General features: G+C 57.3%; 42 protein-coding genes, 2 pseudogenes and 1 riboswitch (1 of these 45 cut by a window edge). Of the genes and pseudogenes, 30 read left to right on the forward strand and 14 right to left on the reverse strand.

Annotated features, from left to right (window positions below):
- The 7 genes from IB279_RS34100 to IB279_RS34130 all read left to right on the forward strand — a co-directional run.
- Nucleotides 1-956, forward strand: the 3' portion of a protein-coding gene (locus tag IB279_RS34100) for a hypothetical protein (RefSeq protein WP_192340726.1). Its footprint begins 79 nt before the window's first position; 956 of the gene's 1035 nt are visible here — the last part of the coding sequence; its start codon lies off the left edge, out of view; its stop codon occupies nt 954-956.
- Between the two features lie 3 nt (nt 957-959).
- On the forward strand, nt 960-2294 hold the full coding sequence (locus IB279_RS34105) for a hypothetical protein (protein WP_192340727.1): 1335 nt from the start codon (nt 960-962) through the stop codon (nt 2292-2294).
- On the forward strand, nt 2291-2725 hold the full coding sequence (locus IB279_RS34110) for an ASCH domain-containing protein (RefSeq protein ID WP_192340729.1): 435 nt from the start codon (nt 2291-2293) through the stop codon (nt 2723-2725). The genes IB279_RS34105 and IB279_RS34110 overlap by 4 nt, the downstream gene beginning before the upstream one ends.
- Nucleotides 2725-3267, forward strand: coding sequence for an AAA family ATPase (locus IB279_RS34115; RefSeq protein ID WP_192340731.1), 543 nt, complete (start codon nt 2725-2727; stop codon nt 3265-3267). The genes IB279_RS34110 and IB279_RS34115 overlap by 1 nt, the downstream gene beginning before the upstream one ends.
- 51 nt (nt 3268-3318) lie before the next feature.
- Nucleotides 3319-4578 (forward strand): DUF763 domain-containing protein, encoded by a 1260-nt coding sequence (locus tag IB279_RS34120; RefSeq protein ID WP_192340733.1) that lies wholly within the window; start codon nt 3319-3321, stop codon nt 4576-4578.
- A 232-nt stretch (nt 4579-4810) separates the two neighbouring features.
- A complete protein-coding gene (locus tag IB279_RS34125) occupies nt 4811-6043 on the forward strand; it encodes a hypothetical protein (RefSeq protein WP_192340735.1) in 1233 nt (410 codons plus the stop codon).
- Nucleotides 6044-6087: 44 nt separating this feature from the next.
- Complete coding sequence (locus IB279_RS34130) at nt 6088-6582, forward strand: hypothetical protein (RefSeq protein WP_192340741.1); 495 nt, start codon at nt 6088-6090, stop codon at nt 6580-6582.
- Here IB279_RS34130 and IB279_RS34135 read toward each other — a convergent pair.
- Nucleotides 6533-7060: an AAA family ATPase gene (locus tag IB279_RS34135; protein ID WP_192340743.1), complete on the reverse strand. Its 528-nt coding sequence runs from the start codon at nt 7058-7060 to the stop codon at nt 6533-6535. The two genes, IB279_RS34130 and IB279_RS34135, sit on opposite strands and share 50 nt — an antisense overlap.
- A gap of 55 nt (nt 7061-7115) precedes the next feature.
- Here IB279_RS34135 and IB279_RS34140 point away from each other — a divergent pair, with 55 nt between their 5' ends.
- Nucleotides 7116-7916, forward strand: a complete 801-nt coding sequence (locus tag IB279_RS34140; protein WP_192340745.1) for a hypothetical protein — start codon at nt 7116-7118, stop codon at nt 7914-7916.
- A 156-nt stretch (nt 7917-8072) separates the two neighbouring features.
- Here IB279_RS34140 and IB279_RS34145 read toward each other — a convergent pair whose 3' ends face one another.
- The 3 genes from IB279_RS34145 to IB279_RS34155 form a co-directional block, all read right to left on the reverse strand.
- A complete protein-coding gene (locus tag IB279_RS34145) occupies nt 8073-9104 on the reverse strand; it encodes a hypothetical protein (RefSeq protein ID WP_192340747.1) in 1032 nt (343 codons plus the stop codon).
- The gene (locus IB279_RS34150) at nt 9094-10755 is read right to left on the reverse strand and encodes a class I SAM-dependent DNA methyltransferase (RefSeq protein ID WP_192340749.1); all 1662 of its coding nucleotides are present in this window, start codon (nt 10753-10755) and stop codon (nt 9094-9096) included. Before IB279_RS34150 ends, IB279_RS34145 begins: the two co-directional genes overlap by 11 nt.
- 467 nt (nt 10756-11222) lie before the next feature.
- The gene (locus tag IB279_RS34155; RefSeq protein ID WP_192340751.1) at nt 11223-11831 is read right to left on the reverse strand and encodes an HAD-IA family hydrolase; all 609 of its coding nucleotides are present in this window, start codon (nt 11829-11831) and stop codon (nt 11223-11225) included.
- A gap of 391 nt (nt 11832-12222) precedes the next feature.
- On the opposite strand from IB279_RS34155, the pseudogene IB279_RS34160 reads away from it, so the two are divergent.
- Nucleotides 12223-13238: pseudogene (locus IB279_RS34160) on the forward strand (IS110 family transposase).
- A 290-nt stretch (nt 13239-13528) separates the two neighbouring features.
- Here the strand turns inward: IB279_RS34160 and IB279_RS34165 are convergent.
- The 5 genes from IB279_RS34165 to IB279_RS34185 form a co-directional block, all read right to left on the reverse strand.
- Complete coding sequence (locus IB279_RS34165) at nt 13529-14518, reverse strand: IS30 family transposase (RefSeq protein WP_192340753.1); 990 nt, start codon at nt 14516-14518, stop codon at nt 13529-13531.
- A 287-nt stretch (nt 14519-14805) separates the two neighbouring features.
- Nucleotides 14806-16095 (reverse strand): citrate synthase, encoded by a 1290-nt coding sequence (gene gltA / locus IB279_RS34170; RefSeq protein ID WP_192340755.1) that lies wholly within the window; start codon nt 16093-16095, stop codon nt 14806-14808.
- Nucleotides 16096-16202: 107 nt separating this feature from the next.
- On the reverse strand, nt 16203-16682 hold the full coding sequence (locus IB279_RS34175; RefSeq protein WP_192340757.1) for a UPF0262 family protein: 480 nt from the start codon (nt 16680-16682) through the stop codon (nt 16203-16205).
- 34 nt (nt 16683-16716) lie between these two features.
- Nucleotides 16717-16893: a hypothetical protein gene (locus IB279_RS34180; protein ID WP_210338764.1), complete on the reverse strand. Its 177-nt coding sequence runs from the start codon at nt 16891-16893 to the stop codon at nt 16717-16719.
- A 72-nt stretch (nt 16894-16965) separates the two neighbouring features.
- A complete protein-coding gene (locus IB279_RS34185; RefSeq protein ID WP_192340761.1) occupies nt 16966-18558 on the reverse strand; it encodes an isocitrate lyase in 1593 nt (530 codons plus the stop codon).
- 126 nt (nt 18559-18684) lie between these two features.
- On the opposite strand from IB279_RS34185, the gene IB279_RS34190 reads away from it, so the two are divergent.
- From IB279_RS34190 to IB279_RS34215, 6 genes and pseudogenes are all read left to right on the forward strand, one after another.
- Nucleotides 18685-20088 carry a short-chain fatty acyl-CoA regulator family protein gene (locus IB279_RS34190; protein WP_192340814.1) on the forward strand — a complete coding sequence of 468 codons (1404 nt, stop codon included), beginning with the start codon at nt 18685-18687 and terminating at the stop codon, nt 20086-20088.
- An 871-nt stretch (nt 20089-20959) separates the two neighbouring features.
- Nucleotides 20960-22168, forward strand: a complete 1209-nt coding sequence (locus tag IB279_RS34195) for a hypothetical protein (RefSeq protein WP_192340763.1) — start codon at nt 20960-20962, stop codon at nt 22166-22168.
- A 3-nt stretch (nt 22169-22171) separates the two neighbouring features.
- The gene (locus tag IB279_RS34200) at nt 22172-23458 is read left to right on the forward strand and encodes a hypothetical protein (protein WP_192340765.1); all 1287 of its coding nucleotides are present in this window, start codon (nt 22172-22174) and stop codon (nt 23456-23458) included.
- A 22-nt stretch (nt 23459-23480) separates the two neighbouring features.
- Nucleotides 23481-29810 (forward strand): FG-GAP-like repeat-containing protein, encoded by a 6330-nt coding sequence (locus IB279_RS34205; RefSeq protein WP_192340767.1) that lies wholly within the window; start codon nt 23481-23483, stop codon nt 29808-29810.
- Between the two features lie 257 nt (nt 29811-30067).
- Nucleotides 30068-30556 (forward strand): hypothetical protein, encoded by a 489-nt coding sequence (locus IB279_RS34210; protein ID WP_192340769.1) that lies wholly within the window; start codon nt 30068-30070, stop codon nt 30554-30556.
- Between the two features lie 305 nt (nt 30557-30861).
- Nucleotides 30862-31952, forward strand: a pseudogene (locus tag IB279_RS34215) (IS1595 family transposase).
- Between the two features lie 427 nt (nt 31953-32379).
- On the opposite strand, the gene IB279_RS34220 reads toward IB279_RS34215, so the two are convergent.
- Complete coding sequence (locus IB279_RS34220; protein WP_192340771.1) at nt 32380-33717, reverse strand: hypothetical protein; 1338 nt, start codon at nt 33715-33717, stop codon at nt 32380-32382.
- 1 nt (nt 33718) lies between these two features.
- Nucleotides 33719-35368 carry a hypothetical protein gene (locus IB279_RS34225; RefSeq protein WP_192340773.1) on the reverse strand — a complete coding sequence of 550 codons (1650 nt, stop codon included), beginning with the start codon at nt 35366-35368 and terminating at the stop codon, nt 33719-33721.
- A gap of 63 nt (nt 35369-35431) precedes the next feature.
- Between IB279_RS34225 and IB279_RS37525 the strand changes: the two genes are divergently transcribed.
- The 12 genes from IB279_RS37525 to IB279_RS34285 all read left to right on the forward strand — a co-directional run bounded on the left by IB279_RS37525 (nt 35432) and on the right by IB279_RS34285 (nt 48413).
- Nucleotides 35432-36139, forward strand: coding sequence for a hypothetical protein (locus IB279_RS37525; protein ID WP_246802230.1), 708 nt, complete (start codon nt 35432-35434; stop codon nt 36137-36139).
- Between the two features lie 125 nt (nt 36140-36264).
- Nucleotides 36265-37068 carry a hypothetical protein gene (locus IB279_RS34235; RefSeq protein WP_192340775.1) on the forward strand — a complete coding sequence of 268 codons (804 nt, stop codon included), beginning with the start codon at nt 36265-36267 and terminating at the stop codon, nt 37066-37068.
- Nucleotides 37069-37088: 20 nt separating this feature from the next.
- Nucleotides 37089-37664 carry a hypothetical protein gene (locus IB279_RS34240; RefSeq protein ID WP_192340777.1) on the forward strand — a complete coding sequence of 192 codons (576 nt, stop codon included), beginning with the start codon at nt 37089-37091 and terminating at the stop codon, nt 37662-37664.
- 8 nt (nt 37665-37672) lie between these two features.
- Nucleotides 37673-38023, forward strand: coding sequence for a hypothetical protein (locus tag IB279_RS34245; RefSeq protein ID WP_192340779.1), 351 nt, complete (start codon nt 37673-37675; stop codon nt 38021-38023).
- 36 nt (nt 38024-38059) lie between these two features.
- Nucleotides 38060-39511: a tyrosinase family protein gene (locus tag IB279_RS34250; protein ID WP_192340781.1), complete on the forward strand. Its 1452-nt coding sequence runs from the start codon at nt 38060-38062 to the stop codon at nt 39509-39511.
- A 39-nt stretch (nt 39512-39550) separates the two neighbouring features.
- Nucleotides 39551-40870, forward strand: a complete 1320-nt coding sequence (locus IB279_RS34255) for a hypothetical protein (protein WP_192340783.1) — start codon at nt 39551-39553, stop codon at nt 40868-40870.
- Nucleotides 40871-41507: 637 nt separating this feature from the next.
- Nucleotides 41508-41804 carry a hypothetical protein gene (locus IB279_RS34260; RefSeq protein WP_192340785.1) on the forward strand — a complete coding sequence of 99 codons (297 nt, stop codon included), beginning with the start codon at nt 41508-41510 and terminating at the stop codon, nt 41802-41804.
- Between the two features lie 559 nt (nt 41805-42363).
- Nucleotides 42364-43416: a hypothetical protein gene (locus IB279_RS34265; RefSeq protein WP_246802231.1), complete on the forward strand. Its 1053-nt coding sequence runs from the start codon at nt 42364-42366 to the stop codon at nt 43414-43416.
- A gap of 53 nt (nt 43417-43469) precedes the next feature.
- The gene (locus tag IB279_RS34270) at nt 43470-44696 is read left to right on the forward strand and encodes a hypothetical protein (protein ID WP_192340787.1); all 1227 of its coding nucleotides are present in this window, start codon (nt 43470-43472) and stop codon (nt 44694-44696) included.
- Between the two features lie 20 nt (nt 44697-44716).
- Nucleotides 44717-45325, forward strand: a complete 609-nt coding sequence (locus tag IB279_RS34275; RefSeq protein ID WP_192340789.1) for a hypothetical protein — start codon at nt 44717-44719, stop codon at nt 45323-45325.
- 141 nt (nt 45326-45466) lie between these two features.
- Nucleotides 45467-47440: a LodA/GoxA family CTQ-dependent oxidase gene (locus IB279_RS34280; RefSeq protein ID WP_192340791.1), complete on the forward strand. Its 1974-nt coding sequence runs from the start codon at nt 45467-45469 to the stop codon at nt 47438-47440.
- Complete coding sequence (locus IB279_RS34285; protein ID WP_309142330.1) at nt 47400-48413, forward strand: NAD(P)/FAD-dependent oxidoreductase; 1014 nt, start codon at nt 47400-47402, stop codon at nt 48411-48413. Before IB279_RS34280 ends, IB279_RS34285 begins: the two co-directional genes overlap by 41 nt.
- 416 nt (nt 48414-48829) lie before the next feature.
- Here IB279_RS34285 and IB279_RS34290 read toward each other — a convergent pair whose 3' ends face one another.
- From IB279_RS34290 to IB279_RS34300, 3 genes are read right to left on the reverse strand one after another with little or no spacing between them, the layout of a single operon-like run.
- Nucleotides 48830-49324, reverse strand: a complete 495-nt coding sequence (locus IB279_RS34290) for a flavin reductase (RefSeq protein WP_192340795.1) — start codon at nt 49322-49324, stop codon at nt 48830-48832.
- A 32-nt stretch (nt 49325-49356) separates the two neighbouring features.
- A complete protein-coding gene (locus IB279_RS34295; RefSeq protein WP_192340797.1) occupies nt 49357-50385 on the reverse strand; it encodes a methionine synthase in 1029 nt (342 codons plus the stop codon).
- Nucleotides 50386-50412: 27 nt separating this feature from the next.
- Nucleotides 50413-51396: a DUF1852 domain-containing protein gene (locus IB279_RS34300; protein WP_192340799.1), complete on the reverse strand. Its 984-nt coding sequence runs from the start codon at nt 51394-51396 to the stop codon at nt 50413-50415.
- A gap of 354 nt (nt 51397-51750) precedes the next feature.
- Nucleotides 51751-51957, forward strand: a riboswitch (cobalamin riboswitch).
- Between the two features lie 87 nt (nt 51958-52044).
- Here IB279_RS34300 and IB279_RS34305 point away from each other — a divergent pair.
- The 3 genes from IB279_RS34305 to IB279_RS34315 all read left to right on the forward strand — a co-directional run.
- Nucleotides 52045-52893 (forward strand): acyl-CoA thioesterase, encoded by an 849-nt coding sequence (locus IB279_RS34305; protein ID WP_246802233.1) that lies wholly within the window; start codon nt 52045-52047, stop codon nt 52891-52893.
- Nucleotides 52894-52895: 2 nt separating this feature from the next.
- Complete coding sequence (locus tag IB279_RS34310; RefSeq protein ID WP_192340801.1) at nt 52896-53783, forward strand: LysR family transcriptional regulator; 888 nt, start codon at nt 52896-52898, stop codon at nt 53781-53783.
- Nucleotides 53784-54293: 510 nt separating this feature from the next.
- The coding region (locus IB279_RS34315; RefSeq protein WP_192340803.1) for an ArdC-like ssDNA-binding domain-containing protein at nt 54294-54585 on the forward strand (292 nt) is incomplete at its 3' end.

Raw genomic sequence — 54585 nt, forward strand, 5'->3', positions numbered from 1 at the left:
CCGACCGCAAAATTCTGATCTCCCGTCTGTCTGGGTCGGAACAGGAGGTCGACCTGTCGTCTCCAACCAATTGCGACGGCTTTGGCCGGATCCGCCATTTCAAATTCAGAACTTCGGAAGGGTGGCCCGCAAATCCTCTGCCCATTGTGCCAGCTTGTAAGGCTCTGGGAATACACGAGCCGCCGGCAATGATGATGGCTCAAGTCTTCCAAAATGCAGCGTGCGCCTGGCGCTGTTGGTACTGCTTTGTACCAGATGCGTTGCTCAAGGCGGATGTTACACGGTCGTCCTGGTTTTCTGCTGACGAGCTTGTTGCATTTTACGCCGATCTCTCCGACCGACCATCGATTATTGACCTTTCTGGAGGATCGCCGGATCTGGTTCCAGAATGGACGCCGTGGATGATGGAGGCGCTACAATCTCGCGGCCTGGATCGATCGACCTACCTTTGGACGGACGACAATCTCAGTACCACTTATCTATTCGACAAGCTGACGAAAGACGAGCTGATGCTTCTCCGTAGCTATCAGAATTATGGCCGGGTGTGCTGCTTCAAAGGATTCGACTCCTATTCTTTTGCGTTCAACACGAAGGCCGCCGAAAGCGATTACGAGCAGCAATTTAAAATCATGCGGCGCCTACTCGACCTTGGCCTCGATCTCTACGGATATGTAACTCTGACCTCCCCGCGCAGTGAAGGTGTCGCGGCCGGCGTCCGCACCTTTGTTGACCGTCTTCAAGACCTCGATCCCCATTTGCCACTTCGAACTGTTCCGCTCGAGATACGTATGTTTTCGCCCGTCGGCGCGCGCCTCGCTGCTAACGACGAGCGTCAGATCAGCATGGGAGTTCAGCAGGAGGCAATCGAAGCATGGAACGAAGAGATCGAAAAGCGTTTCGAGCCTGCGATGAGGGCTCGCCCAATTTCGGCAGTGCCGTTGAGAACTCGGGGATAACTTATGTCACGCGTCTTGGCTCAAGCAGATTTCGAGAGGCGTATCGACGAGCAGGTTCTCGGGCTCTTAAGCCAATCGTCCTTGAGCTTTCATGCAATGCTCGGAGCGCTCCCCGGCGTCTATCCGACGAACGTGATTGACTCTCTGACAAGACTCTCGGCGACCGGGTTGGCCGATCGTAGCCGCACTGAGGAGTTGCGCGCTCAAATAGGCAGGCGGGACGATGCCTTGCGCTCAACCAGAACCCTGCTTCCACTGCCACACCCGGTCGAGTTCGAATGGCGGTTTTGTCCAGATACCTCTCAGCACCTGCTTGAACTAGCCAACGAGATGGCTCCCGCGAGAACCCCGATCGTGTTGTTTGGCACGCCTGGCATCGCGGTCGAGGCCCTTCAGCTGCCTATCGCGCGCAAGCTTACCTTCATAGGCGAGAACAATTCTGTCACCCAGCGCCTCATAGCCCTGAACGATGCAGCGGAACAATCGCTGACGTTGCAATTCTGCACGATGGCTTACCCTCAGATGGGTGCTGGCGCGGTGATCGTGGATCCACCTTGGTATATGGATTTCGTCAAGCCGATGCTTGCCATCGCTGCTCACACTGTATGCGTCGGCGGTTTTGTTTTCATCAGCCTTCCTCCTGAGGGCGTTCGACCGTCGGCGATTGATGACCAGACGAACCTGATTAGCCGCGCTGGCCGGATAGGGCTGCGACTCCATTCAGTCCAACCGCTGTCGCTCTACTATGAGACACCGTTCTTCGAGCAGAATGCGTTGGCGGCAGCGGGAATCGGTTGTTCGCAACGGTGGCGCCGAGGCGATCTTCTCGTTTTCGAGAAAATTAGCGTCGCCACTCCCGATTCCAACCTATTTGTGGCACGCAAACGCGAATGGTGTGAGTTCGTCATCGGCCGCATGCGGCTTTTCGTGCGACGCGCGGGGCAGTCCACTTGCCCTACTGCCCTTAGCTCGCTGGTCGACGGCGACGTTCTGCCAACCGTCAGCCGCCGCGATCGGCGCCGGCGTCAGGCCGCTGTCGTGACTTCAGGTAACAGGATCTTCGCGTCGAACAATCCCGAGCTCATCGTGGAAGCTGCGTTGTCACTGTGCAAAACCGATTTTAGCAGTCGCTCGCGGCAGCCTTTATGGAGTAACCTCAATGAGGCTGCAGAGGTGGAACGCATTGCGGATGAATTGACGCGTCTTTCGGAGCAGGAGGCCGCCGAAGAGCGTGCAACTTTGCCTTTGTCGCCTATTGCAGGGGGCCAGGCTTGGAAATACGCTTCGATCAACTCCTCAAGAGAACGACGGGAAGTTCTTTCTGGAGCGACTATATGACGTCGGCCAGTAAGGATCCCTTTCTCTGTGGGGTCCATCTAGCCGTGTTTTCCCAACCCTACCTCGATCTGGTGCTTGCCGGTGACAAGAAGATTGAATCCAGATTCAGTCGAAATCGGTGCGCGCCATTCGACGAGATCCGCCAGGGCGATATCATTCTGCTCAAGGAGGTATCCGGCCCGGTTTGCGGTATTGCACTCGCAAGTCGTATCTGGTTTTTCGACCTCGATAACGAACCGATAGAGGCCATCCGGCAGCAATACGGTGGGGCAATTCTGGCGGACGATGAATTCTGGTTGCAGAAAGAAGAGTCCTCATTTGCTACGCTTATCGAGCTAACTAATCCGACCTCGATAGAGCCGCTTGCGTTTGACAAGCGAGATCGGCGTGGCTGGGTATCGCTCCGGCCGCGCCAAATGGAGCTATTTTGATGTCACTGATTGTGTGCGTTTCAGGGAAGATCGGCAGCGGAAAATCCTCAGTGCTCACAGCGCTTGGCGACAAGCTGCATTGGAAACGCACTGGGTTCGGTGACTATCTCAGAGCGGAAATCGTAAAAGCCGGTGGCGACCCGTCCTCTCGAGAGGCGTTGCAAGACATGGGTAAGCGTTTGGTCGAATCGGATCCTGATGGCTTTTGCAGGGCCGTTCTGGCCTACGGTGACTATCAGGCGGACGATAACCTGTTCGTCGATGGCGTGAGACATGTCAATATTTTCACCGTCCTCAAACGAATTGCCGCGCCGGCCGACGTGAGGTTGATTTTTCTGTCAGTAACCGATGACGTCCAACGGTCGCGAGTGACAAACCGCGCAGACAGTGATGATCTTGTTAGAGCCGTCGGGCATACTGTCGAATTCGATCTTGCGGAAAGTTTGCCCCAGTGGGCGGACGCCAATATCGACGCAGATCAGCCCTTCGACGACGTCGTAGCGTCTTGCGTTCAAACGATCCAATCGTGGATGAAAAAATGATCCATGAGCGAAACAGCTTCATAGGCAGATATCGAAAATGGAGGCTGCGCTATGGCTCATAGAGCTGGGAGCGCAGATCTACCCCTTCACGGTGGGCGCGTTCCAGCTTGGCTCGGTGAACGCATGACGCGCCTCGGGACGATCATCACGGAAGCGATTGTACTTCACTACGGGCGCGATGAGTTTTTGAGGCGTCTTGCCCACCCATTTTGGTTCCAGTCATTCGGCGCAGTCATGGGGATGGACTGGCACTCGTCGGGCATCACAACTAGTGTCCTGGGAGCCTTGAAGCGCGGTCTTTCACCCCGCGCCCACGAACTCGGCATCTATGTCTGCGGCGGACGTGGCGCTCAGTCGCGTAAGACGCCATCAGAATTGATCACCATAGCGGAGTGCACTGGCTTCGACGGTCATCACCTTGCCTCGACGAGCCGCCTAATTGCAAAGGTCGACAGCGCGGCCGTGCAGGATGGGTTTGACCTCTATCTCCATGGATTTATCACTACACAAGATGGAAACTGGGTGGTCGTGCAGCAAGGAATGAACGGCGAGCGTGGACAAGCTCGGCGGTATCACTGGTTATCAGAAGGACTGAAAAGTTTTCTTGATTCACCCCATGCTGCTATCGAAGGGCGCGACCAAGGCATCATAATGAACCTAGCCGACGCCAGGGCACGACCGTCTCGGGACGCCCAGCTCGAGCTTCTGGATGTTATTGGACCTGATGGCATCATTCGCGAACTGAACAAGATTCACCCCAAAGGGAAACCTGAACAAATCTTCGTCGAAGAACAGATGGACCTTCCTCATCTCGTTATGCCTATGCGCCACGAAGTCCAAGAAGTGGATGTGAATATACGTCGCCTCCATGGAAACCTGGCCGCGGCGGCCGAGCGCGGGCCAAAAGACTTTCAGGAACTGCTTCTTGTGCCGGGTGTCGGACCTCGTACCGTCAATGCCCTAGCGATGGTGGCTGAGGTTGTTCACGGAGCTCCTTCTCGTTTTTCTGATCCAGCGCGATTTTCTCTGGCTCACGGTGGGAAGGACCGCCATCCGTATCCGGTACCGATTAAGGTCTACGATGAGACAATACGCGTAATGAAGTCGGCTGTCCAAAAAGGAAAATTGGGCCACCAAGAAGAGCTCTTGGCCTTGCATCGATTGGACGAACAGGCGAGGCGGCTTGAGCGCTACGTTACCGGGCCTGACCTAAAAGAGATTATTGCGGGCGAGTTCCATCGCTCGCACGAGTTTGGCGGCCGCTCGATATTCGGCCACGAAGTCGATCCCGCCAGCGGTCACCAGGTGTAGTTCGACTGTGTCTTGATTCCGGATCTCCAGCAGCCGCCGTCTGCGCCATTTCAGAAACCGATTTTGATCAAAGTCGGTTGGTGTCGGTTCTGAATTGTCGACAAACCCAGGGCAAGGTGTTGTGTGCACGCGTTGGCCTGTTGTTCCAAAACAAATTTACCCTGAAAACACTACGGATTTGCGTTTAGATCAAACGCTCGCTACTCAATTGATATTGTATCGGGGAGGCGATGTGACAGGAACTCTAGCAATCTGGCACGAGGCGATCGGTGAACTTGTGCCGAAAAGGGGGAACCTTGCGCCCGGAGAGATCGCAGACGGTTGCCCCACCTTGGAACTGCACTTCAATCTCTGGCGGGATAGTGCCCTCCACGCCGACTTCGTCGATATCGGCATTAAGGTCAAGACAGGGGCGCCGTTCAAAAGACTTTTCCTGTTTGTACCGGCTCAGATTCAGAAAACACAGCTGCTCGACTTGAGTTCTGTGCTCAAGCACGGGACCAGTCTCAACGCAGTGTTCAACGACCTGGTTGAGATCATAAGTCGTGCCGAGAACTATTTCGACACTCGGCTTGGCCGGACTACGACTCGAATCCATACGATCGACCTTGATAGGCACATTACGCTAGAGCCGGTGGAAATGGATGCCGGTGACATTGGCACCGTAATCAGTTTCAACAAGGAATTATGTGAGCAGTTCGAGGGTGGCCACGATCATTATATCCGGTTTCGGATTTATTTGACGAAGGCAACTCGGCATTTGTTCAGTTCGGAGGTCATTCCAAATGAGTGGTTCCTCTTGCCCTCCTTCGAGAATACTGAGCTAACCGAGTTTAGGCTGAATGAGCGCCGAACGATCCCGCCATCGTTAATCCAGTGGTTTGAGGACGGTCCGGTTAACATCTCAACAGTTCACTATTTCCTGATCCGAGACCTGCGCCATGAACTTATGATGCAGCATAGAGATTTCCGGAAGATCCGTGTTCTCGAAGCCAGCCTCTGGCGTCACTATCTGCGAGGGCGCCATCCGGAAAAGAAGGTTGACCTCGAGCCGTACCCCGGCTTTACCGACGGCGGGTTCGTCATCTACCACTGGAAGGACAGCGGCAAGATTTCAGAGGGTAAGCTAAGCGAGCGCGTCGAGGACTTCAATGCGTTTGCCAAGTTCCGAATGTATCGACCAAACTTGTTCATGTACGCATACATGATCACGCTGATCGGCGCGCTCGGCAGCGCTTTTTACGCGGTTGCCGCTGAACTATATCGGTGGCTGCTACCGGAAATTTTTACAAAACCGGGGACATCTTTCCCGAGCGCGCTCGCTGATACAGTGACCATACTAGCCGGCTTGCTGCTCTTTTTCTTCTTACTCTGGATTACCCTCACTCAAATCAAGGGGGCGTTGAAGGACCTAAGCATGACAATAGGAAGAATTTTCCGTCGCTTTGGGTCTGGGGCCGATTGATTGCGTCACATGCGAACCATATGCTGAGCGATTAAGGGGGGCAGATGAGTCAGATGGAACTTGCACAAGAGAAGCTGTGTCATGCATTACGATGGGCGTGCGTCGATGTGTACGCAGCCCTTGCAGATGTTTGTCATCTCTATCCTAATTTCGAGGAATGGTATTGGGACAAGGTTGTGCCCGAGCTTGGAGTTTCGCGCTCGATTTTCGTTGATTGGATGAACGAGCGGATCACCGGCGTCGTCATCGCAAAGAGAACCTGCGATGAACAAAAGGTATGCACAGTGTGGGTAGACAAGGGCTTCCGGGCTCAAGGCGTTGCTTCGTCTCTGATCGGGGAGGCGAGCCGTTGGCTCGGAACAGATTACCCAATGATCACTATTCCGCAAAACCGGCTGTCTGAATTTAGTGGTATCCTTAGGTCAGGGCGCTTCGCCCAAACCCAGAAACTTGCCTCATATTACCGGGCTGGTGAAACCGAGCATGTATTCAATGGCTGGCTTTCGCCTTACGAAAGCGCTCGATTGCTGAACGCATAGCCGCAATCTCCCCTGACCGAATACTCACCAGCGGGACACCGAGTAGATGAGCGATCTGCTCGGCGCGATCGAGTTCGCGCGCTCGGAGAGTAGCAACAGCGTCTGGAGCATCCGCAAAGCGGGTGCCACGTCTACGCGCAAGAAAGGCCGCGCTTGGATCGTCGACGACGACAATAGCTGCAGGGCGTAGACGCTCGAAAAACCATTCTGGAACATCAACGGCGTCATTCCCGGTCTCGATTATGAAATGCCCATCGATAATTGCTTCTTGCTCAGCATCGAGATCGATGGACAACAGGAGATCGAGTAAGATTCGCTGGTTTTCATGGACCTGATTCAATCCCTCTGGCTGTAAGGTCTTTCCGGCTGACTTAAGTAGATCACTAGCAATCACGTGCTGGACATCCGACATGCCATCGACCGCGGCATGCAACGTGCGTGTCTTGCCCGATTTCGAGAGACCTGCGACGAAAATCATGAGAAGAGGCCTCCTATACGACCTGGCCTAGATAACATTTTTGCAAGGCATCTGCATGACCGACCTTACGCTCTCTCGACGTTTTTCGGCGACTATCCTCTCCGCTTCCGAAGCTGCACTTTTCAACGACTGCACACTTGGTGGCAGCTTGACCCTCTTCGAAAAAGGCAAGCTCTCATGCAGTTACTCTCCGTTCGAATTCGTCAATAGTCATGCGCGTATCGTGCTTGTCGGCATTACGCCTGGGCGACGTCAGGCGACGGACGCTCTCATTGCCTATCGGCGGTCGATGCAAAAAGCTCTTGACGAGGAAACCGCGCTTGCGGTCGCCAAATCAACCGCCAGCTTTGCAGGAGCGATGCGCTCGAATCTGATACGCATGTTCGACCATGTTGGCCTCCACACCCATCTGCAAATTCCATCCTGTGCTGATCTATTTGGTTCAGCCCAGACCCTCGTCCATTATACGTCAGCTCTCCGGAACCCCGTGTTTGTAGATGGGGCCAATTATTCTGGTCAGCCCAAGATCACGGCGGTCCCGGAACTGCAGGAAATGGTACGCAGAACCTTTTTCGATGAAATCCGGAAAGTCAGCTCCGCGTTGTGGGTACCACTCGGGGCATCCGCTGAGCTCGCGCTTCAGATGGCGGTCGACGTGGATTTACTCAATAGGAATGCGGTACTAACGGGTTTCCCCCATGCGAGCGGCGCAAACGCCGAGCGCATCGCATACTTCCTAGGTATCAAGCAGCGCAAAGCATTGTCGAGTAAAACCAATCCCGACATTATTGATAGACGTAAGGACGGTCTGATGCGCGCGTTGGCCCAAATGGCAGGTTCACAGCAACCGGCTTAATCTTACTGCCATTGGGGTCACCTTGGAACGCCGCCTAACGTGAAGGCGCCTTCATCAATGTTCGTTATTATTCGTCTGCGGACCATATCCATTCAAGGCGCTAGACAAATTGCCCATGTGAATGTGATCGGGCAACTTGAACAGCCGCTTAGGCTTCTATTTCCCCGGTAAGATGGAAGCGCGGCGCCTTCTCGCCTCCTCATGCATGTTGACGGGCGTAGCCGCGAGAACACGCGTAACCAACGACGTCAGAAAACGGGCCGGTGAGAGGTCATCTGGAGTTCGTTCTGCGAGGATCGATACATTCGGCAGGGCCTTGACGATGCTCTCGACCGTGCTTTCAGCAAGGTGCGCGATTTCACCCTCGGCCGCATCCGTTATCGGCTGCGGGCCCGGCTCCAATATGCCGTCGGTGGGTTCGTGTTCGTCGGCCGCCGGAAGTACTGGATCAGTTGAGTATTCCATTAACACCAGGCAGGTGGAGTGGTAAGCATCGTCCTCACGGCCAAGCTTGGACAAGAGGTCGAACAACCACTCTGCCGTCTTGGGTTCCTTCTCCAGGATGTCAGACCGCAGACCGAACAAGAACCCCAGTGCCGCAAGGGGGTGGCGCAAGCGAAGATTCTTGGCGTCGCCGTAGGATTCCTCGATGCGGTTCGGCGCATTTTTTCCATATGAGGAGTCCATTCGCTTCGTCGATATCAGCAATTCTGGGCCGGTTACCCAATCCGTGATGATGACGTCGACTTGCTTCAGATAGTTTTTACCTAGAATTGAAGCAGACGAGGAGGTCACGCCGGGAATGGACGTGTTCGACGTCAAATGGGATTGGGCCTTGGCTCGTATCGCTGTGGGAAGCGACTTGACGAAAGCCGAGACAGGCGCGGGAAGAACCCGCGGATTAGCAGGCCTCGGCCAAACCTGGTCCGTCCCGAAACCAGCCCTTCGAAGTTCATAGCTGAGCCAGACATCAAGAGCGAGGGCAGGCACCCCCGTTTGTGTCCCCACTTTCAGGTGCAGCGGAACGCCGAGCAACAGCGCAAGGGTGTCGTAGTCGGGAAGGAAGAAAGGCTGGCCGTCCGATCGAAGAACCCACGGATTGCTGTGTTCTCCGCCAGGTGCTGCAGCTTCAACGATGTGATCGAATATTACCCAGGCTTCTGCTTTCGAACTTATTTTAGCGGCCACTTGCTGCCCTCAAATTGCGACGGTTCGCTAGTTCCGCTCGTGCATTCCGGACGCCTGCCATTTGCGTCGCCGAAACCTCGCCGTCGACCAGTACTTCGTCAACCAGCTTGACGGCATCGAGCAGCCGCCCTTTTTCCAGGAGCTTTCGAACGCTTCGCTTGATCTTGCGAAGCTCATCGGCGCGAGAGGCGATCAGGGTCGGCGAAGGCATGGCCCAAACGTCGGCCTCCTTTGGCTCGATCTTCAGGATCCCGCCTCCATAGGCGCGGCCGACCATTTCGGCATGCAACAAGGTGATTGAGTTCAAGCTGGCGACAGGGAGGAGTTCGCGGCCCACGGCCTTATATGCCTCGTTCAAGTAAACCCCATGCACCGAATTAAGGTGACGAGCCTTGGCCGAGTTTTCCGTAATCCGGGGGGTGTCCGCATTCATGCAGGTCAGTAAAAGGTCCGCGGGTGAAACGAGCGGCACCCGGTACCAGGTCTTGCGGACCCGGCATTTATAGGCGGTGTCGACGCCTGTCCTGTGGCCGTCGGCAATATATGCCGCAGCAGCCCTTGAAGGCGGGTCATTTGGATAGAACAGGTGGATCGCGTTGCCCTCTTCACCGAGTTTCTTCAGCTGGGCACTCGAAAGCGAGAGGCCCCGCAAATGCGAGCTTCCGGGTGGCGAAAGGCTGAGCAACTCGTCTGGGGGAAGTCCGAGCTCGGCTACGCGCTGGGGGGAAAGCGTGAAGTATTTGTTGTTTCCGGTTACCATTCCGAGCGTTGTGTCGCCCCAGGTTTCCAGGTCCGTGTAGAGGCCTGCTGTCGAGAGAGCGTTCAAGAGATGCACTGCGTCGATATCGACTAAACTGCTGGTCCACTTGCCCGCTGGGTCGGCCGGTGTCCAGCTCAGTCCCGGGCCTAAAGTGTCGAGCGTTGCAGCGTTCTTGGTTTGGCGGATCGTCGCAAAATCCGCCGGCCCCTCAAGGTAGCCATCAGCGAGGAGAAGCACGACATCCGCTTCCGCCTCCGGGAACACTTGCTCATCGAACAATACGAGCTGTATGTCGCGGAATCGACTGAACAGGAACTTGCGGACGGGAGCTGCATAGTTGACCGAGAGCAGTTCGGCGGGCAAGACGAAGGCTAGGCGGCCACCTTTCTTAAGGAACAACGCCGAGTGCACGGTGAACGCAGCCCAACTGGATGCGAGCCCCGTGAGGGAAATGCCGCCCCTGATGGCCGCCTCCCGGGCACGAGCACGGGCTTCCCCCGTAAAGTCCTGGTATCGGATAAAGGGAGGATTTCCGATGACGGCTTCGAACGCTGGATCGGGTGTGACGGCAAAGAAGTCGGACAGTTGGATATCGGCCTCGCCCCCGGCGTCAGCGACGCGCTTGCGAGCAACATCTGCGCTGTGGGCGTGTATTTCCACGCCATGAACCATCGGGCTCGAGCGCCTGCGTGGAGCGAGTTCACGAAGGCGATCGACCGCGGAAACTAGGAACGCAGCGTCGCCGGCGGCCGGTTCGAGCACGCGATCCTCAGGCGCGCGAATGGCCCATTTGGAAATGAAACGGGTAATCGCCGAAGGCGTGTAGAACGCGCCTCTCTCCTTGCGGAGGACGGGAGTGTCGATAGGGTCGCGATGGGTAACGAATGTCACGGCTAGCTCCCGAATCGTGCACGCATGGGTTCGCTGTCTTGCCGCTTACCTATCCTATACAGATGAATTTCTGTCTACTCTTTGTTCTTATTTTCAATCTGCCGATCCAGCGGAAAAATAGCGGCAAGCCATTGCGTTGCAATGACCTACTTCCATCCAGAACTACAGTGCACCTATGGGGCGTTGCAGCCTATGGCGTTGAAATCGGGCGCTTATCATTTTGCGGGTCGATGGTTCGGATCCATTCAAGGCGAGGGATGGGGAACATCCGGACTGGGCGGCCTGTTGCCGGCTTCCCGCCGTCTCAGTCGGGTGGATAGTCGCGCTGAGGCCCTCGATCTGAACGCTCTGGAAACGTCAGGAGCGGATACTTGGTACGTCTACAGAATGCCTCGTCCCGAACGCAAAACCGAAAGCGGCCGGACTACCATGGTTCGCCAACGCCCGGTATCGGCCCTAAGCAGTCATTAGGGCTCGAAGTTTTTCATCGTCGCTTCTAACGTGCACCCGTCAGACCAGATGACCGCGTTCCAGCCTGATGCTCGCGCGGCAGTTACGTTCGCAGGGGTATCATCGATCAAAAGCAACTGATCTGCTTGAAAGCCCGATAAAGCGCTAACTTTGTCAAAGAAAGCTTTGTCCGGCTTCCTACATCCCAATGCTGCCGAATAATAAATTCCGTCACACCGGCTGCCCAATCTAAGGACTTCCATTAGGTGGGCGGCGCGAGCGTGTTCTTGGTTCGTCGCAAGATAAACGCGTCTCCCAGACCTGCGCTGCTGATCCAGTTGTGCCAGGAGACCATTATTCAGTCGAGCGTCGTTTTCGAACCAATAAGCGACGAAAACCTCATAGCGCAGATGCGGCGCTATCTCGGCGAGTACCGGCTTCAAATGGCGGTCCAGAGTTGACCGCCCAACTATGATGTCGTTCCAATAAGGAGCAAAAAACTCTCGCTGCAACTGCTCGACCGAAAATCCAAAATCATCTTCGATGCCAGATGCCCATGGCCTTCCATCTCTCGGACGGCCGCCAACCAAAACGCCATCCACGTCGACCATAAGTGCGTTGATCATGTTCGATTGCCTCTTTCCATGCGTTGCCCGCAGGATAAGCAATCTTGCGGCAGCCGCAACGACCGCTATTGGCGCTAAGGAGACATGATGTCGCCGCGTAGTTAGTCGGCTTCCGGGCCTGTGCGATGACGACCGCTACGCCCGAAATGCTGTTGCTTGAAGACCTAGTGGTGGATTTCGCCCTAGGGGCAGACAGGCTCGTACCCCCATCCCTGGACCGCTTGTTGCCGTGACGTTCACTTTTTGGGCCAAGAAGATGGTGTAACGGGCTCAGCCGGCACGGCAGGTTTGAAGGGCCGGTGGTCGTCCCTCACAATGATGGTGTCGCGGAGTCAGGAGTGGCCTGCTCCATAGCATCACGGAGAAACGACCATGAAAGCAGTATGCCGGCATCGACGTATCATTGGAATACTCGAGTGTGTGCGTGGTCGATGCGGATGGCCGCATCGTCCGGGAAGCAAAGATCCTCAGCGAGCCCGATGCGCTGATCGCCTGGTTTGGCGACCAGGGTGCGATGGAGCGCATTGGTCTGGAGGCCGGGCCGTTGTCGCAGTGGCTGCATGCCGGCATGGTGAAAGTAGGTCTTGCCGTCGAGTTGATCGAGACGCGCCACGTGCGTGCAGCCTTTAAGACGATGCCGGTCAAGACCGACAGGAAGGACGCCCGCGGCATTGCGCAGTTGATGCGGCTGGGCTGGTTCCGACCGGTCCACTGCAAATCGCTGGCCGCCCAGGAGGTGCGTGCGCTGCTGACTGCCCGCAAGCTCATTCAGGGCAAGCTTCATGACGTCGAGATGAGCATCCGGGGCATTCTGCGCGGCTTCGGCCTCAAGGTGGGGCCGACGACGCGGTGCACTTATGCGGGGCGCATTCGTGAACTGATTGCCGGCCATTCGACCTTGGAAACGATCGCCTCTTCGCTGCTGAAGGTACGCGACGCGCTGGTGCAGGAATTTGCAGGGTTTGAGCGCACGCTGCGCGCCATCGCCCGTCAGGACGACAACGCCCTTCGGTTGATGACGACGCCCGGCGTTGGCGTCCTGGTGGCGCTGACGTTTGTGGCGGCCATCGATGCGCCAGAGCGCTTCCGCTCCTCTCGCGCGGTCGGGCCGCACTTCGGATTGACACCAAGGAATATCAATCCGGGGAGACCGATCATAGCGGTCGCATCTCGAAGATCGGCGATGGCAGCGTGCGAACCGCGCTCTACGAGGCGGCCCACGTCATCCTGACGCGTCCGGTCAAAGGGTCCGATCTGAAGGGCTGGGCACTGGCGGTCGCCAGACGAGCCGGTCCCAAAAAGGCGCGCGTGGCGCTGGCCCGCAAGTTGGCCGTTGTGTTGCATTGCATGCTCAGGGACGGAACCAGCTTCATTGCTCGTAAGGTAGACCCAGCCCTGGCGGCTTGATCGAAGGAGACGACAAGACAGGTTTTCGGACGGGCACAGCCATCCGCCCGCCGGAGCAAGGTCCCTTCGCCGGGACGATGGATAGGTTAGGCCGTTATGCGATCAGCAGCACGCGATGACTGCGCCTTCAAAGATTGGCCGGCCGGTCCTTGGCAGACACCATAGAGCAGCGGCACAGCGCCGACTGCGGACAGAAGCAAGCACTCGGCGAGGGATTACGCTCACAAGGGATTGACGCAACGCTGGGGAATCTAATCCAAGCGCAACATTGCCGTGTGAAGGGTAGGGCATCACGCGTTTTCGCGCAAATGCGCCATGAAGACCTCGGCGGGCGTGCGGTAACCCAGGCACTTGCGTGGCAGCGCGTTCAGATGATGGACGAGAGCGACGAGTTGTTGCTGGCTGACAGCGGATAGATCGGTATCGCTGGGCATGAAGCGGCGGATGCGCTTGTTGGCGTTTTCCACCGCACCTTTCTGCCAGGGCGCACTGGGGTCGCAAAACCAGCTCCGCGCGCCAATGCCATCTTCCAAAGCCCGAAAAGCGGCGAACTCCGTACCGCGATCAAAGGTAAAGCTCTGCCGCGCAAAGGCTGGCAAGGGAGAGAACGTTTCGATGATCGGTCTTGAGCGCCGGCTCGGGTTTTTGATCATCACGGTGTAGCGGCTTTTGCGCTCGACCAACGAGGTCAGGTTGGCATTGCCCAGATCGCGTTCGAAGATCAGCAAGTCGCCCTCCCAATGCCCGAATTGCGAACGATCACCAATGAAATCAGGACGTTGCGATATCCTGTTGGTAGCAGGAAAGGCGCCGTCGCGGGGTTTCCTCGAGCCGCGGGGGCGACGTTTGCGGCGGCCTTCCGGCAGATGCTGACAGAGCTCCAACGCCTGATCTTCCTTGCCGTAAATGAAACGATAGATCGTCTCGGTGCAGACGCGGACGGCGCTCACACCATCGGCAAGCAGACGGCCGGCGATCTGTTCCGGCGACCAAAGTGCCTTCGGCTGCTCGATCACCAGTTCGCGCAACGGCGGATGACGCATGAGCTTGCGCAGGCGTCGCCGACGCTCTTTGCGGATGTCGTCAGCAACCGTTGGGAAGTAGCCGCTATACTCGGGCAGCTCGCGATCGTGGAAGGTGTTGCGCCGGATCTCACGATAGATCGTCGATCGATGACGACCGAGTGGGCGGGCCATTTCTTTGATCGGCAGCTTGCGTTCGACAAAGTGGAAGAGGCGGCGTCGATCGGCCAGATTCAGCTGCGAATAACGTCGGGACATGCCAAAATCTCCAAGGGGAAGCCATTGAAATCATTGGCATGTCGCACTTGAAAATAGAATGTACCCGCCCGTTACAGAAGATCGCATAATGTATCAACTGGACGAAGGACCACATGGGAGGGTCTCGACCTGTCCTCACTATGTGATCTGATCTTGGCTCTGAGTTCTCGAAAACTGACCGAGAAGTTGGCCGACACACTGGGTGCTGGGCTAATTGGCGGCAAGGCTTTCCACGGAAGACTCGAGTCGCGCCGGCAGGTCAGGTGGCCGGCGCGAACACTGGTCCCTTACCGTTTTGATTGAGGCACGTAGTCGCGCTGCGGAGCGCCGACATAGAGCTGGCGCGGGCGGCCGATGCGCTGTTCCGGATCTTCGATCATTTCGTTCCACTGGGCGATCCAGCCGACGGTGCGCGCAAGCGCGAACAGCACGGTGAACATGGTGGTGGGGAAGCCCAGCGCCTTCAACGTGATGCCGGAGTAGAAGTCGATGTTCGGGTAGAGCTTCTTCTCGACGAAGTACTCGTCGGTGAGCGCGATGCGCTCGAGCTCCATCGCCACTTCGAGGAGCGGATCGTCCTTGTGGCCGAGTTCCGCGAGCACTTCATGCGTGGTCTTCTGCATGATCTTGGCGCGCGGATCGTAGTTCTTGTAGACGCGGTGGCCGAAGCCCATCAGGCGGAATGGATCGTTCTTGTCCTTGGCCTTGGCGATGTATTCCGGAATGCGGTCAGCCGTGCCGATTTCGGCCAGCATGTTGAGCGCAGCTTCGTTCGCGCCGCCGTGGGCCGGGCCCCAGAGGCAGGCGATGCCAGCGGCGATGCAGGCAAAGGGATTAGCACCTGACGAACCGGCAAGGCGCACGGTCGAGGTCGAAGCATTCTGCTCGTGGTCGGCATGCAGGATGAAGATGCGATCCATGGCGCGCGACAACACCGGGTTCACTACATATTCCTCGCAAGGCACGGCAAAGCACATGCGCAGGAAGTTCGAGGCGTAGTCGAGATCGTTCTTCGGATAAACGAAGGGCTGGCCGATATGGTACTTGTAGGCCATCGCGGCGATCGTCGGCATCTTGGCGATCATGCGCAGCGAAGCGACCATGCGCTGATGCGGATCGGTGATGTCGGTCGAGTCGTGATAGAAGGCCGAGAGAGCGCCGACGCAGCCGCACATGACGGCCATCGGGTGGGCATCGCGACGGAAGCCGGTGAAGAAGCGCGACATCTGCTCATGCACCATGGTGTGGTGCGTGACGCGGTAGTCGAAGTCAGCCTTCTGCGCCTTCGTCGGCAGTTCGCCGTAAAGCAGGAGATAGCAGACCTCCAGGAAGTCGCCATGTTCTGCGAGCTGTTCGATCGGGTAGCCGCGGTGCAGGAGCACGCCTTCGTCACCGTCGATATAGGTGATCTTGGATTCGCACGACGCCGTCGACGTAAAGCCCGGGTCGTAAGTGAACATCTTGGTCTGCTTGTACAGTGAGCCGATATCGACCACATCAGGACCGATGGACCCCGATCGGAGTTCTAGTTCGGCGCTCCGACCGTTGACCTCTACAAGTGCGCGTCTATCGTGCATCATTCAAATCCCGTTTGGCCTTGCAGCTGTGAAGACAGCGGCTACCGAAGGTTGGTTATCAGGTGGCAGCATCCCAAGATGCCGACGTGCGGTATTGTAAAATGAGATCATGGACCCTTCAGTGTGTAAGGGACGGCCATGAGCGTGAACAGGCGACGTGCGGTACCGTGGTCTGTTCGGATCCAGGCGGAAAGGCGCTCCCTGAGGAGATCCGACCCTTCGTTGTGGACGGCTCTGCGGCCCATATCGATCGCCTCCAGGCGATATGGGTCCGAGGCTAGTGCCGCGCTCAAATGTGCCTCGCAGATCATCGCGTAGTCCTTCATGACCCGCCTGAAGGGTGTGAGCGACAGGATATGTGAAACGATCGGGACGTCGTCTTGCGTCGCGATCTGAAAGGATAGCTTCGCGTCGCGGGTGGACAGTCGCAATTTGTACGGACCGTGTTCGCGGCCGATAAGCTCAAACAGATTGCTTTCCAGCAAATCTGCGATCGCCACCGACTGTTCGCGTTCAAGAACCGCGTCAAGACGGGCTTCCGCATGCTCAACTTGAACGGCGCACAGGTGGTTGCGTCCAGTGGTCATCGGCAGTCCCAGAGGCTCCATGCCGTCGGCAACATCATTCGATGCGCCAAAGGCGATGGTAGAGGTTCGAGTATTTCAGACCCTCAGGGCTCTCCTTGATCTCCTGCAGGTAGTAATTGACGGCAACCCGGATGAGTTCGAAATCCTCGTTCGAGAACACGGTGCGCGAACGCGGTGGCTCAGGTATGGCCAATGTTTCGATTGTTTCCATTATCATAGTTCCTTCTCAAGACAGAGGAGGCGACCCGCGCCTCCTCTGCCACTGATGCCTCAGTGGTGGCGATCAAGCCGCGAACTGGTTCATCGTGTTGTGCTCGCCGGCCGCCTTGAGAGCCGCTTCACCCGAGAAGTACTCCTTGTGATCATCGCCGATGTCGGATCCGGACATGTTCTGGTGCTTCACGCAGGCGATACCCTGCCGAATTTCCTTCCGTTGGACACCTGCGACGTACCCCAGCATGCCCTGATCGCCGAAATACTCCTTGGCGAGATTATCGGTGGAAAGGGCTGCGGTGTGATAGGTCGGCAGGGTGATCAGGTGATGGAAAATGCCTGCCCGCTGCGCTGCATCGTGCTGGAAAGTCCGGATGCGCTCGTCGGCCTCGGCCCCAAGCTCGGTCGCGTCATACTCTGCGCCCATCAGCTTGCTGCGGTCGTACGCGCTCAGGTCCTGGCCCTTTTCCTTCCAGGCGTCGAATACCTGCTGGCGGAAGTTGAGCGTCCAGTTGAACGACGGCGAGTTGTTGTAGACGAGCTTCGCGTTCGGAATGACCTCGCGTACCCGGTCGACCATGCCGGCGATCTGCTCGATATGCGGCTTCTCGGTCTCGATCCACAGGAGGTCGGCGCCATTTTGCAGCGCGTTGATGCAATCGAGTACGCAGCGTTCGGCGCCCGTTCCTTCGCGGAACTGGAAGAGGTTCGAGCGAAGCCGCTTGGGCTTCAAAACCTTGCCCGCGCGGGTGATCAGTACGTCGCCGTTTAGCACCTGGCCGGGCTCGACTTCGTCGCAGTCCAGGAAAGCGTTGTACTGGTCGCCGATGTCACCATCCCTAGCCGAGAAAGCGATCTGCTTGGTCAGGCCGGCGCCGAGTGAATCGGTGCGGGCGACAATGATCCCGTCGTCGACACCAAGCTCCAGAAACGCGTATCGGAGAGCCCGGATCTTGGCCACGAAATCCTCGTGGGGAACCGTCACCTTGCCATCCTGGTGACCGCATTGCTTTTCGTCAGAGACCTGGTTCTCGATTTGCAGTGCGCAAGCGCCGGCTTCGATCATCTTCTTTGCAAGCAGATAGGTTGCCTCGGCATTGCCAAATCCAGCGTCGATATCGGCGATGATCGGCACGACGTGCGTCTGGTAGGTGTCGACCGAGTTTTGCAGCTGACGTTCGCGAACGGTGTCGCCGGCGGCGCGAGCCTTGTCGATTTCGCGGAACAGCATGCCGAGTTCTCGGGCATCGGCCTGACGCAGGAAGGTATAGAGCTCTTCGATCAACGCCGAAACGCTGGTCTTCTCGTGCATGGACTGGTCGGGCAGGGGCCCGAAATCGGACCTGAGAGCGGCAACCATCCAGCCCGACAGGTAGAGGTAACGGCGGTCGGTGTTTCCGAAGTGCTTCTTGATCGAAATGATCTTCTGCTGTCCGATGAAGCCGTGCCAGCAGCCCAACGACTGCGTGTACTTCGCCGGGTCCTGGTCGTAGGCGGCCATGTCCTTGCGCATGATCGCTGCGGTATATTTGGCAATGTCCAGGCCGGTTTGAAAACGATTTTGGAGGCGCATCCGAGCCACCGCTTCTGCTGTGACGCCGGTCCACTTCTCGTTCGATGCAATGAGCTTTTCTGCTTCTTCCACAAGGCTTTGGTACGACATTGATCCTCCGAAAAGTCGTTATGCTGCGTGGCGGAAACCATAGGGATGATCTGTTGCAGCGCGAGGGGCTTCGGTGTCACGTTGTCAAACTTTACAAGAGTTTCGTGTAATGTTGTAATGCTCGTCATGGAAAAGCATGGTTTGTATCTCGGGCCGCGACTTCGCAGGCTTAGGCGCGATCTGGGATTGACGCAGGCGGAGATGGCCGCAGATCTCGATATCTCGCCATCGTACATCGCGTTGATGGAGGGAAATCAGCGCCCTGTCACGGCGGAAACGCTCCTGCGTCTCGCCAAAGCCTACAAGATCGATTTCTCCGATTTTGCCAACGATGCCGGACCTGACCTGGTTACACGCCTGCAGGGCGTCGTGAGGGACCCGATCCTCAGCGACGTCGACTTCGGGTCGTTGGAGATCGCGGACGTTGCCCACAGTTTTCCGGCATTCGCGGAAGCGATGCTGAGGCTCCATACCGCCTACAAGGAGGGGCAGTTCGCGCTCGCTGACAAGCGCCATTATTCGTCGAACGGGGAGGGCGCAGGCCCTGGAGACCCGATAACGGCGGTCCGCAGCTTCTTGTCCGCGCGGCGGAACTTTTTCCCGGTGCTTGATGCAGCCTCTGAAAAACTCTCCGTCAGGATTGCCGATAAAGGTGGGCTGAGCGCTTACCTCGAAGCGCGACACAATCTCAAGGTCCGCCGTTTGCCTGCGGAGGTCATGGTCGGTTCGCTCCGACGCCTGGACTGGCACCGGAAGGAGCTTTTGCTCAGCGAGGCGCTCGATCAATCGAGCCAAAACTTCCAGATCGCGCTGCAGCTTGCCTATCTCGAACTTGAGGCGGAGATCCAGGCGGCCGTCGATGAAGGAAACTTCGACATCCCGAATGCGGTGCGGCTGGCTCACCGGGCGATTGCCGCCTACTCGGCTGCTGCGATCGTCATGCCTTATGCGGCGTTCGCGAAAGCTGTCGAAAGCCGACGTTACGACGTCGAGGTCCTTTCCCGGCAATTCAGCGTCAGTTTCGAACAGACCGCACATCGCATGACCACGCTTCAAAAGCCTGGTCAGGAGCGGATCCCGTTCTTTTTCATCAAGGCTGACGTCGCCGGCAATGTTTCGAAGCGCCTGAACAGTGGTGCGTTTCCGTTCGCCCGTCACGGGGGTGGCTGTCCGTTGTGGACGGTACATCAGGTTTTCTCAACCCCGAGGCGGGTCATAACCCAGTGGATGGAACTGCCGGACGGCCAGCGCTTCTTCTCGATCGCGCGGACCGTGCATGCCGGCGGGGGCACTTATGGTCTTCCGAGCGTCGAGCGGGCGATCGCGATCGTCTGCGAGGCACAATACGCAGATCGCCTGGTCTACAGTCGCAATCATCCACAGGCCGACGAACCCACGCCGATCGGCATCGCCTGCCAGCTCTGTCATCGAACAGGTTGCACATCTCGATCGGAGCCTCCGATCGGCCGCCAGCTTCTTCCCGACAACTACCGGAGAACCGAGGCGCCGTTTGGTTTCTCAGACGCCTGAGCGTTCGCGACGCGACTTAAATCTGCAACCGACAGGTTGTGAGCTGCTAAGGTGGTCACCTTCTGGGCCAAAACGGTCGCGTAACTGGAAGCGGAGATTCTCCGGGGATCCAGAACCCGAGGGACGTTAGTTGTGTGAACTGTCGGCGCCGGATGGCGAGCTGAAACCTACACCTAGACCACCGCTGACAAGCTCGCCCTCGTTCTGGAACAGGATGGGGGGCTAATTCACAACGTGACATCACCGCTGCGCATAATGACGGCAGCGTTGAGCGCTCGACAGAGTTTGCATGTGCTCGCGTTAAAACGCAGAGTCCTTGGCCGGGGGGTGGTGTGTTTGCCGACGAAGCGAGGAGCCCACGAAAAGGTCGACCGGCGCTGCATTGCTGCTTCCTCATAATGTATCAAATCGCGACGCTCGAAGGATAACTATCCGGCCGCTACGAGACCGAGGCCGACGGGTGCGATAGTAAGCACATTGGCAGATTTGCATAGGAATGTGCCGTAACCGAAGGTTGTTCCTTGGTTGCTATCTTGCGCGACCCCTAAAATGATCGTGGGTTAGCCCAAAGCCGCGCTTGCTGATGGTTCGCTGCAGCATCCTTGTTTCAGGTGAAGACTCGCGAAAGTTGCATAAACCATCCCTGATGTTTGGGCGGCAGATCGCTTTACTCCCAATTGTCAGGTTTTGAATCCGCGCATAAGCTCCACCAGTACGTGCATTGCTGACGATCCAATCCGATTGCGGTGCCAGCGACGACTTCAACTTTCCCTCGCGAAGACATCGCAAGCGGGGAGGGATTTCGACATCAATGCCGAACAATCTCTACCCTGACACTTGCTGGTTGTATCAACCTATGGAGGAATGAAGCATGGCCTCATTCGCTGAGCGCGCCAGGCTTTTCGGGCACGACCTGGAAGCCCTGGCCAACGGTGACGAAATTCGGACAACACGCCTCGTCCATTCGCTGGAAGAGCTTCGTCAACTGATGGACGATGACGCAGGAGAAGAAGAGCATCAAAAGAGGCGCCGTCGGTACGAGATAAACTATCCGGAACTAATGGATGAGGCGAACTCAAGCCTCGAAGCGCTTTATTTCCGAGCAGAGGTTGCAGTGCATACCGGGCGCAGGTTGTCGAGTAATGATCGCCTGGCCCTGCAGCATATCTTTCCAGTCAAGGTCACGCTGGTTTCCGCGCAGGACAAAATCGTTTCGGGTGAATGGAACCTCGGAACCAATGCCGGACCAGTTGCCGTCAACCTGACCACGCTGACGATTAATCAGGGTGGCTTCATCAATGCCCGAGCGACCAGTGTTACGTTTGTGGCCGAGGCCGTGAATAATAAGTCCAGCGGGGGGACTGGCGCCAATTATACGTTCGGCATTTTTGGGATGGCGGGCGTACCTGGGCAAGCTGGCATCAGTCAACCAGCTGGCGCGAACGGGCAGAATGGCAGTAGTTCGGGAACTCCCTCACCCGGAATTTGTACGGGAGCGAAGGATCCAACGCCAGGTACCACCGGCGGAAACGGGGCTCCAGGGGGGGAAGGTCAGCAAGGCTCCGACGGAACCCCAAGTTTGACGGCGAACCTGGCATTCAAGGCGATCACCGGCAACCCACTTTACCTCGTGACACAGTCAGGGGCCGGGGGCGCGGGTGGCGATGGTGGGCAAGGAGGCGCTGGGGGCGCTGGCGGTCTCGGAGGTGACGGGTGCCAGTCAGGCTGCGAAGGCACTCAGAGCGCAAATGGTGGCAATGGCGGAAACGGTGGCAATGGCGGTGACGGAGGTAATGGGGGTAACGGCGTGCTGGGCCACCCGATCAACGTCACGCTTGCAGCCGGTATCGCGGCCTCCCAGTTCCAGTACGGTTCACTGATGGCCCCGGCGGGCAAGGGCGGCGCTGGAGGCAAGGTTGGCCCTGCCGGCCAAGGAGGCGCGGGCGGTTCTGGGAGTGGGAAGCACCGCTCCGCCGGAACGGCTGGTGCAATAGGTGAACCGGGTAACGTAGGCAAGACTGGCTCACCAGGACAGTTCGAAGGCAACCCTGGACCCGTCACCGTCACGACTACAGGCTGACCCATGCGCGAGCGCCACCTTGCAACACAGGAGGCGGGAACGGGCGTCACGGCGGAGTTCGATGCCGTGGCGCGCGCGTGCGGACATAACTATGTCCATCAGCGCCCATCAGTTCCCTTCACCTCAAGACTGCGGGTCCCCGATGTGGAAGGTTTGCGCAAGCACCTCTGCCACGCCACGGAGGCGGCGAGGAAGGCGCGACTCCCGGCTATTGGCGGATTGAGTAGTCGCAAACGTTTGTGGCAGGGCGTTCATGACCGCGGCGAGGCCTACATATTTGCCGGCGCGTCGCTAACACAAAGCGACCATGAACTCATGGCCGAGCATTTCCCGGCACGGTTAAAAGCTGTGTCGATCGCTAATCTTACGCTTGAAGCCGGCGAAGTATTCGATCTTAGCACCCATCCCGATGAATGGGCCGTGGGTCATCGGGAGGAACTCTACCTGCTCGTTAACATCGGTCGTTGCTTAATCGGCAAGGGCGCGAAGCTAGTTGTTCGCGGCAATGTGGCGTCTATCCTCATGCAGTCGTTGATGTTGGTCGACGACTCGGACGATAGCCCCCACATTGAGATCCTTGGCACCCCCTTTCCTGTCGACAGCTGCATGACTGGCCCACTCGACGGCGGCGATGGCTTCCCTGGATATCTTGGCCTTGATGGTGACGCGGGACCAACGTCTCTGCTGCGTCATACTATGTTCGGTTCCTTTGCATCTCACTCGCTCCCGCTGGAAAATTGCAGCGGCGGAGACGGCCGCTCTGGGCTAACCGGTGGCAACGGGCGCAAAGGGCGCACCGGAGGCATGTGCAAGACCGCCGAGATCACCATCCGAAAGTTCCTTGACGGCAGCGCAATGTTGCACGTTCACGCCGAAGCGGGACGAGGAGGAAACGGCGGCAATGGCGGAGATGGCGGGCGCGGTGGCAGTCCCGGTACCCCGGGTCTGGGCTTTACTAAGGACGACAGTCTGCCACGCGTCGGCGCGACCGGACGCCCCGGTGACGGTGGCAATGGCGGTAACGGCGGACATGGCGGTAACGGCGGTATTTCCTCCAATGTTTTTATTACCTGTCCGACCGAGCAAGTCGGTTTGGTGCGCACCTCAAGCCGCCCGAGTCCGGGCGGGAAAGCCGGGACGGGCGGGCAAGGTGGGATGCCGGGACAGCGTGATCCTTCCTCGGGCGCAACCGAAGTCGATGCAAAGCCCGGACGGAACGGCGTGCACGGAATTGATGGCCGATCGCGCCCGCCCGCCCGCCTTTACGTCAATGAGCGACTGACAACTTAAACTCCATCGGAGAGGCATCAAGATGAGACATTTGCGTAAACTGCTTCACCTATCTTTAGCTCTGACGCTGGCGATATCAGGGATGGGCCCCGTACGCGCACAACCCGCCGCAACCTCGGATAGTGACGACGAAGTCGGCTCCGACAAAGGTCGTTTCGCCGTTACAGCATCAGGAAGCGCGAACTATACGATCAAGTTGCATGTGCCACCGGGGATTCAGGGATATGAACCCGCGCTTTCCTTCAACTATAACAGTACGAGCCAAAACGGCTTGCTTGGAATTGGTTGGAACCTGAGCGGGTTCTCCAAGATCAGTCGGGTCAGCCAGATCCTTGCGATCGACAAAACTGCTGGAAGTCTCAGCTTCACCAACAATGATCGTTTCGCGCTTAATGGCCGAAGGCTTCTCGTGATGAACGGCGATTATGGCGCAGCCAATAGCACTTATCGCGCCGAGCTCGACAACTGGGAGCTCGTCGCGGCTTCAGGTCAATCGGGCAATGGGCCGCAATCCTTCACGGTCAAACAGCCGGACGGCGAGATCCTCGTATTTGGTGGTACACCCGACAGTCGAGTGCTCGTTCCAGGCGCCGACACGGTTCGTGAATGGCTCCTCTCATCTCAAACCGATCGCGACGGGAACCAGATATCCTTCACCTACAGCCTTGATCCGCTAAACACGGGGAAAGTGGGTGCCCAAGCGTACCCCGTTCAGATTTCCTATGGCGGTAATCTTAAAGCGGGGCGGCAAGCAGACCGTTTCGTCCGCATGATCTACGAGGCGCGGCCTGATGTGCTTCGCGCGTTTTCTGCTGGTGCAAAAATCGTGACAACACTTCGCTTGGCTGGGGCGACGACCTATCTCGCTGCAGACGCGGTTGCGATCTATAAGCTCTCCTATGATACGTCGGCGTCAACCGGAGGTTCCCGAGTCTCGGCGATACAGCGGCTCTCCCCCTCCGATCAAAGTGCAAAGACGCTCGCCGGATCAAAGTTCACCTATCAGGAAGGGGCGAATGCGTTTGCGGGTGCTGAAACGTGGCTCCAAGGAGCGTTTACGCCCGATACCGGGTGGGATCCGCATAACAACCCAGTGGAGCTCGCTGATGTCAACGGTGACGGCCTCGTTGATATCGTCGGGTTCAAAAATGGCGTTCAGGTTGCCCTCGGAAAGGCAGGTGGCTATTCCGCCCCACAGACTTGGCTCAATTATTTCAGCCCGGAGTACGATTGGTCGGCTGATGAGCCGCGCTACCTTGTGGACGTCAACGGCGATGGCTTGGCCGATATTGTAGGCTTCTCGCAGAAGGGCGTCGAGCTGGCGCTTGCCAATGCTGAAACGTCCTCGTTTATAAAGTCCGCCAATACACTGTCGTATTTTTCGCCCGACACTGGATGGCAAAGCGCTGCGCCGAGATATCTTGCCGACGTCAATGGTGACGGCGCAGCCGACATAGTCGGGTTCAACAACGGCGTCGAAGTCTCGCTTGCGGCCGCCTCCGGTGGGTTCGCGCCCCCAGAACGCTGGTTTGACGATTTCGGCGTTGAACAGGGTTGGTCGGGCGACAACCTTCTATTGGCCGACATGAACGGCGACGGCAAAAGCGACGTCGTTGCCATGAACCAGCAGACACGATCGGTGAATGTTGCGCTTTCCACGGGAAGCTCATTTACCGAGACCGGTTGGAACCAAGACTACGCCAACTTCGCTGATAGCACCCGGTGGTCGGCAGATACCCCGCGGATGGTCTCCGACGTAAACGGCGATGGCCTGTCAGATATCATCGGCTTTGGCACGACCGTGATGGTCGGTTTGTCGAATGGCGCTGGGTTCGAGGCGCCGGAAGAGTGGTCACAATCCTTCAACGCGCCTAATTGGTCGAAATCTACCCCGCGGATGTTTACTGACGTCAACGGGGACGGCCAGGCCGATGTGGTCGGCGTCAACGATGGCGGCGTTGAGATCGCCCTTTCAACGGGCTCAGCCTTCGCGGCAGGAAACTGGAACCAAAACTCGTTGAACGGCCTCGGACTGTCCGAGGGCGGAACGATTGACCAGACAAAGCGAATGATCGTCGACGTCAACGGCGACGGCATGCTGGACGTGATCGCCTTCACGCACGATGGAGTGAAAGTTGGCCTGACCTCAGGTGCTTTTCCGGATTTGTTGAACAAGATAGAGCGGCCGTCGAGGGGGACAATCAACATCTCCTACAAGCCGATTTCCGACCCCACGGTATATGACCCCAAGGTATATAAAGAAAGTGCAGGCCCAGGGGCGCTTGCAAAGTTTCAAAGCTTTCGTCCTCTTCAGCAAAATCCGTCTCTACCCAACTACCGCTCTCGCTCTCACTTGACAGGAAGGTTCTATGTGGTTGCGGCGATTACAAACGCCAACAATCCTGCAATTTCGCAGACCCCCTATTCTTATACAACCTCACATTCCTATCAGAACGGCCAGGTTAGCAATACAGGGCGTGGTTTCCTTGGGTTCGAACGCGCGGTCCACGTCAATGAAGATTTGGGACGTCGCACGATCCTCACCTATCATCAGGAGTTTCCGCTGATCGGCAGACTGAAAACGCGAGAGATCGGCTGTTCAGCTTCTGTTGCAGGGGCCTGCGAGGCGAACGATCGCTTGAAGGAGGAGAACTTTTCTTACCTCGTCACGTCCCCTGCCAAGTCCGAGACCAACGGTCTCGAAACGAAAATGGTGCGGCCGTCTTTTGTGCGTACCGACCGATACCAAGGTCAGACATACACGCACTCGATAGGCACGAGTTATGCCTACGACACCTATGGCAATCGCCTGATGACTGCTCGATTGAACCTCGTTGATCAGTTAGGCCGCGATCTCGATGCTAATGACAGCATCTACATTCATTCCGCCTACCAAAACGACGCCGACGATTGGCTTTTCGGCTTTAGGACCTTCAAGAAGGTGTCGCATAGTCCGACAATCGTCGACGCAGAAAAGTTTGACCCGAGCACGGATATGGAGCTCAAGGCCTGGACTTACGGCGAAAACATGAGGGTGACCGCGAGCAAGGTCTGGGACGACCAGGCTAAAAATTTCCTCGCAACGCAGTACGCTTACGATACGCTCGGCAATCGTGCATCGATCACATTGCCTGGCGGTGCCACTATTCAACAAAAATATGAAGCGCGGTTCGGTACATACCTGGAGAGCAGAACCAAAAGTGTGGGCCAGGGTAAACCGGCGCTTGTTTCCAAATTTGGCTACGATGCACGTTTCGGGAAGCTTTCCTTACGCGTAGATGCCAATGGCAATCAGTTTGCAACATGTTACGACGATTTTGGCCGTAGGCAGGTGGTTCAGGGCCCAGCGCCCGAGGACGCAGATCCCTCAATCCTAACTGCACCCTGCGTCGGCGCATACATAACGGTGCCCGGGGACGTCACTCCGACAAAACTTGCTACACTCACCTCCTTCACCCACGGATGGCAGAATGGCGTACCCGTCGTTTCGCGAAAGAGTGTCGCCAGCTGGCCGTCGGCCAACCAACCACAAAAGATGCAAACGACCCTTTATGCCTATGATGGGCTTGAGCGCCAATATCGCATGTCGGCCCAATCTGATGAAGGCGGCCCAACAGACCGAGTAATGAAGGATGTGACATACGATTCCGCCAATCGGATCGTTCGAAGTGCCCTACCCTACTTTGAAGCGGAAGAGCCACTCTTTTATCAGAACACCATGTTCGATCCGTTGGATCGCGTCATTGAAAGCTCGATGCCGTGGCAATCCGATGACGGCGTCATCAACGTTGCTACCAAACAGGTGTATACGGAAACTGACACTGGAGATCGGGTTGCGCAGACGCTTGCAGCCGGTACCTCCTATGAGGCGCAGCGCGTCTTTGATCGGAGCTACTATAACAATCGGAAGAAGATCGAGGTCCAGTCATTTACGGACGAACCTGAGGCGAACTCGACGCCTGTTGTCACACGCTACGATCTCGACGCACTTGGCCGGATCACTGCCGTTCGACCGCCGAAAGACGGGGGGTCGACCGCCGCTCAATATACGTATGATAGTATCGGGCGGTTGTCGCAGTCGACTTTGCCCGCCTATGGCAAGACGGTCTTCGAATACGGCCCGGACGGGCGCCTTTCGAAAAAAATAGTCCCGAACGGGGAAATCTCGTTCGAGCGCGACGATCTCGGCCGCACGCTCAATGCTGCCTATCCAGGTGGCCCTGATATTGCCTATACCTACGATGACAAATTTATAGCGAACGGGTTAGGACGGATGGCTTCGGCGAGTGTCGAAGGTCAGACGGTCTCGGTGAAACGGTCGTATGTCTACGATGCCTATGGCAGGCAAGCAGCAAATGCGCTCACAATCGGAACCGATGAAGCCATGGTTCAGACAACGGTCTTCGACCCTCTCGGACGCGCGACCGCCACGACGATGCCGGACGGTACCGTCCTGACAACAGGGTATGACTTGGAACGTGTCGCAAGTTATTCGATTAACGGCACACAAAAGATTGGGTTCGGCGACTACACTGCGCTCGGTCTCCCGCAAACCATGAAGTTCGCCAATGGACTAACGACGAGCTTGACATATGCACCGAACTTCACCCTCCTGGGTGTCAAAACTTCGACTCCACAACAAACGGTCTTCCAAGAGAGCTCGACAGTCGATCCATTCGGTTTCACGACCGCAGTCACCGGGTCGTCGTCTAAATGGCCGAGCTATAGCAAAGCGTCCTCATTCACCGATGCTAGGCTTACGAACTATCAAGACAGCAGGCTCGGCGCTGCAAACGCGTACGGATACGATGCCGCCGGTAACCTTCAATCTTCCGCGGCGCTCGCTTTGCAAAGTACCGGTTTCCAGCTGGGCGCAGATAGCAAGCTTAGCGGCGAACCACTGCAAGCCCAATACGACCCTTCTGGGAACCTAATTACAACATCAGCTCCAAGCCTCACCTTCCGCGGCGAATACGATGGAAGGCAGCGGATGTCCCAGGCAGCAAAAGGCAATGGTGCTGCGGCGCAGTTTGCCTACGACCATCGAGGTTTCAGAGTTTGGCGAAAGGACACTGGTGGCGTCGAACATCGGTATCATTCTGGTCAGTTCCATCGGTCGGCGGGAGTGGATCAAACCCTGATTTTCGGCAACACCGGCCCATCCTATATCTTCTCATCCGAAAATGGCGCAGAGACCTTTTTGCACTCTGACGCGCGCAACAGCCTCGCGATGACGACGGACGCAAAAGGCAATGCTGTAGATTGGTTCTTGTACGACGCCTACGGCCTCCCTGTAGCGCGCGGCGTGGACGCGCCTGATTTTGGGTTCCTCGGCCTGCCATATGACCGCGATACAGGCCTGTATTATGTCGACCAGCGCTATTACATGCCTGAACTAGCTCGTTTTACGAGAGCGGACTCGCGGTACGGCGCAAGTATCTATCGCCACGACAGCGCTAACCGGTATGCATTTCTGCTGAATAATCCCACTTTCGGGTTCGATCCGACCGGACATGGACTTCCTGCCTGCCTGATCGGCCTTGGCGGGGGTGTTATTGGTACATTGGGCGGTTCCCTGTCGACGGTCGATGCCGTTGAACAGAAAAACAGACTTCTCATTACTGCGAGTGCTGCTGGGATCGTTGGCGGGCTTTTTTCCGGTGCAGGCGGCGTGTCCGCGTGCATCAAGCTCTATCGGCAACGCGCTGCAGGCGACAACGATCAAACGGACAATGGCAACGGCGGTGGAGACGACAACGGCCAAGGAATGGACATCGATGATTCGTCCAACGGCTCTGGAGTTGGTGGTGGCCAAGGAGGTAACGCCAGCAGCAGTAGTACCTCCAGTAGCAGCAGTGCCAGCAGCGACAGCGGCAGTGAAAGTGACGACGAGGGGTCGGAGTCGAGTTCGAGTGAGGACGATGTCCAATTCCCAGATGGCCAAAACAATGTGGTTGATGGATCAAGCTCGAGCGAGGAATCCGTTGACGACATCGTCGTCGGCGACAGCCAATCTGCCACAGATTCTATTTCCGGGGAAGGTTTGGCAGCCACAACGTCCCAAAGCGTAGAAATCGGTCAGACTTCGGGGAGTGGGATCGAAGCGACGAGCATTGCAAGTTCTAGCGCGAGCGGCACTTCCGATGCTGCCACCAGCACGACTTCTGCGGCAATCACGGCCACGGAAGGGAATGCTGCCGGCTTGGATGCCAGTTCCAGTGTAGGCGTGAGTGTTGGCACCGAGGTCACCGAGAGTGCTGCGACCGTCGCGACCGAAGCGGTTGTCACGCCGGCTGCGGAAGCAAGTGAGATCTTTCTCGCAGATTTCGCATTCTTTTTGGCTCTATTGTAGTGTGAATGCGAGGGCCTCGCCGACTACTTGCGAGCGCGCAGTGTCTTCGATTCAAACCGAGACCGCGCGGTCGCAACCGTCGGGCGGTCATCAGCTCGTCGGATTTCGAAGGGCAGCGAAAGCTGCCCTTCGAACGAACTGCTGCAAAGCTTTATGCCACAAGTTCCTCGAGAAGAATCACGGCATCCACGCATGCCCCGCTCCTGCGCGCCGCCTAACCCCAGACAAGTTACCGGTCTCGAGGCCGCGTCTATAGAGTGCTCCAAAAGCTGAGTGCTTGCGAGATAGATTACGCTATCACTGGAGGTATCGCTCTGGAGGCGGCGCTCGGCACCAACTTTGGACGCCGTCGCGCCTTCAACGATATTGACATCGTTGTCTCCGGATTCGAAGGATTGCCAGCTATTCTCGGGCGCGAATTCCTCATCAGTCATGCACATCCGCATCGGCCCGTCGGCAAGCTAATAATTCAACTCGTCGATCCGTCAGAACGCGTGCGCATCGACATCTTTGGCGCCTGCGGCGGAACTCTTGAGCGAGCAAAATCCGCACTGTTCGACGATCTTCCGGTCAAGACCGTGGCCTTAGAGGACATTGCATGTCGGATCGCGTCGGAAATGATGTGCTTTAGCAGAGGAGATACAGTTCCGCCCAAATGCGCTGACGCCCATGAACGGGCGAAACAGATCGTTGATATCGATCTCGTGGAGCTTGGGAAGATCAACGTCGTCCGATTGACCCTTTAACTTATGCTAGAGCGACCGTTCAGATTACCGACGCCTTGGAACGACGCACCGGAAGGCTCGCAAAACAATCCTATTCCACGGATGCAGATGCGGTCTGCCCGTTTTGCCGCAACACGCTGCACTTCACAGTGGAATCGCCATCCTTCCAATACTTGGTTATTGCTAACCCAGCCCCTCATCCTGCCGCGTCCTGACGCGCTTGTCCCGCCGCAGCGTGGACGGCCTTTATCAACGAAAAACAGCAGAAGCCTTGATACTCAACGGCTGCCATGCGATTCTTCGGGCATGATCCGAAGGAGATAAGAATGTCGGAAACGATGCTTGCGCGCTTACCAACATTCGGACCGCGGAAGATATGATCGTGGCCTTTCGCGATGAGGAGCAGTGTCGTCGATTGCTGGCAAGCATGGTGTGGCCGGCTGGGAGAGTTTGCCCTGCCGGTGGTTACAAACGCTCGATTGCGATAGCCGGGCGCGATATGGGCAAGCGGCGTGCGCGTCCGCGTCTCTATCAATGCTCCAACGGCGATTGCCGGTTCCAGTTCACGGTGACGACACACACGCCGCTGCATTCCACAAAGCTACCTTGAGTGTCTGGCTGAAGGGTATGTGGCTTATGCTGCAGTCGAATAAAGGTTTGTCGTCGGTGCGCCTGGCCGAGGCTCTGGGGGTGAGCCAACCCACAGCCTGGCGGATGGGACACGCCCTGCGTCTCATGACGGCGAGCGAGCACATGCTCGATGGCACGGTGGAGATCGACCATTTTCATCTCGGTGGGCGACCGAGAATAAATCCGGACGATCCGCCGCCTGGACGAGGTCGAAAAGGGCTGCCGAACACCCAGAAAACGCCTGTCATGGCGATAGTGCAGCGACCAGACGAGTCACACCCGGCACTCCGGCCGGTGACGCGCGTGCTCCGGTGGTGACTGGTCTTTCGCTACGTGCAGCGGCGCGCGCCGCTGGAACGCAGATCGAGCCCGATGCCTACTTGATGAGTGATGAGGCAATAGCGTTCATAGCCCTCGGCGAGAACTATGCCAGGCATGACACCGTGAAGCATTCCAGCCGCGAATACGTTCGGGACGCCGTTCATGTCAATTCGGTCGAAGGTTTCAATTCCCGTGTCGCACAATTGCCGGCGTCTTTCATCATATCAGCCCGCAGCATGCCGACCTGTATTTCCACGAGATCGGCTTCCGCTGGTCACAGCGCATTGTTACGGGCCAGGCAGTGCGGAAAAGCCGAAAGGGCAGGGAACGCATGACAACCCCGTGGTCGCGAGTGCCGCCGGCGTTGCAATTGCTGCAAGTCTTTCGCGCCGCTACCGGCCGCCAAATGCGCAGAAGTCCGGATGGTGGCATCATCGTCAAATCAGCAATCGCTGTCTTTGGTTGATAAAGGCCATGTATCGACGGGAATGATACGTCCGGCGTTCGCTTTTACTTTCCGACTGTGGCAAGCAGTTTGGCTTAGTTGGATACCGACGTGAAGCGCCAACGAGTGGCCAGCGGGATGGCCGGAAGGAACGACAGCTGCGTGCGGGAGCAAGCCGTGATTCCGATCGGGTTAAAATCCCTCATCTACCGGCTTCTTTCTGACAGTCCATTGCCGGGACACCTACCGCGAAAGCGGACATCATAGCTCCTGCCGCCGAGGCCTGGTATTGGCCCGAAGGAGACGAAGATGACTTCCTGCTCCACGACACTCGTCGTTTATCTTTCCGGCTGATTAAACCGGCCGAATAAAGTTATCCGTCACCATGACGTCGGTCCGCACAATCTCCTCGGGGGCGACGGAGGATGTTGAAGCTTCGCCCCGGTCTCTATTCGCGCGGCAGCGATTGGATTTGACGCCTTCCCTGGGAGGCTATCACTTTGTCCGCGCCTTGGGGGACACACCTTGATCCCGCGAAATATCCAGCCTTCACGCAAATGTCTGGCGTAATGCTGTCCAACGCGCCGTCCTCACAGGCCTGGCACATTCGCTCGATGGCGGCGCGCACCTGGAGCGAATAGTCCAGCGTGGCAACAGCGGGGGGACTGGTCGGTTGGAACACTTCACCCGGCTTGATGTTCTTGAACCAGAGATCGACGTGGGCTGCAACGGCTGCAGCATCACTGAGGTCGACCGGGGTACTGCCAGACTTGGCGATGCCTTCAGCCGCAAGGGGCAATCGAGCAGCGGCATGGCACGACAGGCAGGAGGAATTCTGATTGTCGGCCGGACCGTTGGCGCGACCGCGGAAGCCTAGGAACGGGCGCTCGTTCCATCCGGATAGCTTCGCCTTGATGGCCGGGTTGATCCAGCTCTCCTTAATGTCGTCGGTCACGACACCTTCGTCGTTGCCCCAAAGCAGTACCGCCGGGACAAAATTATCGAAAAGACCGTCGCCCTTTGGGGGGCCCATCCACACAAAGGTGCCGAACACCCACCCGGTCTTGATAGCGTTGCTGTCTCGAACCCCAATGTCGAGCTGCAGCAAATTGACGTCGCGTGTTTCACGACGGCTGGTGTCAGCCGGAAACCCAACGCCCTCACGATCAATATGGGCTCTGTATACAGGCGCGCCATTCAGATAGTCGACTTGACCGGCGAACCTGCCGAGATTTGCATCAGTGAAAAGGAATTTTATGGCAACTGTCCCCTCCTGAAACAGCAGTTTTTCCGGCACGACGGGCGAACATGGCTCGGCAAAAACCTGGTGGAGCGCAACGGCTCCAGGCTCATTGTAAAAGTTGACGGCCCAGACCTGCGAGCCGGAGCGCGAGGTGGGGGATAGCTGCCGTGCACGAGGAGCAAGCTCCTTGGTCAGCCCCATCAGCGGCTCGCGTCCAAATTTTTCGTAGTCCATCCATTCGGACATCCACCAAGGTTCGCTCCCGGTCCCGACCAAGCTCGCATTCCTGAAGCGGAAGTGCGGGCGGACCGTTTCGAGGACGGCCTCCATATAACGCGCCGGCTCGGTCGCAAAGGAGATCGCGCTGTAGGCCGGTGTGCCCGGGGAAGACGATGAGGGGTAATCAGTGCGCCATGCGCCGACTGGCGAAATGCCGGCATCATACATGGTGCTTTGGGTAAAGACCTTGCAGCGGGCGTCGGCCTCGCTCGACGACAGCAAAGCAAGCGCGACGATGAGGGAGGTGATGCCGGTGACGCGCATTTCAGTGTTGCTCCAAGAATTCTGCCACGCCCGTGCGCAGACGCCCTTCGACGACGCCTATCAGTGGGATGCGCCGCATCGTGTTCACCGGATAACTACTGTCTAGAAGCAACTTCATTTCAAAAGAGGGCTCTATTTGCCTCAACTCCTGCAGGGCCCCGCACAAGCTCTGATCGTCATTGCCGAATGCTTTCAGCGCAACCAAGTATCGGCGCGGAGGTGCAAAATTTGGCGACAACTGTGCGGCAGCGTGCGCATGACGGGTCGCCAATCGGTATTCGCCAAGACCAGCCGCCGCTATGCAGCCATAGAACTCCAGGAAGTGAGCAGTACGGGTTCCGGCACTCAGATCAATGGCACGGCGCGCTGAAGTGTAGCCCGCCCGATAGTCCGACATCGCCGTCTGCAGATTGGCGAACGCCGCCCAGGCCAGTGCGTTCAGGGGATTGGCTTGGATAGAACGCTCCGCAAGCCTCAATGCCTGCTGGACGCTGCCGCCAAACAGATACTCGGTATGGGCACCAACGCATTGCGCCATCGAGTCCTCGGGGAACATCTCGATCGCACATGTGGCGAGCCCCCTGATTGATTCCTGGGAAGGCAGAAATCCGCAGGTCATGTATTGAAAATGGCTGATCTGGCGGATGAGGGCGCGCCAAGCCAGCGGCCCGCCGTTGGGCGCTATTTCGAACGCCGTCGTGCACTGGCGATCGGCAAGCGCAAGGTTCTCCTTGTCGAGGGTCATGGTGAGAATTCGCGCGCTGTTGAAAAGCCTGAGCGCCATCTCGTAGCCATCTATCCGACCATTGCTCCGCACCAGGGCATCGACCACCGCATTCGAAGCATGCGACGCTATTGTATAGAATGCGGAAGATGCAGCCGCCCTATCAGCGTCCAAGATCAGTTGAGCGCTCTCTGACCAAAGTGCACAGCCGTTGCTGGCATCGCTAATCAACACTGAGAGCGAGGCTCTAGGAGCGCCGTCTCGAACACTGACGCGGACTGCTATCATCTGAGCGGCGCCAGCGAAGTTTTCGTATCCAGCCGCTGCATCCGCATCGTAGAACGATACCGGGTTCACCTGCGCTGCGATGGCTTTCGAGGTCAGCGCGCGGAACTTGCTGGCGAGTCGTCGCAAGGAACTGCGCCCCTCGCACTCGAGGCTGAACACAACGATCTTGCGACGCGCCAGCCTCAGCGTTTGTTGTGAAGCAGAATGATCGACGCTAGGTGGAGCTAAGGCCGTAAGGCGTCGCCCTCGGATCCAATTTTGGAAATGCGGATCCGAGACGTTCAGATCCTCGAGCAGTTCGTCGTCATTGAGAACAGGACCGGCCGATGATGGCCGTTCGAACGAAACCTGAAACAACGAGGCATCGAGGGATATGGATTGCCTGTCGCTGCGTAGCAACGAGCAATGTCGCCCGAGCTGCCGTCTGATATCGCTGAGCGCCTGCCGAAGGCTGGCAGCGGCCTGGTCGCTCCCTCGATCGCTCCACAGCTTGTCCTGCAGCCAAGTTCTGCCGCGCGAAAATCCCGGAGAAAAAGCCAGCAAAGCGATTAGCCCGCGGGCTTTTTGCGATCGCGGACTAAGGTCAATGCCCGCTACATCCAAAAGCCTAAATCGACCCAACACGTGCAGCGTAAGCATGCCCCACCTCACGCAATATTGAACTATACCCTGTAAGTATCAACACCAATAGCACTTCGTACAATGTTCAAAAAAGGTAGCAACAGCGTAGCCAATTGGGAAGCGCTAGCGCAGCTGATGCTAAAAATAATTCTGGTCCTTAATGAACGGGTCGTACAAAAGAAAGCCGACGTCCGCTTGCAGCTTTCGATCGGGATGTTATCCCCCTCAACTCTATACGCCTGCACTTCCGGCGATTGGGGAGGCATCGTTTTCACGATTTATTCACGCGCGGCCAATGACGCGACGAGTTATTGTTACTGGGCGAACCTGTCTCCGAACAAACAACGGGTTAGTACAAGGTGGGAGGAAGTCATGCAGTCGCGCGTCTATACTGTCGACGAGGTCCGGGTTGAAGGCTTGATTGTGATACCGGAAAATCCTCCGGCCATCGCGATATCGGCAAGAGGGACCGTCCCTACGACGGGGTGGACCAGACCAGACCTTGTGCCGTGGGTTTACATCGTTCCGCCCAAGGATGGCATACTGGACCTCGATTTTGTTTCGAGCCAGCCACCGGGCATCGTTGCACAAGTGGTCAGCCCAATCAGCGTGACCAAGGCCATGCTGGTCCCGGCATGGGTCGTGGGCGTTCGCGTCCATAGTTCGACGAACGACATGGAGGCAAATATCGGTGGTGGCAGGAAATGGAGCGAGGCTGAGATTGCCGGTGAAGGCCTCCCCGTACCTTGGCCGTTCCCTTGGTGGGCGCCGCGAAGCGAGCGCAAATGACTTGGATCATGGGATCTCCGTTTTGATCGAATGCAGGAGGGGGAGCGATGGATCGACCATGTATTCGCTTGGTCGCAGGTTGTGGAATATTCTCGCTTTTGCTGTTCTTGGCTCCGGCGACATCAATGGTCCAGCAAGCTCAAGCGCAGGAGTTTGAGCGCTGCCCAACGACGGTTCCTGCGGTCCCCAAGGCAACTCTGAGCGAACGGATTCTCGACGACGTCTGCATACCCGCCGGTTTTGCAGGCAATCCTATCGACTTCTTCGATGACTATTCCTGGCGCGCGTTTATCGGGCTGGTATGGCCGGCCAAACCAGGCGAGCGCGGTATTCCCGACCCCACGGCAAAACTGTCCGACAACGGGCGTCGCCGTGTATTTGAAACCTTCAAAGCGGATTGGGAAATCTTCCAGCCGCAGGGTGCCGAGCCGGCGGCGTGGAACGCCAGTGGAGGAGCAAATCCATGCAAACTGGCCACTGTTTCGAGCGACGACCTCGTACTCGCGGCGTTCTCAAAGTTTGACAATCTTGGTCAGGCCGGCTTCGGCCGGCCTTTGGTCGGTCCGTTGGTAGCTCAAAATCGTAGCTATCTGCGGTTCCAGACAGCCTTCAACCAGATCGAGTTCGACCAGATAGACAAGGAAAAGCTTTATCTGCGAAGCAATTTGCAGGGCACTACGGTCTTTCAATCAGGGGCGATCGACATCAAGGCAGCCTGGGTCGACATGGCCGGCATCGCCCATCCTGAACGGTTCTATACGCGCGAAGCCTACCTTCTCGATCTTGCGACAGAAACTTGCTCGAAACAGAAGGTTGGCCTGGTCGGCCTCCATATTGTTCAGAAGACCGCGAGCCGCAGTGGATCTGGTCCTCCTTCGAGCATGTCGACAATATCTTTGAAGAAAACAGTCAGCTTCCTGCCATGTTAAATGCAGGCGATAAGACGCCAATGCCGGCGCAAAACCCCTGCAATTTTCCGCCTGATATTCAGGTTCCTGCTCCCTTTAACGTCGACCGCCTGAAGCCGGTTCACGACAAGACAACGAACATAAACGAAATCTATCGGCAATTGCTCGCCGAGGCGGGAGTGCCCTGGCAATTCTACAAGCTGGTGGTCACACAATGGCCGCTGTCGGTTTCCGATCCGTCCAAAGATGGCAAGCCGACCAACACCTTTCCAGGAAAAGGCTCAGATCAGACGAGTTTTGCCAATCTGACGATGGAAACATTCGACCAGAAATCTGTGATCACGGGATGTATGAACTGTCACAATGCTACGCGTGAGACAACCGACTTCCTATGGTCGCTGAATACGCAAGCCTTTCCGCCGCTGCAAACCATCGTGGCACAAGCGGTGCTTTCAGACAAATCGGTGACGAGCCTCTCCTTACCAAAGGGACAGTTTAAGAACTGGGCCAACATTCTTCCCGCTGACCAACCATTCGAAATGCCTGCCAAACAACTTTCGGAGTTTTTGGCTCTCAAGGAACTAATGGAAACCGCACAATCGACACCGGAACAGTGAGGTTTGCTGTGGCGATCGCATCTTATGAAGAATTCCAGGCCTTCATGTCTGAGACGATGGCTGCGCTTGGAGCCAACCCGGAGTTCGCACCGCATGAGGTATTCTGGGCATCACTGACCTACGATGAGTTCACGCAAGGCAATGTGCCCGGAATAGGTCAGGCCGTGCGGATTTTAATCCCAGGCGATGCTGCTAGATCTGCATTTGTTCACGCATTAAGAGGTGAGGGGCTCTTCGCAGGATCGCCCTTCCGGCGAATGCCAGCAGGTGGCCCGTTCATGACTGACGACCAGATCGGAGAGATCGCAGCCTGGATTGATGCGGGTTGTCCGGAGGGAGGACCTCTTCCGATCGCTTAGCTAGCCGGTTGCCGAGACGATGAAAGGAAGGCCACAGTGGACAAGGATGAGCTGATTGAACATCCCACATTCCTCGAGCATATCCGGTTTTTCTTCGAGCCAATCGATATCGAGCATATGCAAGCCAGGGGGATTGATCTTGCGACCTATGAAGGTGTGAAGAGGAACACCACCTCGATCCATTCACAGACGAAGTCGGGCTCGATGCCTCCGGAGCCGGGACGGCGGTGGACGGCCAAGCGGGTGAAGACGTTCAGGAACTGGATCCTCGACGGATTTCCGATGGGGTCGGCGCCGAAATCGGCGCTGACTGCGATGTCCGCTCTAGCAAGAGCAACTCCAAATGCACGACGGGACATCGACGATCTATCGGTGCCGGAGATCGAGCGCTTGGCGCTTGCATTTCGGACGATCATGAACCGCGATCCCGCTCACCCGCAGAGCTATTTTGCGCTTGCAGACATTCACTGGTTTCCTGAACCCGTGAACTGTCTTCACCACGAAGAGCGCTATAATCCGTGGCACCGCATTTTCATCGACAGGTTTGAAGCTGCGCTGCAATCTGTTCCAGGTTGCGAAGATCTCAAGATGCCCTACTGGGACGTCGTCAAGCGGCCTCATTCGTGGTTGTTTCAGCCACCATTCGACAGCTATACTTTTCAGTGTGACGCTGCGCCCCAATATCCTGCAGGCACGCGGACCGTCAGGTATCCTGCGGACAAAATCCACGACAACATGACATCCTACGATGTCGCGGGGACGATCAAAGAAGCGTTGGCCGCGCCCAAGTTCGAACGCTTTGCGAGCGGGATCGAACAGGCACATGACGACGGTCATGTCTCCTGTGGTCCGGCAATGCGGACGCCCGACATTGCCGCTTTTGATCCGATCTTCTGGTTCTTTCATACGAACTGGGAGAGGATGTGGTGGTCATGGCAGCATCGCCACAGCGCGGTTACGCTGGAGGCATTCAGACAGACGCTTGAAGGCAGTGATTTTGACTGGCTCGACACGCCGCCATTCAACGAATTGCCTCCATTCGCCGAGACTGCGAGCCAAGCAATCGACGCGACCAAATATGTCTATGAGGAGAGCCCGCTTTCGCTATTCAAGACGTTTGCGAGGGTTGAGGCCGGCAACATTTCGGCCGATCAGGTATTCCGTGTGCAGCGACGGTCCCGACTTTCCGTGAGGGTGAAGGGCATCGCCCGCCTTGCCGTCCCCGGTAGCTTCAACGTTCACTTGATGGCAGATGGAAAATCGGTCGCAAGGCATGCATTTTTCCAGGGCACTGAGCCTGGCAGATGTCCAAGCTGCGTGCGCAGGGAGACGGTCAACATTGACCTGCGGGTCGATCGGGCGGCCATCGTCGGAAAGGCCCTGAGCGTTCGTATTGAGGCACTGTCAGCTGAAAAAGATAGGTGGATTTCTCTCAGTGAAGTTGGCGCCCCGACGATCAACATTCGCGAGTTGCTCACGGCTGAATAGCGTTAGATCAGTTTATAGTCACCAGAACGGAGGTGGGCGATGAGAACCGCATTTGTTTCACTGGCGTTGTTGCTAGCCTCCCAATCCGTTGCCTTTGCAGAAAGCTGCCCGCGATTCCAAGCCAGCACGATGAAAGTGGAGGGGGTAGATCCCGCGGATTGGCGCGAGGACTATCCGAGCGACTTTCCTGATGCCGACGATGTCCACGCATGGGAATCGATCAAATTCCGCGAAGAACCCGCAAAATACATGCAGATCATTCTCGAGAGCGCCAAACCGCATTTCAGGAACGTCGATGGACGCTTGGTTGGCAATGGGTCCGAGCCTTGGTGGATCGCAAAGTGGCTTGACTATGGTACGTCTGGGCGCGAGCCGCTCATGGGGCTTACAAAGGAGCGTGGACCAAAGCCGGGCGACCTCTCAGAGACAGGTACCGAAGGTCCGCAAGTCTGGGCGGTTGGGTTTTACAATGCGCCAGGAGCAGCCGTGTTTGGTGAGGTCTTTGCAGACCCGTGCAGCCCTTCGCTACCCGTCAATCTGAAATTCCCTGTCGACACCGTCTCGATCAAATTTCTCTTTACCGACGCGTCTCCTGATGAGGTGTCATATCTGAAGGACGCCCCGATCTACTGGGCCTACATCGATCCGCCCGGATCAGCCAGCCAAAGCCATGCGGTGCCTGACCGCACCCGCCAGCAATTACGCTTACTTCAGATGGACATCGCGGTGAAGGACAAGGCGTCCTTCGATACGGGATGGGTCTTTGGCACATTCGTTTGGCGGGGGCCACCGAAGGGCGATCAGCTATTCGACAATCTAGTTCCAGTCTCGCTTCAGTGGGGCAATGATCCCGGCGTGTATGACGACAAGTCGATCAAGCAGAGCTGGATCAATCAAGACCTCAATGGCGTCACCTTCGGTTGGGACAAGCGGCCGACACTCGGCTTTATGGGCCGCGCTAACGGCCCCGCAGACAACATCCGGTCCTCATGCCTCTCCTGCCATTCCGCAGCCCGCAGCCCGCGCACAACGATCGGGCTCTTGAACAGTGGGTTCGACATGACCCATCTCGACAATGTCCAGGCAGTCAAAAGACATGTCGATACCTGGTTCCAGAATATCAAGTCCGGCCAGATCTTCCAGCCGTCGGAACCAGCGGCGTCGAACTTGGACTATTCGCTTCAGCTCGAGGCTGCAGCATTTCGCCTGTGTCTTGCTTGTGAAGCCGGTGATCTAACCGGAGAAACACCCTTCGTCTGTCGGAGCACTGGCTTTTACAACCGACCCATGTGTAGTCCCGCCGATACGGCCATGGCGCAAAAGCGTGTTCTCCAGACGATGGCTCCACCTCGCCAATAGCGACGTGGCAACGCGAAAGTTGTGGCCGATCTTTCAGATCGCACTGGCTTCATACACAACTGAGCACCTTAGCCGCGCCCCAGACCATTTGGCCCAGATTGTCCTCAGGGTTGTCGATCCAGATGCCGCACGCTCCTGCAAACAACACCGCGCATGCCAGCAACTAAGCACGCCTGAAAGATTGCCGATCATTACGGCAGATTTCGAAAGCGTCGTAAGTCCGTTCTATTTCAGAGGCCAGCGCTTTATCAGTTAAGCCGGAATCGCTTTCACGATTTATTCACGCGCAGCCCGTGCAGCAACGAGTTATTGTTACATGACGGGGGCTAGCTACACGCAGAAGGCGGTTACCACAAGACGGGAGCAAGCTATGCGGCCTCGTGTCTAGTCGGTCGACGGGCTCGGACTGAAGGATTGCTCGCAATGCCGGATGACCGCAGCCGATCTACCCAATCGGGCCTGCCGGTTCCGACGTGGGTTGTGGGCGTCCGCGTCCATAGTTTCGACGAACACAGTGCAGGCAAAGAGGCGGCGGCAGGGGCGGGGCCCGACTGCCGATGAGGATCTCCCGTTGCCCTGGCCGTTCGTGATTGCGGGTCGACGCACCCGTTCTTGGGTGAAATCAGGAGGGGAAACCATGAATCGACCGAACTCGATATCTATCAAGGATCTGAACAAGCTCGTTCCCAAGGCGGTAGCGTCGGCCGTAAAGAAGTCGACTCTCAAAGGCTTCACAGCGGCGCCCACATTCCTTCCTGATCATGGCATTGTCGGCTTTGTCGTGAGGGAGTTCGACAAGCAGCAGCTGGATGCATCACAAGCCCACTCGCTGTCGAACGAGATCGCCGCCACGATCGGTCAAGGCGCGGTCCCTGCTACCCTGTTGCTCGGGCCTGACATTGTCGTTGGGTTCTTCCCGGCCAATTCTGTCTGAGGAGGGCCGTCATGCGCGAAGATTCTGCATCAGCAACCAGATGCCCCAGCGCACAGCCGGAAATGAGAAATGCGCTCGTGCTAGGAGTGGTTCTTCCTGCCGAGACAGGAAACAGGGTCGCCTATTTGAACGATACGCTGCCCGTCACCGACGCGGTCCTTGCATCCGCTGCGCCAGCGCCATCAACGCAGGTATTTCGGTTTTCAGCTGTTTGCGAAGAGCGCAAATGCGTCCATTTCGACGGCGTCGAATGCAACCTGGCTTCTCGCATAGTCAGAGGGCTTCCGGCCGTCGTCTTCAAGCTTCCTCCGTGTACCATACGCCGCACCTGCAGGTGGTTCGCGCAAGAGGGCGCGGCGGCATGCCTCAGGTGTCCACAGATCGTCACATCCGGATCCGAGAGAGAGCCAATCCTGGCCTCTATCGCCTTGGCCGATGGAGCTTTATCGCCCGGCCAGTCGCCTACGGACCAGAGGGGACAATGAGCAGCTTCGGCATGAGCTGAAGTAACGGCAGATTGGCGCCGGCAGGCGTCCAGATCGCTTCGAAAGGGGACGTGATGGTCAGGTCGCTCATCGCACTGGGACGCGGCAAGCAAGTAGCCCTCGCCGAGGGGCAATCGGAACCGCAAGTTGGCGTGCCCGCGATCCTTTGCAAGGCATCGTTTCGAGAGGAAACACGGCGTCTGTTTGTCGATGTCGTTCAACGGCACTTCATAGGTTCGGGAGTACGTCCCGCGCCAAGACCGGTGTTCAGGAAAGTTCACGGGGTTGCGAAGGCAACTTTGCGGATCAACCAAGACATTTCCGAAAGGTACAGGCAGGGGCTGTTCTCCTATCGTGAGTTCGCGGCTTGGGTAAGGTTTTCGAGCGACACCTCTCCTGACACGGCTGACGCCTCTCGATCGACTATCGGGATAGGCATCAAGCTCTTTGGCCTGAGAGGCGAGACGCTCGATGCTGACGATCCGCACGCTGGGACAGCCGACCTCCTGATGCAGAACCATGACCGGTTCTTCGTCGATACCGGCCAGGACTTTTGCGAGTTCTCGCATGCGGCGGTGAATGGAGATTTCGACACCTATCTTGCCGAGCATCCTGAAACGAAGGCCGTTCTCGATGAGATGGCGAAGCCGGAGAGCAGCCTGTTGACCGCAACCTACTGGAGCGTGCTTCCTTACGCGTGCGGGCCGGAAGCTATCGTGAAGTATCGACTCCGGCCAATGCTGGCTTCAAACGAGGCCGCGCACGAAACGGATCCCAATTTCCTCAAGTTGGATCTTGCTCATCGCCTGTCGGCGAGCGAAGCCACCTTCGAGTTCGCCATCCAGCCGTTCTCAAGCCAAGAGGAAACGCCAGTCGACGCCGCTACGCGGCGCTGGCCGACATCTTTCGTGCCGGTTGGTTCACTCGTCTTCGAACGGCAGGACGTCAATCGGATTGGGCAGGAACTTTACGGAGACAACCTGTCCATCAATCCCTGGCGCACGCCGCTCGACAATCGTCCGTTGGGATCAATCGCCGACTCTCGGCGGATCACATACCGGTCGTCGGCGTATGTGCGGCGCACTGCGAACGGAGTTGCCGCAGTCGAACCAGGAAGGCCACGGTAGACAATCGGAACCACAGACGCGTTGCACGCCAAAGTTAGCAAGGGGCAGTTCAAATGGTGTTCATCGATATCCCCACCCCACGCCCGCGTTGGAAGGCGTCGGTCGGCCCGCAAGGCGGAGGAGCAAGACTGGATGTCTTGGGAATCGAAGTTACGCAGGCAATTCAGAACATGAACCATGACGTGCGGTTGATTGCCGGAAAGGCGACGGCGATCAGGGTGTACGTCCAGCCTCATGGACTGACTTCCAACATGCGCGTGCGGGGTGAAATCGTGATCTCGACAACGTCGGAGGCTCCTGGCTCCTATGTAGCCTCGGTGAACGAGATTTCACTTCGAGCACGGCAGCATCCGACCCTTGCCGAACAGCGCCGCGACGCCGCATTGTCGCTGAACTTCGTTCTTCCCTCGCCCCCAGTTGGTCTGATGAGCGTGCGGCTGATGCGGATCCAACCAGTCTCCGGAGGCAATGACTTTCCAATCATGCCAGGCACGCAGAATGTGGAGTTCTTCGCTGCACCGATGTTGCGGGTGCGAGTGCTCGGATATCGCTACTCTGATCCGAACCGGAATCCGCCTCAGAAGTTTGCTCCGGATGCGATCCATTTCGATCATTTGAGGTCCTACCTGACACGCGCCTATCCGTCGGGTGGTTTAGACTGGAGCCAGACAGTCGTGGACGCGCCACCCAACTTTGTACCGCCATTCTCGGGGCCACAGCTGCCGGATGGATTTGATCCGCTGTGGTGGGCGCTCCTGGGCACGCTGCACCAGCATCTGTTGACTATCAGACAGGCCGATATCGACGCAGGCTGGGACCCGCGCACCCACTACTATGGCCTAGTTTCAGATCATTCCGGGTTCTTCCGAGGTGCCTCCAACGATGTACCTGCGGCGCCCGCACCCAACACGATAGCTGTTGGCCCATGCGGCAAGGCCGGACCTCGCTTCTGGGACGACGACGGCTCTTATGGCGACTGGTATGGCGCCCATGAACTGGCTCATACCTTTGGCCGGCGCCATCCTGGGTTCTGCGACCAGAGCAGCGACGACGAGCATTTTCCGCATCTAGGAGGTGCGATATCCGACAGCGACGAGGATTGCGTAGGGTTCGATGTCGGTGACGCCTCGCTGAACCTGCCGATGCGCGCCTATCCAAGGGAAAACTGGAGCGACTTCATGACCTATTGCGACCGGCAATGGGTCTCCAAATATACGTATGATGGCCTCCTTGACAGGCTTGTTGCCGAAGAGGCCCTTTTTGCTCCGCAGATTGCCTGACCGCACCAAGGGGATCCGAGATGGCACGAAAAATGGAATACGGCGATTGGGCTCAGATCGTCGGAACCTACGATTTAGACGCCCGCCGTGGGGTGATCCTTTCCATGCTGCCCGCGACGGTTGCCTTCGCCTCCAAGGATGGAGGGGAAGATCGCGTACGCCTCAAGGGCATCGACGACAAACTACAGGTGCTCTTCGATCTGGCTGTCAACCCAATGACAGCGTCCTGCGGTACGCTTGGAAACGACGTGATGTTCGAAGAGTTCGTTCCTGTTACGCCATCCCTTCGAGAGGTCAAGTTGTTCGTTGATGGCGTGCAGGCATCAGAGTACGCGCCTGGAAGCCCGAAACCGAAAGGACAGGTCGAACTTGCCCAACCGACATCTGGACGGGAGCATCACATTCCCTTGGCCGGGGATACTCCCGTCGAACCCAACGTATCCTACACGCTGCAGATTCGTCCGGAAGGTGACAGCCGCTGGCACACCATGGCCGTAGGACTGGAGCGGCCAAATGCCGCCGAAGTCGACATCAACCAATTCCCCGGGGCGACCGCGATAGAAGTTCGGGTGCTGCGCAGCAACGGCCTTGAAACGGTCGAGGTCTTTCACGAGCGGCGGAACTTCTGATCGCGGTTGAAGGATGACTAGCCCATCTGCTCGAGGACGGAATGCCGAGAATGTCAGCCGGTTTGTGACACGTTCAGCATCCGAAAAGCCAGAAACCGCAGCGACCACGGAATGCGAACGCAAGGCTGTAGTGGGGGACAAATGGATACCAAACTCATTGAGGCGATCAAGATCTATCCCCCGCTGGGCATAGCCAGAGTCGGCAATGCCATCGGACAGGACGATTTCGTGATTGGACCCGAAGTGATCGGCGGGACCGCGACCATGCCTGACGGAACGCCAGCCCGGTTCGTCGAACACTTCCGTGCCGCGGATGGCAGCATTAAGCGTCAAGCAGCTCGGTTTCGGGTTTATGCCCATCTGAAGGATGGCTCAGTAAAGGAAATCACCGCTGACGATGCCAAGATCGAATGGTCGGTCGCGGTCGCCAATCTCAAGGCCGGTTGGTACGAGTTCAACCAGGCCATGGACTTGCCGGACGACATCAGTAAACCGGCGATGCGGCGCAATCGGCAAGATCAGATTTCGATACCTGGCGACAGACGCCTTCTGGACATCGTCCCGACGCCGCTCACTATCGAAGGCAGGAACGCTTCGGCGATCTCCTTCAACGATGGGCGGTTCTGGAGCAAGGTCGTCTATCTGGGCGAACTCAGGACCGATGCTTTGGGGCGATTGCTCTTCTTAGGAGGCAGAGGTAGTTCCGCCGCGTTCAAGGGGAGCGTCACCCCGCTTACTTTCGCAAACAACGTCGGCTGGCATGACGACATATCGGATGGTCCGGTGCGAGCGACCATAAGGTTCCAGGGACAAGAACCGATTGAGGCCGAGGCCGGCTATGTCGTGGTTACACCGCCGAATTTTGCCCCGGGCATCACTGGCCTTGTCACCATGGACGATACCGTGAGAGAGGTGTTTCAAGATCAAACCTGGATTGCCGCTCCGACCACGACGCAGTTTACCGCCGATATCTGGCCGATCTTCGATAGGCTGACTGGTCTGCAATGGGTCGATCATGGCCTCTTCGTGGTCCATGGTGAAGGTTCGCCGCTCGACGCCCGGAACCAGAAAGTAGTCGATAAACTCAAAGACGTCTCTGACGCGAATACGGCTTGGCGCAAGCGTGTTTTCGAGCTCTTTCGTCGTCCTGGGCATGATGGTCCCTTCGTCGAGGCACAAATCCCGCAAATCTACGGCGACGCCATCGATACGCTCTTCGACTTGCCAGCCCGTCCGGCGCCTCAAGCCCTCATGTCGGTGACACCTACGCAATATGAACATTTGCACCGCTGGGCGGACGGAAACTTCGCCGACGATTGGATAGGCATCCCTCTACTGCCTACTTTCGACAGCCTCGCAACCGCCGATCAGATCGAGCATCTAAAACGTGCGCCACTTCACGACTGCCTAGGCGGACCGTTTCATCCTGGCATCGAGATCACATGGATAATGCGGATCCCGCGGCTCTGGAAGGAGGCATATAGGCTCAAGGTGCTGCCGGGTATGAACCCGGCCAGGCAGGACTATGGCGACACACTCAATCCCCAGGTATGCACAGGCTCTAATGGCCCGTTCGACGGTGCGGCGCCGGGTGCGCTGACCAGATTCATGGGTGTGCCGTGGCAAACCGATGGCGTTTCCTGCAATTCCAGCGCGGATTATTTCCCCTCGACATTTCTCTCAATGCCCACGTTCTGGGGAGCACGGGTACCAGACCAGGTGCTCGGGCAAGCCAGTTACGAGCGCGCTTCGGGGCTTGATCCCAACACCGCGAGCCTGCAGATCCACAAGCACTTTGCGCTTCGCTCGGACTGGCTGCGAGATATACGCGCACTCGATTACTACGGCCGGATTGCTCTTTCGATCAAGAAATGGGCAGAACTTGGAATGGTTTTGCCTGCGAAGAATCCCCCGACGCATCTGCCCGCAGATACCCGCTTCGAACAGGGCCGTAGCCAAGAGCCCGCGGGCAGTGACTTGAAGTACAAGCTCGTGGTCGCTGTTGAGACCCTCGACGAACCGCCGGTCGCGGCGGGGCCGGCCGTCGAACGCGAGGAGGTGGTGCCTAAGGAGCGTGTTCCGGGGCGGGCGGGCTTCCGCCAGGGCGAGGTTTGAAATCTTGGCTGCGCGACGTGTAGATATTGTCGTTGTCGGGGCCGGTCCCGCCGGCTCAACGGCGGCACGGCTGCTTGCGTGTCGCGGCCGACAGGTGGTCCTGGTCGATGCAGGGCAGCCCAAACGAGATCGGCTGGAGATAGTTTCGCCAAGCGCGACCGGCATTGTCCGGGCTCTTCAACTGGAGGAAGTGTTAGCCGACCCGTTCATAGCGCGACCATGCGCTGGTATTCGACGCACGTGGGGATCACAAAAGCAGGAGATTGACGACTTCCTGTATCGGCCCGGAAGTCAAGGATACATTGTCGATCGCGCTCGATTTGATGCGCGTCTTCGTGGGCTTGCTTTCGTCGCCGGCGCGAGCGCTCTGAATGGCCGCGTAGTTGGTGTTTGCAGAAATCAGGGCGGCTTTGAAATTGAGGTCAGGAGCGTCGGCGCGACGACCAATCTGGTGTCGTCGCTCCTGGTAGACGCCACTGGCCGATCGGCCGCATTGGCATGCCGCCTGGGTGGCGAACGCATTGTTAAAGAACGCCTCGTTGCCGAGCGCAAATTGCTGGATTGGTCTGGCGCGCCATCACAGGAGGCGGCTTGGCTCGATGTGGAGGCGCATGGCAGTTCGTGGACCTACGCGACCTTTGGACCCGATGGCCGCCGTGAGAGCTGGACCGTTTATCGGGACGAGTGCCGGCGTATGGCGCGTGGCGAGAGGTTCAACGCATCAGCAGCTTGCCTAAGGCATGCAGCAGGCAAAGACTGGATTGCTATCGGCGATGCTGCCGCCACCTTCGATCCGATCGCTTCCCAAGGAGTGGTCAATGCGCTTTCCTCGGCCTTGGTGGCGGTCGGCGCGATAGCGAAAGAAGGCGGCATCGAGCCGGAAGCAACGGCGGACTATTCCGCCGCTATGAGGGCAACGTTCGCATACTCCGAGTTGGGCCGAGCGGAAGTCTATCACGCCCTGAACTGTTGAAGACGTGTGGTTCACTTCGAGGTGTGTGGGTTGTGGGGGATGGCGATGAATGACGATAGTTTGGCGTGGTCGGTCACGGCTGAACTCCAGATAGCATTCTACGATGCCCGATCGAGGATCGGGGCGATTGTGCCGCATGTCGTGAAAGGCGCCCGCCCAGCGCCGTGGGTCAGGATCGATTGGCCGGCGGCCATTCGATCCGGTGTTCGAAGCAATACCCGCCCGGCCGTGGGCGTAGCCGAACGCATCTGCTGCAGTCCGGGGTCGACCTTACCGTGATCGCGCTATGGCTCGGACACGAGGACATCAGCACGACGCATATCTACATGGAGGCCGATCTTACAATGAAGGAGGAGGCTCTCAGGCGGCTTCAGCCGGTCAACGCGGCCGACCGGGAGCGATCTGACCGTGTGGACTTAGGCGCGGATATAGCGACGCATGCAGTAGAGCAGCGTCGACTGTTCTTCGCTCTCACGAATATCGATGACTCGCCCGAAGAAGATGCGGTGTGTCGCCTCATCGACGGCATTGGTGAACTCGCATTCAAAACTGACTGAGGCGTTGGCCAGGACTGGGGTTCCAGTGGGGCCCTCAGTCCATTGCCCCATCGTAAAGCGGTCTTCGGCGGGCGTCTTTCCGCCAAAGTGGTTGGAGATGTCCTCCTGGCCCGGCATCAGTGTGTTGACGCAAAAGTGGCGCGTGTCCTCGAAAGCGTGAAAACACGAGTTTGCGCGATTGATGCAGACGAGAAGTGTTGCCGGCGTGTCGCTCACACTACAGACCGCCGAGGCCGTGAAGCCGTAGCGCTTGCCGCCGTATCTGGTAGTGACGACGTTGACCGCAGAGCCGAGGCGCGACATGCCGTTGCGAAACGTGGCTTTGTCCACAATGTTGAAGCGGTGGTCCACCATGTTCGTGTCGGCCTCCTGCTGCTCAGCCAGCACTAGGCCATGAGTTCTTTTCGGACGAATTCCGCGCCTGCACTCAAGGCATTCAGCTTGCCTCTCGCAACTCGACGGGACAGGGGTGCCATGCCACAATTGGTACAAGGGCAAAGTTTGTCGGCATCGACAAACTGAAGTGCTTTTCGCAGAGTAGCGGCCACTTCCTCTGGCGTTTCGATGGTATTGCTTGCCACGTCGATGGCTCCGACCATCACCTTCTTGCCCCGGACCAGTTCGATCAAATCCATTGGAACATGAGAGTTGTGACATTCCAGGGAGATCATGCCGATACTGGATTTCTGCAGTTTCGGGAAAGACTCCTCATATTGCCGCCACTCCGACCCCAAAGTGTTCTTCCAGTCTGTGTTGGCCTTGATGCCATATCCGTAGCAGATATGAACGGCAGTTTCGCATTTGAGCCCTTCGATTGCCTTTTCCAAAGTGGCAACACCCCAGTCATTCACTTCGTCGAAAAAGACGTTAAATGCGGGCTCATCGAACTGGATGATATCGACGCCAGCAGCCTCTAGTTCCCTGGCTTCCTGATTGAGGATCTTGGCGAATTCCCAGGCCAGCTTTTCGCGGCTTTTATAGTGGTTGTCAAAGAGCGTATCGATCATGGTCATCGGACCCGGCAAAGCCCATTTGATTGGCTGCGCGGTCTGCTGACGTAGGAACTTGGCATCTTCAACAAAAACCGGTCTTTGGCGAGACACGGCGCCGACAACTGTCGGAACACTCGCGTCATAGCGATCCCGGATTCTGACGGTCTCGCGTTTTTCAAAATCAACTCCGTCGAGGTGCTCGATGAACGTCGTGACGAAATGCTGGCGCGTTTGCTCACCATCACTGACGATATCGATGCCTGCCCGCTGCTGATCGTCCAGCGCCAAACGCAGAGCGTCCCGCTTTCCCTCGATCAATTCCTCATCGTGCAATTTCCAGGGTGACCAGAGTTTCTCGGGTTGTGCAAGCCAAGAGGGTTTCGGCAAGCTGCCGGCGGTAGACGTGGGCAACAGTGTTTTCATGATATAGGACCTTGTATTTCTGGTTCGTCAGGGAACGTGTTTGGCAGACCATTGCTCAAGAATTGACTTGTACGGCTTGATGAAGTGCTCCTCAGCAAACGTTCCCTGCTCAACAGCCAGCCGGCTCCGTTCCTCGCGATCGTAGACAATTCGAGTCAGTGAATAATCCTGATGCTTAAGACTTGGCTGATAGCAGGCCCCTGCAGCGGAATTGGCGTTGTAAATCTCGGGCCGGTAAATCTTCTGAAAAGTCTCCATCGTGCTGATGGTGCTGATGAGCTCAAGATTGGTATAGTCATCAAGCAGATCGCCGAGAAAATAAAACGCAAAAGGCGCAACGCTATTCGGCGGCATGAAAAATCGGACCTGCAACCCCATTTTTTGGAAGTAGAGATCTGTCGAAGACAATTCATCCTGTTGGTATTCTAAGCCTAATACAGGATGATGATTTCCACTTCGACGATATGTCTTGCTGCTCGAGGCACTCAGGCAGATGACCGGGGGCTTATGAAAATGCTCTTTGTAAGCATTGGACTTCAGGAAAGACTTGAATAGGTTTCCATGCAAGTCGCCAAAATTCTCTGGCGTGCTGAATCCGGGGCGATCCTTATTGTACTTTGGCAGCACAACACTGAAGTCGTAATCTCGGACGTATGAGGAAAAATTATTCCCTACGATGCCCTCAATGCGTTCGCCTGTCTTCTGATCGACAATATTCGTTTTCAGGATTTCAATCAGGGGAAAGGCATCATTGCTGCCTTCAGCACCGACATTCATCTCAACCGAAATGATTTCGAGTTCGACAGAATAGCGATCGCCTTCTGGGTTATCCCAATGCGCCAGAGCGTTGAAACGATTGTCAATCATCTTCAAGGCGTTGCGGAGGTTCTCCTGGCGGTTCTCCCCCCTGGCCAAGTTAGCAAAATTCGTCGTAATTCGCGTATTCTCTGACGGGCAATAGTCCTCATCAAAAGAAATTCTCTTTATATTGAAATTAAAATCTCTAATCATTGCGATCGTTCGTCCTAATCTCGAGATAAATCCTGAATTTATTGACGTCAGGACGCACCGGATGGCATTTTCCATTGTTTCAGTCGACGGCCTTTAACTGTCCATGCTTCAGAGCGGTGCGCGTTTTATGCCTGAGAGGTCGATCGAACAAAAATGGTATTATCTCACGGAAGCATGAGCCGTGTTCATGATTTAAGAGATAGCCTGCTACGAAACCCGGGATGTCGGTATCTTGCGAGCCTCACCGTGATGAGCCGAATGCTAGCGATCATGAGCCATACCTCGGCCGAGACAGTAACCGCCACTTCCGGCACAAACCAATGATAGACGCCTTGACCACCTCAGCGACATACGACATTGGTTCGTTATCGTGGTTCTGCGGACGAAAGTCCGGAGCTAAGAGGGAATTCGGTCATGGCTTTATTGCCTGAAGCCGAAGCTGCCCCCGCAACTGTAAACGGCGAGCGAAAGTCCATCCATGTCACTGAGGCAAGCCTCGGGAAGACGGACCAGAGCGACGACCCGTAAGCCAGGAGACCTGCCGCGATAGATAACGTCCACGGGCGGGGTGTCCCGGAGTGCCGCTTTCGCGATGGGCATTCCCGTGCCGTCGTCTCTGCGTCATGCCGCCGCTCCTGCCGCAACCTGATGGCAGCGCCGATGACAGAGACCGCGACGATAGAAAAACCCGCCCAGCATGGCTCTATAACCAGTCTCATCGATATCGTCTTTCCCGGAGACACCAACCACCACGGCACCCTCTTCGGGGGAACCGGGCTCGCTCTCATGGATCGCGTTGCCTTTATCGCGGCTACCCGTTTCGGACGGGCGCCATTCGTGACCGCCTCTTGCGAGCGCATTGATTTCCGGCAGCCTGCCCGCATCGGGCATATCGTCGAATTCACGGCCAAACCAGTCAAGGCCGGCCGCCGTTCCCTGACGGTCGAGGTCGAAGTGGTTGCGGAAACCGTTGTCGGTCGTCAGCGGCACACCTGTACGCGCGGCATCTTCCATATGGTCGCCATTCCGAAGGGCGAGTACGCCGCAAGCTATGCTTTGCCCGAACTCGTTGTCACGGAAACCCCGAACATCAAGGATATCGTTGCCATGGTTGAGATCGTCTTCCCGGATCAGGCAAATAGTGTCGGCCGGATGTTCGGCGGCGAAGCGATCTCTTACATGACCAAAGCCGCATTCGTTGCAGCGTCGCGCTACTCCGGCAAGCTCGTGGCACTGGCCTCATCCGAGCGTATCGACTTTGCGAGGGCAGTTGAGATCGGGGAAATCGTCGAGGCAGAGGCACGCGTCGAGCGCGTTGGCCGCAGTTCTATGTCCATCGAAACGAAACTCTGGTCCGAAAATCTGCTGACGGGCGAGAGACATATTACGGCCACGGGACATTTTACCATGGTCGCGATCGACACGGACCACCGGCCGGTTCCTGTCGGCGATGGTGCCCCTGTAGACGTTGTTCCTTGTCACCATGGGCGGGCATAGCCATGTTGGACAGGCAACATTTATCGATTTTGCGTGAAGTCGACCGCTTGGGCAGCCTGACTGCTGCTGCTGAGCGGCTGAACGTCTCCCAGTCCGCTCTCAGCCACACGATCCGCAAGCTGGAAGAGCGCTATGGCGTGGCGATGTGGGAGAAGGACGGTCGCAACCTTCGTCTCACCGAGGTCGGTCGCTACATCGTAACGCTGGCACAGCGCGTTTTGCCCCAAATCGAAAGGGCTGAGGACGTCCTGTCGGATTATCGCCACGGCCAGCGAGGCTCGCTGAAAATCGGCATGGAATGCCATCCTTGCCACCAGTGGCTGATGGGCGTTACAAAGCCCTATCTCATGGAATGGCCGGATGTTGGTCTGGAACTGACGACATCATTCGCGTTCGGCGGCGTGGCGGCGCTGACGGGATACGAGATCGATATCCTGATCACGCCGGATCCGATCGAGATGCCAGGCATCCATTATCTGCCGGTGTTCGACTACGAACTGGTGCTTGCCGTTCCAGCCGATCATCCGCTGGCGCTGAAACGCCATGCCGAACCTGCGGACCTGCTGGATGAGACGCTGTTCACCTATCCGGTACCGCCGGAGCGGCTGGATGTGTTCACGCAATTCCTGGTGCCCGCCAACTGCCGGCCGCGCCACCACCGCAATGTCGAGACGACGGAAATGATGCTTCAGCTCGTGGCGGCAGGTCGCGGAGTCAGCGCCATTCCGGACTGGCTGGTGCGGCGGGAAGCGGCGGCGCTCGGTGTTAGTCCTGTCCGCATCGGTCCGGGCGGGATACAAAAAAGCATCCATCTCGGATTGAGAGATGGCGACGACACTGTCGATTTCATCGCAGGGTTTCTCGCGACGTCGCGCCAGACATCAGCCTGACATTAGTCTCCTTGTTCGAAGTGTGACAGCAAAGCTTCTCGACCTCGATCGATTAACTACGATCAAATGGCGCTTTGCGCCGGAATGGACGCTGGATCTGCCCAACCGTAACTTCGAGCTCAGGAAGGTGCGTGGCGTCGACTTCCGCATCGGGCTTCCCGATGACGTTCTCGCGGACAAAGCGTGCGTAGGAGATTGGGCGACCGGCGCCTTCGGTACTCGCCCCCGTCGCGGTTGGCGAGGGAGAGATCGCCCCGGGAACAGCAGCGCGTAGCTTGTCGGTGCGGCTTAAGCCACATTTTTACCTAAGGCGAGGGGCCGGGGTGCTCCGCCCCCTTCGCCCCTTTCAAGCGCCCGCCGCCCAGCTTCCTTCACTCCACTGTCGTTTCGCTTCGTGCAGCCGGTTCCCCGCGCGGATCGCTTGCACCCCAATCCCCCGCTGTTCCGCACGAGCTCGAAAGCAGGAGCGAACGGCTCCCGCTTCGCGAGATCAAGGGAAAGGGCAAGGCAATGGCAAGCAAAGCAAGGGCAGCAAGCGCCATCATCACCAGTGACGTTTACGAGCGCATCACAAAGCGCATCGTCGAGCAACTCGAGACGGGAACCCGGCCGTGGATGCAGCCGTGGGGCGGGGGAGGAACGCCGGTTCGTCCGCTGCGTCACAACGGTATGGCATATCGCGGCATCAATACCGTGCTTCTGTGGATGACGGCGGCGGAAAATGGATATGCGTCGCGCTACTGGATGACTTACAAACAAGCGGCGGAATTGGGCGGTCAGGTGCGTAAGGGTGAGACGTCGA

Source organism: Ensifer sp. ENS06 (assembly GCF_014852205.1).
Taxonomy (GTDB): Bacteria; Pseudomonadota; Alphaproteobacteria; order Rhizobiales; family Rhizobiaceae; genus Ensifer; species Ensifer adhaerens.

What these genes read in the sequence shown, in the direction of transcription:
- IB279_RS34265 (WP_246802231.1), top strand. Translation starts at nt 42,364, where the DNA reads ATGGTCAGGTCGCTCATCGCACTGGGACGCGGCAAGCAAGTAGCCCTC.
- IB279_RS34280 (WP_192340791.1), top strand. Translation starts at nt 45,467, where the DNA reads ATGGATACCAAACTCATTGAGGCGATCAAGATCTATCCCCCGCTGGGC.
- IB279_RS34195 (WP_192340763.1), top strand. Translation starts at nt 20,960, where the DNA reads ATGGCCTCATTCGCTGAGCGCGCCAGGCTTTTCGGGCACGACCTGGAA.
- IB279_RS37525 (WP_246802230.1), top strand. Translation starts at nt 35,432, where the DNA reads ATGTTCAAAAAAGGTAGCAACAGCGTAGCCAATTGGGAAGCGCTAGCG.
- IB279_RS34190 (WP_192340814.1), top strand. Translation starts at nt 18,685, where the DNA reads ATGGAAAAGCATGGTTTGTATCTCGGGCCGCGACTTCGCAGGCTTAGG.
- IB279_RS34185 (WP_192340761.1), bottom strand. Translation starts at nt 18,558, where the DNA reads ATGTCGTACCAAAGCCTTGTGGAAGAAGCAGAAAAGCTCATTGCATCG.
- IB279_RS34120 (WP_192340733.1), top strand. Translation starts at nt 3,319, where the DNA reads ATGGCTCATAGAGCTGGGAGCGCAGATCTACCCCTTCACGGTGGGCGC.
- IB279_RS34140 (WP_192340745.1), top strand. Translation starts at nt 7,116, where the DNA reads ATGACCGACCTTACGCTCTCTCGACGTTTTTCGGCGACTATCCTCTCC.
- IB279_RS34235 (WP_192340775.1), top strand. Translation starts at nt 36,265, where the DNA reads ATGGTCCAGCAAGCTCAAGCGCAGGAGTTTGAGCGCTGCCCAACGACG.
- IB279_RS34305 (WP_246802233.1), top strand. Translation starts at nt 52,045, where the DNA reads ATGGCAGCGCCGATGACAGAGACCGCGACGATAGAAAAACCCGCCCAG.
- gltA (WP_192340755.1), bottom strand. Translation starts at nt 16,095, where the DNA reads ATGCACGATAGACGCGCACTTGTAGAGGTCAACGGTCGGAGCGCCGAA.
- IB279_RS34240 (WP_192340777.1), top strand. Translation starts at nt 37,089, where the DNA reads ATGCCGGCGCAAAACCCCTGCAATTTTCCGCCTGATATTCAGGTTCCT.
- IB279_RS34135 (WP_192340743.1), bottom strand. Translation starts at nt 7,060, where the DNA reads ATGATTTTCGTCGCAGGTCTCTCGAAATCGGGCAAGACACGCACGTTG.
- IB279_RS34165 (WP_192340753.1), bottom strand. Translation starts at nt 14,518, where the DNA reads ATGTCCCGACGTTATTCGCAGCTGAATCTGGCCGATCGACGCCGCCTC.
- IB279_RS34290 (WP_192340795.1), bottom strand. Translation starts at nt 49,324, where the DNA reads ATGGTGGACCACCGCTTCAACATTGTGGACAAAGCCACGTTTCGCAAC.
- IB279_RS34205 (WP_192340767.1), top strand. Translation starts at nt 23,481, where the DNA reads ATGAGACATTTGCGTAAACTGCTTCACCTATCTTTAGCTCTGACGCTG.
- IB279_RS34275 (WP_192340789.1), top strand. Translation starts at nt 44,717, where the DNA reads ATGGCACGAAAAATGGAATACGGCGATTGGGCTCAGATCGTCGGAACC.
- IB279_RS34115 (WP_192340731.1), top strand. Translation starts at nt 2,725, where the DNA reads ATGTCACTGATTGTGTGCGTTTCAGGGAAGATCGGCAGCGGAAAATCC.
- IB279_RS34175 (WP_192340757.1), bottom strand. Translation starts at nt 16,682, where the DNA reads ATGACCACTGGACGCAACCACCTGTGCGCCGTTCAAGTTGAGCATGCG.
- IB279_RS34300 (WP_192340799.1), bottom strand. Translation starts at nt 51,396, where the DNA reads ATGATTAGAGATTTTAATTTCAATATAAAGAGAATTTCTTTTGATGAG.
- IB279_RS34260 (WP_192340785.1), top strand. Translation starts at nt 41,508, where the DNA reads ATGAATCGACCGAACTCGATATCTATCAAGGATCTGAACAAGCTCGTT.
- IB279_RS34155 (WP_192340751.1), bottom strand. Translation starts at nt 11,831, where the DNA reads ATGATCAACGCACTTATGGTCGACGTGGATGGCGTTTTGGTTGGCGGC.
- IB279_RS34270 (WP_192340787.1), top strand. Translation starts at nt 43,470, where the DNA reads ATGGTGTTCATCGATATCCCCACCCCACGCCCGCGTTGGAAGGCGTCG.
- IB279_RS34180 (WP_210338764.1), bottom strand. Translation starts at nt 16,893, where the DNA reads ATGGAAACAATCGAAACATTGGCCATACCTGAGCCACCGCGTTCGCGC.
- IB279_RS34200 (WP_192340765.1), top strand. Translation starts at nt 22,172, where the DNA reads ATGCGCGAGCGCCACCTTGCAACACAGGAGGCGGGAACGGGCGTCACG.
- IB279_RS34105 (WP_192340727.1), top strand. Translation starts at nt 960, where the DNA reads ATGTCACGCGTCTTGGCTCAAGCAGATTTCGAGAGGCGTATCGACGAG.
- IB279_RS34295 (WP_192340797.1), bottom strand. Translation starts at nt 50,385, where the DNA reads ATGAAAACACTGTTGCCCACGTCTACCGCCGGCAGCTTGCCGAAACCC.
- IB279_RS34220 (WP_192340771.1), bottom strand. Translation starts at nt 33,717, where the DNA reads ATGCGCGTCACCGGCATCACCTCCCTCATCGTCGCGCTTGCTTTGCTG.
- IB279_RS34130 (WP_192340741.1), top strand. Translation starts at nt 6,088, where the DNA reads ATGAGTCAGATGGAACTTGCACAAGAGAAGCTGTGTCATGCATTACGA.
- IB279_RS34255 (WP_192340783.1), top strand. Translation starts at nt 39,551, where the DNA reads ATGAGAACCGCATTTGTTTCACTGGCGTTGTTGCTAGCCTCCCAATCC.
- IB279_RS34310 (WP_192340801.1), top strand. Translation starts at nt 52,896, where the DNA reads ATGTTGGACAGGCAACATTTATCGATTTTGCGTGAAGTCGACCGCTTG.
- IB279_RS34110 (WP_192340729.1), top strand. Translation starts at nt 2,291, where the DNA reads ATGACGTCGGCCAGTAAGGATCCCTTTCTCTGTGGGGTCCATCTAGCC.
- IB279_RS34225 (WP_192340773.1), bottom strand. Translation starts at nt 35,368, where the DNA reads ATGCTTACGCTGCACGTGTTGGGTCGATTTAGGCTTTTGGATGTAGCG.